This window comes from Nocardia sp. 852002-51101_SCH5132738 (assembly GCF_001665695.1).
GTDB classification, from domain to species: Bacteria; Actinomycetota; Actinomycetes; order Mycobacteriales; family Mycobacteriaceae; genus Nocardia; species Nocardia nova.
Window position 1 is genome coordinate 56,600 of record NZ_LZML01000098.1, and the last position, 57,671, is coordinate 114,270.

The 57,671-nt window shown below is 69.0% G+C and carries 53 protein-coding genes and 1 pseudogene (2 of these 54 running past the window's edge); 18 read left to right on the forward strand and 36 right to left on the reverse strand.

Going from position 1 to position 57,671, the window contains the following annotated elements; genetic code table 11:
- Positions 1–617, forward strand: partial view of an MFS transporter gene (locus tag A5789_RS13205; RefSeq protein WP_064902695.1) — the 3' end only. It extends 649 nt beyond the left edge of the window; only the last 617 of its 1,266 coding nucleotides appear in the window; its start codon lies off the left edge, out of view; the stop codon is at positions 615–617.
- A gap of 51 nt (positions 618–668) precedes the next feature.
- On the opposite strand, the gene A5789_RS13210 is transcribed toward A5789_RS13205, so the two are convergent.
- The 8 genes from A5789_RS13210 to A5789_RS13240 all read right to left on the reverse strand — a co-directional run bounded on the left by A5789_RS13210 (position 669) and on the right by A5789_RS13240 (position 7,273).
- Positions 669–1,889: an Hsp70 family protein gene (locus tag A5789_RS13210; RefSeq protein WP_155525738.1), complete on the reverse strand. Its 1,221-nt coding sequence runs from the start codon at positions 1,887–1,889 to the stop codon at positions 669–671.
- A gap of 376 nt (positions 1,890–2,265) precedes the next feature.
- Positions 2,266–3,261 (reverse strand): sulfate/molybdate ABC transporter ATP-binding protein, encoded by a 996-nt coding sequence (locus tag A5789_RS13215; protein ID WP_064902694.1) that lies wholly within the window; start codon positions 3,259–3,261, stop codon positions 2,266–2,268.
- Complete coding sequence (gene cysW / locus A5789_RS13220; protein WP_063019400.1) at positions 3,258–4,067, reverse strand: sulfate ABC transporter permease subunit CysW; 810 nt, start codon at positions 4,065–4,067, stop codon at positions 3,258–3,260. The genes A5789_RS13215 and cysW overlap by 4 nt, the downstream gene beginning before the upstream one ends.
- The gene (gene cysT, locus A5789_RS13225; protein ID WP_036522837.1) at positions 4,064–4,831 is read right to left on the reverse strand and encodes a sulfate ABC transporter permease subunit CysT; all 768 of its coding nucleotides are present in this window, start codon (positions 4,829–4,831) and stop codon (positions 4,064–4,066) included. The genes cysW and cysT overlap by 4 nt, the downstream gene beginning before the upstream one ends.
- Before the next feature lie 174 nt (positions 4,832–5,005).
- Positions 5,006–6,064 carry a sulfate ABC transporter substrate-binding protein gene (locus A5789_RS13230; RefSeq protein ID WP_063019398.1) on the reverse strand — a complete coding sequence of 353 codons (1,059 nt, stop codon included), beginning with the start codon at positions 6,062–6,064 and terminating at the stop codon, positions 5,006–5,008.
- A 186-nt stretch (positions 6,065–6,250) separates the two neighbouring features.
- Positions 6,251–6,343, reverse strand: coding sequence for an Ms4533A family Cys-rich leader peptide (locus A5789_RS38545; RefSeq protein ID WP_310400397.1), 93 nt, complete (start codon positions 6,341–6,343; stop codon positions 6,251–6,253).
- 237 nt (positions 6,344–6,580) lie between these two features.
- Complete coding sequence (locus A5789_RS13235; protein WP_051755080.1) at positions 6,581–6,838, reverse strand: hypothetical protein; 258 nt, start codon at positions 6,836–6,838, stop codon at positions 6,581–6,583.
- 114 nt (positions 6,839–6,952) lie between these two features.
- Complete coding sequence (locus A5789_RS13240; protein WP_063910960.1) at positions 6,953–7,273, reverse strand: hypothetical protein; 321 nt, start codon at positions 7,271–7,273, stop codon at positions 6,953–6,955.
- Positions 7,274–7,378: 105 nt separating this feature from the next.
- On the opposite strand from A5789_RS13240, the gene A5789_RS13245 reads away from it, so the two are divergent.
- Positions 7,379–9,427, forward strand: coding sequence for a glycoside hydrolase family 15 protein (locus tag A5789_RS13245; RefSeq protein ID WP_063019396.1), 2,049 nt, complete (start codon positions 7,379–7,381; stop codon positions 9,425–9,427).
- A gap of 62 nt (positions 9,428–9,489) precedes the next feature.
- Here the strand turns inward: A5789_RS13245 and A5789_RS13250 are convergent, their stop codons facing one another.
- From A5789_RS13250 to lepA, 3 genes are all read right to left on the reverse strand, one after another.
- The gene (locus A5789_RS13250; RefSeq protein ID WP_227462943.1) at positions 9,490–11,274 is read right to left on the reverse strand and encodes a hypothetical protein; all 1,785 of its coding nucleotides are present in this window, start codon (positions 11,272–11,274) and stop codon (positions 9,490–9,492) included.
- Positions 11,271–13,745 (reverse strand): hypothetical protein, encoded by a 2,475-nt coding sequence (locus A5789_RS13255; RefSeq protein ID WP_064902693.1) that lies wholly within the window; start codon positions 13,743–13,745, stop codon positions 11,271–11,273. The genes A5789_RS13250 and A5789_RS13255 overlap by 4 nt, the downstream gene beginning before the upstream one ends.
- 244 nt (positions 13,746–13,989) lie before the next feature.
- Positions 13,990–15,831, reverse strand: a complete 1,842-nt coding sequence (gene lepA / locus A5789_RS13260) for a translation elongation factor 4 (RefSeq protein ID WP_082857134.1) — start codon at positions 15,829–15,831, stop codon at positions 13,990–13,992.
- 223 nt (positions 15,832–16,054) lie between these two features.
- On the opposite strand from lepA, the gene A5789_RS13265 reads away from it, so the two are divergent.
- A complete protein-coding gene (locus A5789_RS13265) occupies positions 16,055–16,624 on the forward strand; it encodes a type II toxin-antitoxin system PemK/MazF family toxin (protein WP_030512824.1) in 570 nt (189 codons plus the stop codon).
- A 68-nt stretch (positions 16,625–16,692) separates the two neighbouring features.
- On the opposite strand, the gene A5789_RS13270 is transcribed toward A5789_RS13265, so the two are convergent.
- Positions 16,693–17,484 (reverse strand): aquaporin, encoded by a 792-nt coding sequence (locus A5789_RS13270; protein WP_064902692.1) that lies wholly within the window; start codon positions 17,482–17,484, stop codon positions 16,693–16,695.
- 334 nt (positions 17,485–17,818) lie between these two features.
- Between A5789_RS13270 and rpsT the strand changes: the two genes are divergently transcribed.
- From rpsT to A5789_RS13285, 3 genes are all read left to right on the forward strand, one after another.
- Positions 17,819–18,082 (forward strand): 30S ribosomal protein S20, encoded by a 264-nt coding sequence (rpsT, locus tag A5789_RS13275; RefSeq protein WP_039777096.1) that lies wholly within the window; start codon positions 17,819–17,821, stop codon positions 18,080–18,082.
- 199 nt (positions 18,083–18,281) lie between these two features.
- Positions 18,282–18,899 (forward strand): phosphatidylinositol-specific phospholipase C domain-containing protein, encoded by a 618-nt coding sequence (locus tag A5789_RS13280; RefSeq protein ID WP_155525739.1) that lies wholly within the window; start codon positions 18,282–18,284, stop codon positions 18,897–18,899.
- 45 nt (positions 18,900–18,944) lie between these two features.
- Positions 18,945–19,292, forward strand: a complete 348-nt coding sequence (locus A5789_RS13285; RefSeq protein ID WP_064902690.1) for a hypothetical protein — start codon at positions 18,945–18,947, stop codon at positions 19,290–19,292.
- Positions 19,293–19,327: 35 nt separating this feature from the next.
- On the opposite strand, the gene holA is transcribed toward A5789_RS13285, so the two are convergent.
- The 12 genes from holA to A5789_RS13345 all read right to left on the reverse strand — a co-directional run bounded on the left by holA (position 19,328) and on the right by A5789_RS13345 (position 32,083).
- The gene (gene holA / locus A5789_RS13290; protein WP_063015521.1) at positions 19,328–20,302 is read right to left on the reverse strand and encodes a DNA polymerase III subunit delta; all 975 of its coding nucleotides are present in this window, start codon (positions 20,300–20,302) and stop codon (positions 19,328–19,330) included.
- Positions 20,299–21,885, reverse strand: a complete 1,587-nt coding sequence (locus tag A5789_RS13295; RefSeq protein WP_082940684.1) for a ComEC/Rec2 family competence protein — start codon at positions 21,883–21,885, stop codon at positions 20,299–20,301. The genes holA and A5789_RS13295 overlap by 4 nt, the downstream gene beginning before the upstream one ends.
- Before the next feature lie 77 nt (positions 21,886–21,962).
- A complete protein-coding gene (locus tag A5789_RS38550; protein ID WP_369817503.1) occupies positions 21,963–22,772 on the reverse strand; it encodes a ComEA family DNA-binding protein in 810 nt (269 codons plus the stop codon).
- A 624-nt stretch (positions 22,773–23,396) separates the two neighbouring features.
- Positions 23,397–24,239 (reverse strand): DegV family protein, encoded by an 843-nt coding sequence (locus A5789_RS13305; protein ID WP_064902688.1) that lies wholly within the window; start codon positions 24,237–24,239, stop codon positions 23,397–23,399.
- A 17-nt stretch (positions 24,240–24,256) separates the two neighbouring features.
- Positions 24,257–25,012, reverse strand: a complete 756-nt coding sequence (octT, locus tag A5789_RS36555; RefSeq protein ID WP_064902726.1) for a diglucosylglycerate octanoyltransferase — start codon at positions 25,010–25,012, stop codon at positions 24,257–24,259.
- Positions 25,013–25,508: 496 nt separating this feature from the next.
- Positions 25,509–26,150 (reverse strand): histidine phosphatase family protein, encoded by a 642-nt coding sequence (locus A5789_RS13315; protein WP_063015533.1) that lies wholly within the window; start codon positions 26,148–26,150, stop codon positions 25,509–25,511.
- Positions 26,151–26,281: 131 nt separating this feature from the next.
- Positions 26,282–26,686 carry a ribosome silencing factor gene (gene rsfS / locus A5789_RS13320; RefSeq protein WP_064902687.1) on the reverse strand — a complete coding sequence of 135 codons (405 nt, stop codon included), beginning with the start codon at positions 26,684–26,686 and terminating at the stop codon, positions 26,282–26,284.
- Positions 26,683–27,324, reverse strand: coding sequence for a nicotinate-nucleotide adenylyltransferase (gene nadD / locus A5789_RS13325; RefSeq protein WP_030512813.1), 642 nt, complete (start codon positions 27,322–27,324; stop codon positions 26,683–26,685). Before nadD ends, rsfS begins: the two co-directional genes overlap by 4 nt.
- Before the next feature lie 66 nt (positions 27,325–27,390).
- The gene (locus tag A5789_RS13330) at positions 27,391–28,035 is read right to left on the reverse strand and encodes a hypothetical protein (RefSeq protein WP_064902686.1); all 645 of its coding nucleotides are present in this window, start codon (positions 28,033–28,035) and stop codon (positions 27,391–27,393) included.
- Between the two features lie 233 nt (positions 28,036–28,268).
- Entirely contained in the window at positions 28,269–29,714 is a 1,446-nt protein-coding gene (locus A5789_RS13335; RefSeq protein ID WP_064902725.1) for a VWA domain-containing protein, read from the reverse strand.
- A 48-nt stretch (positions 29,715–29,762) separates the two neighbouring features.
- A complete protein-coding gene (locus A5789_RS13340; protein ID WP_030512810.1) occupies positions 29,763–30,656 on the reverse strand; it encodes a MoxR family ATPase in 894 nt (297 codons plus the stop codon).
- A gap of 158 nt (positions 30,657–30,814) precedes the next feature.
- Entirely contained in the window at positions 30,815–32,083 is a 1,269-nt protein-coding gene (locus A5789_RS13345; RefSeq protein WP_063015519.1) for a glutamate-5-semialdehyde dehydrogenase, read from the reverse strand.
- 92 nt (positions 32,084–32,175) lie between these two features.
- Here A5789_RS13345 and A5789_RS13350 point away from each other — a divergent pair, with 92 nt between their 5' ends.
- The 3 genes from A5789_RS13350 (at position 32,176) to A5789_RS13360 (ending at position 35,229) form a co-directional block, all read left to right on the forward strand.
- Positions 32,176–33,768: an MFS transporter gene (locus tag A5789_RS13350; protein WP_063015518.1), complete on the forward strand. Its 1,593-nt coding sequence runs from the start codon at positions 32,176–32,178 to the stop codon at positions 33,766–33,768.
- Between the two features lie 82 nt (positions 33,769–33,850).
- Positions 33,851–34,309 carry an SRPBCC family protein gene (locus A5789_RS13355; RefSeq protein WP_064902685.1) on the forward strand — a complete coding sequence of 153 codons (459 nt, stop codon included), beginning with the start codon at positions 33,851–33,853 and terminating at the stop codon, positions 34,307–34,309.
- A 50-nt stretch (positions 34,310–34,359) separates the two neighbouring features.
- Positions 34,360–35,229 carry a ribokinase gene (locus A5789_RS13360; protein WP_064902684.1) on the forward strand — a complete coding sequence of 290 codons (870 nt, stop codon included), beginning with the start codon at positions 34,360–34,362 and terminating at the stop codon, positions 35,227–35,229.
- Here the strand turns inward: A5789_RS13360 and A5789_RS13365 are convergent.
- The gene (locus A5789_RS13365) at positions 35,204–35,767 is read right to left on the reverse strand and encodes a TetR/AcrR family transcriptional regulator (RefSeq protein WP_063015515.1); all 564 of its coding nucleotides are present in this window, start codon (positions 35,765–35,767) and stop codon (positions 35,204–35,206) included. The two genes, A5789_RS13360 and A5789_RS13365, sit on opposite strands and share 26 nt — an antisense overlap.
- 129 nt (positions 35,768–35,896) lie before the next feature.
- Between A5789_RS13365 and A5789_RS13370 the strand changes: the two genes are divergently transcribed.
- A complete protein-coding gene (locus A5789_RS13370) occupies positions 35,897–37,603 on the forward strand; it encodes a nitroreductase family deazaflavin-dependent oxidoreductase (protein WP_064902683.1) in 1,707 nt (568 codons plus the stop codon).
- Between the two features lie 60 nt (positions 37,604–37,663).
- Here the strand turns inward: A5789_RS13370 and A5789_RS13375 are convergent, their stop codons facing one another.
- The 5 genes from A5789_RS13375 to A5789_RS13395 all read right to left on the reverse strand — a co-directional run bounded on the left by A5789_RS13375 (position 37,664) and on the right by A5789_RS13395 (position 41,899).
- Entirely contained in the window at positions 37,664–38,542 is an 879-nt protein-coding gene (locus A5789_RS13375) for a VOC family protein (RefSeq protein ID WP_063015513.1), read from the reverse strand.
- Positions 38,543–38,565: 23 nt separating this feature from the next.
- Positions 38,566–39,717, reverse strand: a complete 1,152-nt coding sequence (locus tag A5789_RS13380; RefSeq protein WP_082857133.1) for a ferredoxin--NADP reductase — start codon at positions 39,715–39,717, stop codon at positions 38,566–38,568.
- A 51-nt stretch (positions 39,718–39,768) separates the two neighbouring features.
- Positions 39,769–40,014, reverse strand: coding sequence for a hypothetical protein (locus A5789_RS13385; RefSeq protein ID WP_063015512.1), 246 nt, complete (start codon positions 40,012–40,014; stop codon positions 39,769–39,771).
- Positions 40,015–40,025: 11 nt separating this feature from the next.
- Positions 40,026–41,168, reverse strand: a complete 1,143-nt coding sequence (locus tag A5789_RS13390; protein WP_063015511.1) for a Rieske 2Fe-2S domain-containing protein — start codon at positions 41,166–41,168, stop codon at positions 40,026–40,028.
- 230 nt (positions 41,169–41,398) lie between these two features.
- Positions 41,399–41,899, reverse strand: a complete 501-nt coding sequence (locus tag A5789_RS13395; protein WP_063015529.1) for a flavin reductase family protein — start codon at positions 41,897–41,899, stop codon at positions 41,399–41,401.
- A 232-nt stretch (positions 41,900–42,131) separates the two neighbouring features.
- Between A5789_RS13395 and A5789_RS13400 the strand changes: the two genes are divergently transcribed.
- The gene (locus A5789_RS13400) at positions 42,132–42,974 is read left to right on the forward strand and encodes an IclR family transcriptional regulator (RefSeq protein ID WP_063015510.1); all 843 of its coding nucleotides are present in this window, start codon (positions 42,132–42,134) and stop codon (positions 42,972–42,974) included.
- A gap of 38 nt (positions 42,975–43,012) precedes the next feature.
- The gene (locus A5789_RS13405) at positions 43,013–43,639 is read left to right on the forward strand and encodes a PadR family transcriptional regulator (RefSeq protein WP_063015509.1); all 627 of its coding nucleotides are present in this window, start codon (positions 43,013–43,015) and stop codon (positions 43,637–43,639) included.
- 38 nt (positions 43,640–43,677) lie between these two features.
- Here the strand turns inward: A5789_RS13405 and A5789_RS13410 are convergent, their stop codons facing one another.
- Complete coding sequence (locus tag A5789_RS13410) at positions 43,678–44,340, reverse strand: class I SAM-dependent methyltransferase (RefSeq protein WP_064902682.1); 663 nt, start codon at positions 44,338–44,340, stop codon at positions 43,678–43,680.
- Positions 44,341–44,487: 147 nt separating this feature from the next.
- On the opposite strand from A5789_RS13410, the pseudogene A5789_RS13415 reads away from it, so the two are divergent.
- Positions 44,488–45,693, forward strand: a pseudogene (locus A5789_RS13415) (bifunctional 3,4-dihydroxy-2-butanone-4-phosphate synthase/GTP cyclohydrolase II); the annotation flags it as partial.
- 64 nt (positions 45,694–45,757) lie between these two features.
- Here A5789_RS13415 and A5789_RS35590 read toward each other — a convergent pair.
- Positions 45,758–46,120 carry an MmcQ/YjbR family DNA-binding protein gene (locus A5789_RS35590; RefSeq protein ID WP_082940687.1) on the reverse strand — a complete coding sequence of 121 codons (363 nt, stop codon included), beginning with the start codon at positions 46,118–46,120 and terminating at the stop codon, positions 45,758–45,760.
- Positions 46,121–46,174: 54 nt separating this feature from the next.
- Entirely contained in the window at positions 46,175–47,086 is a 912-nt protein-coding gene (locus tag A5789_RS13420; protein WP_063015506.1) for a TIGR03564 family F420-dependent LLM class oxidoreductase, read from the reverse strand.
- 170 nt (positions 47,087–47,256) lie between these two features.
- Between A5789_RS13420 and A5789_RS13425 the strand changes: the two genes are divergently transcribed.
- On the forward strand, positions 47,257–49,539 hold the full coding sequence (locus tag A5789_RS13425) for a LuxR C-terminal-related transcriptional regulator (RefSeq protein ID WP_063015505.1): 2,283 nt from the start codon (positions 47,257–47,259) through the stop codon (positions 49,537–49,539).
- A 132-nt stretch (positions 49,540–49,671) separates the two neighbouring features.
- Here A5789_RS13425 and A5789_RS36560 read toward each other — a convergent pair whose 3' ends face one another.
- Together A5789_RS36560 and hsaA are read right to left on the reverse strand one after the other, a co-directional pair.
- On the reverse strand, positions 49,672–50,082 hold the full coding sequence (locus A5789_RS36560) for an alpha/beta fold hydrolase (RefSeq protein ID WP_227462733.1): 411 nt from the start codon (positions 50,080–50,082) through the stop codon (positions 49,672–49,674).
- Positions 50,012–51,175, reverse strand: coding sequence for a 3-hydroxy-9,10-secoandrosta-1,3,5(10)-triene-9,17-dione monooxygenase oxygenase subunit (gene hsaA, locus A5789_RS13430; RefSeq protein ID WP_064906980.1), 1,164 nt, complete (start codon positions 51,173–51,175; stop codon positions 50,012–50,014). Before hsaA ends, A5789_RS36560 begins: the two co-directional genes overlap by 71 nt.
- Before the next feature lie 224 nt (positions 51,176–51,399).
- Between hsaA and A5789_RS13435 the strand changes: the two genes are divergently transcribed.
- From A5789_RS13435 to A5789_RS13445, 3 genes are all read left to right on the forward strand, one after another.
- Positions 51,400–53,865: a PEP-utilizing enzyme gene (locus A5789_RS13435; RefSeq protein ID WP_064906981.1), complete on the forward strand. Its 2,466-nt coding sequence runs from the start codon at positions 51,400–51,402 to the stop codon at positions 53,863–53,865.
- Positions 53,866–53,958: 93 nt separating this feature from the next.
- A complete protein-coding gene (locus A5789_RS13440) occupies positions 53,959–54,891 on the forward strand; it encodes a tyrosine-protein phosphatase (protein ID WP_227462732.1) in 933 nt (310 codons plus the stop codon).
- Positions 54,892–54,964: 73 nt separating this feature from the next.
- On the forward strand, positions 54,965–56,440 hold the full coding sequence (locus A5789_RS13445; RefSeq protein ID WP_064906982.1) for an FAD-dependent oxidoreductase: 1,476 nt from the start codon (positions 54,965–54,967) through the stop codon (positions 56,438–56,440).
- A gap of 38 nt (positions 56,441–56,478) precedes the next feature.
- On the opposite strand, the gene A5789_RS13450 is transcribed toward A5789_RS13445, so the two are convergent.
- A complete protein-coding gene (locus tag A5789_RS13450) occupies positions 56,479–57,501 on the reverse strand; it encodes a GlxA family transcriptional regulator (protein WP_218022043.1) in 1,023 nt (340 codons plus the stop codon).
- 71 nt (positions 57,502–57,572) lie between these two features.
- On the opposite strand from A5789_RS13450, the gene A5789_RS13455 reads away from it, so the two are divergent.
- Positions 57,573–57,671 carry the 5' portion of an MFS transporter gene (locus A5789_RS13455; RefSeq protein ID WP_155525580.1) on the forward strand. Its footprint extends 1,290 nt past the window's final position, so 99 of the gene's 1,389 nt are visible here — the first part of the coding sequence; it begins with the start codon at positions 57,573–57,575; the stop codon falls past the right edge of the window.

The following is a 57,671-nucleotide window of genomic DNA, read 5'->3' on the forward strand; positions in this document are numbered from 1 at the left end:
TGCGGATTCCGGCGGCCGGCCACCGGCGTTTCCGCCGCATCGCACTGCCGCTGGCGCTGTGGCTGTTCACCTCCGCCGCGACCGCCTACGCGATCCTGCCGACGCTGGCCGCCGACCGCATCGCCGGAACCCCGATCGCCTTCTCCGCGCTGATCACGGTGATCACGCTCGGATGCGGTTTCGCCATCCAGTCGGTGGCGCGGCGGATCGACCTGCCGGGTACCGCGCGGATCGCGGCACTGTCGCTGATGCTCACCACGGCCGGCATGGCCGCATCCGTCTACGCGGCGGCATCGCTACAGCTGTGGGCCGTCGTCGCGACCGCTGCCGTGCTCGGCTTCGGATTCGGCATCGGGATGGTCGCGGGACTGCAGGAGATCGAGCGGATCGCCCGGCCGGACGATCTGGCCGGGCTGACCGCGGTGTTCTATTCGGTGAGCTACCTCGGATTCGGTTCACCGGCACTGCTGTCGCTGCTGCACAACGCCTTGCGCATCGGCTATCCGGTGATGTTCGCGGCCGGCGCGGTCATCGCCCTCGGATGTCTCGCGGTGGTACTCAACAACTATCGCGATCCGGAGAGCCCGAGCGCCGTCGAGCGACGAATCAGCCGATGAGCCGAGTCGGAAGGGCGTTGTCTGCCCCGCGCCACCTGTGGCGGCACGCCGTCAGTGCTGAACGTGCACGAGTCCCGCGCCCATGGATTGCGCTCCCGTTTCGTCCCCCACCACAGCAGTCGCCGCGAACAGCGCGCCACCGGCCGCGACCGCGACGGTGACCGCGACCCGCGTCAGCCGGCGGCGCAGCACGCGCGGCGGCTCGGGTGGCTCGGGCGCCTCGGCGACCTCGCTCTCCCGGATCGATTCGGCGGCGCGACGCGCGAACACGGCCGCACCCTCGGCGATCGTGCGCTCCGGATCCGGGGCGACGATCACCGGCCGCGCCAGCGCCGCGGCCAGGACCGCGGCGACTTCGGGCGGACGGGCGGCGCCGCCGACGACGAGCACACAGTCGACATCGGCCATCGTGACGCGGGCTCGGCCGAGGCATTCGTACACCACATCGAGCGACTCGCGGATATGCGCGGTGCGCAAAGCCGTGATCGCGGCGTCGGAGTCGGCGGCCGAGGAAGCACCGGCGCGCCAGTTGTCCTGCGCGGCCATCTTCGCACCGAAGGCGCGGCCACCGAAGGCGGTGGAGCGCAACGGTTCCCCGAACACCGGCCGGTCCGGAGTACCGGGGCCGATGCGCACCAGGGTGACGGTCAGCCCCGATCCGCCGAGGTCGTAGACCAGCGCCAGGCCCGGCAGCAGCGGACCGTGCGCCACCGACAGCCACGCCGCGGCCGCCACCGGTTCGGCCACCAGGGCGGCATGGGACAGTCCGATCGAATCGAGGGCCTCGCGCAGTTCGAGCACCCGCTCCTCGCCGTAACTCACCGGATGTGTCACCGCGACAGCGGTTTCCGGATTGCGGCCCTCGGCGGTGGCCACCACGTGGGCGGACACGTCCGCGACCACGGTGCGCGCGACGGTCGCCACCAGATCGGCCGCGGACAGCGACCGATGACGTACGCGCGCGGTCCGGCCAGGCTCGGTCAGATCGGCGAAGTCGGTCACGGCGCGGCCGTGGCGCGGAATCCGGCCGACCCGCGCGGTGCCGCTGCTGTCGAAAGTGAGTGTCGTGCGCCAGGTTCCCGGCGCGGTGCGCTGCTGCGGCAGCGCGGATTTCGGGCCCGAGGCCCGCTTGCGCCGGCCGGCCGCCGCACGCTCACCGGATTCGCCGGCCGCGCTGCGCCCGCGGCCACGCGCGTTCTTCCCGCTCTCAGCAGTATCGATGGCGCACACCGTGTTGACCGTGCCGATACTCACTCCGAGCCCAACCGTCATCACAATTCCCCTCGATCGACGAGCGTACGTTCGCTGACATGTCTCGATCCGGCATCAGGCAACCACTGTGCTGAGAACTTGCCAAGCACCGGACAATCGGTTGTCCGCTCAACCGCCGCACTCCGCGACGACGCCGCCGATACCGCAGATATACCCCTTCACCTGCGGTAACAAATCAGGCAATTCATACGCGCAGTGGACATTTCGCGACACCGACCGACCGGTACGGGTTTGCCAGCAATCGTCCGAATATCCTCGGACACCGTATACCGGCGATCCGGCAACGGTGGCGCATCCGGCGAAACACCCACTCCCCCAACGCCGCACGAGCGCCCGGCTCCGCCGGCAGGGAAGATCAGCCTGCCGGCAGGGAAGATCAGGCCGCCGGCAGTTCCGGGATGCGGGTGGCGCGGGCGAAGACGGTCTCACCCTCCGCCAACCGCAAAGCCTCCGCGTCACCGCGAGTGACCTGCGCGGTGAACAGGTCGCCGGTGGCCGCATTGCGCAATTCGAGGCGAACCTCGAAACCCAGTCGGACGACGCGCTCGACGGTCGCGCGGGTGACCCCCGCCGACTCCGCGGTGCCCTCGTGTTCGGCCAGGGCCATACCGGGATCGCGGCCGATGCGAATGTCGTGCGGGCGCACCAGATGTCCGTTCAACTTGGCCACCGCACCGAGGAAGGACATGACGAATTCGTTGGCGGGACGGTCGTATACGTCTTCGGGCGTTCCGACCTGTTCGATGCGACCGGCATTCATCACCGCGATCCGGTCGGCGACGTCGAGCGCCTCCTCCTGATCGTGGGTGACCAGCACGGTGGTCACGTGCACTTCCTCGTGCAGGCGACGCAACCACGTGCGCAGGTCGTGACGCACCTTGGCGTCGAGGGCGCCGAAGGGTTCGTCGAGCAACAGCACCTGCGGGTCGACGGCCAGCGCCCGGGCCAGCGCCATGCGCTGCCGCTGCCCACCCGACAGTTGCGCCGGGTAACGATGCTGGAAACCGTCCAGGCCCACGATGCCGAGCAGTTCGTCGACGCGCTTGCGGATTTCGTTCTTCGGCCGTTTGCGGATCTTCAGCCCGAACGCCACGTTGTCGCGCACGGTCATATGTTTGAACGCCGCGTAGTGCTGGAAGACGAAGCCGATATCGCGCTTCTGCGGCGAGACCCGGGTGACGTCGCGGTCGGCGATGGTCACGATGCCCGAATCCAAGGATTCCAAGCCGGCGATCGAACGCAGCAGCGTCGATTTCCCGGAACCGGAGGGCCCCAGCAGCGCGGTCAGCTCACCGGAGGGGATGTCCAGGCTGACGTTGTCGAGGGCGGCGAACGAATCATAACGCTTGTTCGCGTCGGTGACGGTAATCATTTGGCAGTGCCCCGCTTGCGTTCGAGAAGGGTCATCAGGACGAGGGTGACGAGCGCCATGGCCATGAGCAGGGTCGCCGCGCAGTAGGCGCCGAAGGTGTTGTGGTCGTTGATATAACGACCGTGCACCAGCAGCGTCAGGGTCTGAGAAATGCCGGGCAGTCCGGACGACACCATGATCACGGCGCCGAATTCGCCGAGGGCGCGGGCGACGGTGAGCACGATGCCGTAGGTCAGGCCCCACCGGATGGCCGGCAGGGTGATACGCCAGAAGGTCTGCCACCGGCTGGCGCCCAGGGTCGCCGCGGCCTGCTCCTGATCGTCGCCGATCTCGTGCAGGACCGGGACGACCTCGCTGACCACGAAGGGCAGCGTGACGAAGAGCGTGGCGATCACCATGCCCGGCAGGCCGAAGATCACCCGGAAGCCGAAGCTGTCGAGGCCGCCGAACCAGCCCCCGACACCCCACAGCATGATCAGCGATACGCCGACCACCACCGGCGAGACCGCGAACGGCAGGTCCACCACGCCCTGAATCAGGGTGCGCCCCCGGAAGTTTCCGCGCACCAGGGCGATGGCGGTGATGACTCCGAAGACCACATTGAGCGGCACCACGATCACGACGATCAACAGCGACAGATTGAACGCCGAGATGGCGGCGGGTGTGGTGATGGAATCGAGGAACGCGCCGATCCCGTGCTCGAAGCTGCGCCAGAGAATGATCACCAGCGGGGCCACCAGCAACACGATCAGATACGCGAGCGCGATCACGCGCAGCGAAATCCGGGACGGGGCGGACAGTTTCATCGGCTCGCCTGTTCCTTGCGGGCGGTGCGTTCGGAGAAGATGCGCAGGATCAGCAGGGTGGCGAAGGAAATCGCCAGCAGCGCCACCGACACCGCCGCCGCGTTCACCGGACGGTCCACCTCGATCTGCTGCTGGATGTACTGCGACGCGACCTGAGTGCGGCGCGGAATGTTGCCGCCGATCAGGACCACCGACCCGTATTCGCCGATGGCGCGCGCGAAGGCGAGGCCACCGCCGGAGATGATGGCCGGCGCGAGCGACGGCAGCACCACGCGCCGGAAGATGGTCAGGTTGTTCGCGCCCAGTGAGGCCGCGGCCTGCTCGACCTCTTTATCCGCTTCGATCAGCACCGGCTGCACCGAGCGCACGACGAACGGCAGCGTCACGAATGCCAGCGCCACCACGAGTCCCGGCTGGGTGGCGTTGAGGTGGATACCGACCGGGCTCTGCGGCCCGTACAGCGACAGCAGCACGATGCTCGCCACGATCGTCGGAAGCGCGAACGGCAGATCGATCAGGGCGTTGACGAAGCTCTTGCCCGGGAAATCGTCGCGCACCAGCACCCACGCCACCACGGTGCCCATGACGACGTTGATCACGGCGACGACCACCGATACGAGAACCGTCACCCGCAACGCGTCCAGTGCCGCGGGCGCGGTGACCGCATCCCAGAAGCCGGACCACCCGTCGTCGAAGGAATGGACCGTCAATGCGGCCAGCGGCAGCAAGACGATGATGCTCAGCCACAGCACCGTGATCGCCAGACCGAGCGAGCCGGCCGATCCGGTGAGGCGCGACCGCCAGGCCGGTCCGGCGGACCGCTGCCGGACGACGCCGGGACCGGTGGTGGTCCCGGCGTCGGTACTCCCGCCGGTGTCGGCCTTCGTACGGGTGTCAGTCACAGTCGCCCAGTATTCCGTGCGCTCCGAGCCACCGGCTTACTTGGTGGCTTTGTCGTAGAGCACCGCGACGCTGCCGGTGTCGGGGGTGAACAGATCCTTGTCGACCTGCTTCCACCCACCCAGATCGGCGATCGTCCACAGCTTCTGCGGCGCCGGGAAATCCTTGGTGTACTGCGCGGCGACCTGCGGATCGACCGGACGGAAACCGGCCTCCGCCCATGCCTTCTGGCCGGCCTGCGAGTACAGGAAGTCCTTGAACGCCACAGCGGTGGTGGGATTCTTGGCGTTCTTCGTCACCGCCACCGGGTTCTCGATCTTGAAGGTGGTCGGCGGGATGACGTGCTCGATCGGATCCCCGCTGCGTTCGGAGAAGATCGCCTCGTTCTCGTAGCTGAGCAGTACATCCCCGGTGCCCTGCAGGAAGGTCTCGGTCGCCTCCCGGCCCGACTTCGGCTGCACCTTGATGTGCTCCTTGGAGATCAGCTTGCCCAGGTAGTCCAGGCCCGCCTGCGGATTCTTGCCGCCGTCGCTCTCCGCGGCGTAGGGCGCCAGCAGGTTCCACTTGGCCGAGCCGGAGCTGAACGGATTCGGCGTCACCACCTCGACGCCGGGCTTCAGCAGATCGTTCCAGTCGTGGATGCCCTTCGGGTTGCCCTTGCGGACGGCGATCACGACGACCGAACCGAACGGCACCCCCTTGTTGGCGTCGGCATTCCAGGTCGAGTCGACCAGCCCGGCATCCACCAGCCGGGTGATGTCGGGTTCGACCGAGAAGCTGACGACGTCGGCCTGGGCTCCGTCCTTGACCTTGCGGGACTGGTCGCCGGAGGCGCCGTAGGACTGCTGGATTTGCGCGCCCTTGCCGGCCTCGGTCTTGTTGAATTCGCCGATCACCTTGTCGTAGCCCGGCTTGGCGACCGAGTAGGCGAACAGCGTCAACTGCCCGCCACCACTGTGGGCGTCGCCGCCGACGGTGTCGCTCGAGCCACCACTGCAGGCGGCGGTCAGTCCCACGGCCGCCAGCGCGGTGAGCGCGACGGCGATGCGTCCTCGGCGCACCGAGAACCAGGATCTGCTGGACGATCTGCGAGACATGGAACTGACCTTTCCTGCCGCCCGCCCCCGGCGCACACTGCTGCCGGGTCGGAAGTAACTGTGATTGAGCGGTAGATCTGCCCGGTGAATACCGGAGACAGGCGCGGGCGGCTGAGCCGCGAGAGGCGGAGACGCTGCGGAAGATGTGCGCCGGTCCCGTGGAAAGGGCGCAGCGTGTCCGATCAGCTATCGACGACAGTGAATGTCCGCGACGACGAGACAGCCGACCGCGATCAACGCCAACTCATGGCGGACCTGCGGAACAACGCTCGATGACACGGGCAGACTCTAACAGAGCACCCGGAACCGCGCGAATCGGTCGAAGCCGAATCCGCCGAAGATCCCGATATTCGAGAAAACCGCCCATGACCGGCGGGAAGTATTCATATTTCGGATTCCCGACCGCCACCGCGCCGACACCGCAACGACCACCGGGGCCCGGGCGAACCGTGGTGAAGACCACAGTCGCCCGGACCCCGGTGCGTGCGTTCCGGCACCAGCCGATCGGTGGCCGGTCTACTCCTCGTCGGCGGACTCGGGCGGGCTTTCGTAGAGGTCGAGCACCCACTCCTCGACGGCGGTGTCCTCACCGTCCTCGTCGGGCTCGTCGGCGCGCAGCCGGTTCTGCAGCCGCACGCCCAGGCCGAGCATTTGCGCGGCGCGCACCATCTCGATCGCCTCGTCGGCGGTGGTGTAGTGGGTCGCGATCAGTCGGGGGCCGTCCTCGATTTCCAGAAGCTGCTCGAGGTCGACGAATTCCTCATCGGTTGGCATGGGCTGCACAGTACCTGCAACCTCCGACAGCGGGGGATTATCGCGTCAGCAACCAGGCGACGACGATCAGCACGAGCAGTGCGATCAGCGCCAACTGGACCCGTGAGCGTGGCATCAGATCGCTTCCTTCGGCATCGGACCCGGAACATGCATCGAGGCGCCGGCCAGCGCCGGTTCGGGCGGTGCGATGGTCGCCGCATCGGGCGCGATCTCGGCGGCCGCGTCGCCGGCGACGATGTCGGTCTCGGCGACGGCCGAGCGGTCGCGGCCGAGCAGCCGCAGCACGATCCGCAATCCACGATCGAGCAGGTAGGCGATCAGGAAACTGACCGGCACCGCCCCGACCAGAACCACGACGAACTGCGGGATGAACGGTAATCCGGCCACCCACAACTCGAAGCCGTCCCACCAGCCCGCGACATGATGCACAACCACCAGCCTAGTAGGTCACGGGTGCGCCGGCCGCAGGGCATGCCGACCGGCTGTCGCGAGGTGCCGACAGTCCCGGCGAACGGGACCGGAATCCACCATGATGGCTGTATGGCGTCCTACGACGAACCGATCACCGAACAACCCCTCATCGAGACGCTCGACGACATGTCGCCGCCGCGCGATGCCCTGGCCGATGTCTCCGATGCCGAGATCTCGGCGAACTACCTGCCCATTTCGGCGGGCGTCGTGCACAAGTCGTCGTATCCGCCGATCGACGACTACGCCTTCCTCTCCGATTGCGAGACCTGCTGCCTCATCGCGCGCAACGGTGCCGTCGAGTGGATGTGCCTGCCGCGGCCGGATTCACCCAGTGTGTTCGGCGCCATGCTGGACCGCAGCGCCGGACACTTCCGGCTCGGCCCCTACGGCGTGAACGTGCCCGCGGCGCGGCGCTATCTGCCCGGGGGCATGATCGTGGAGACGACCTGGCAGACCGACACCGGCTGGATCATCGTCCGCGATGCGCTGGTCCTGGGCCCCTGGCACAACACCGACCGGCGCAGCCGGACCTACCGCCGCACCCCGGAGGACTGGGACGCCGAGCACATCCTGCTGCGCACGGTGAAATGCGTCAGCGGCGTGGTCGAACTGGAGATGAGCTGCGAACCGGCCTTCGACTATCACCGGGCGCCCGTGAATTGGGAATACACCGGCGAGGTCTACGAACGCGCCACCGCCACCGCGACCTGCGCCCACGACGAATTGCCCTGCGGCGAACTGGTTCTCACCACGGATATGCGGCTGGGGCTGGAGGGGCGCGAGGCCCGTGCCCGCACCCGCATGCGCGAGGGCGACGAATTGTTCGTGGCCCTGTCCTGGTCGCCGCTGCCGGCCCCGCGCACCTTCGCCGAAGCGGCGCAGAAGATGTGGCAGACCACCGAATGCTGGCGGCAGTGGATCACTCTGGGCAAGTTCCCGGATCATCCGTGGCGCGGCTATCTGCAGCGCAGCGCGCTCACGCTCAAGGGTCTGATCTACTCCCCGACCGGCGCCCTGATGGCGGCAGCCACCACCTCGCTGCCGGAAACGCCGGGCGGCGAACGCAACTGGGACTACCGCTACAGCTGGGTGCGCGACTCCACCTTCGCCCTGTGGGGCCTCTACACGCTGGGCCTCAACCGGGAGGCCGACGACTTCTTCGCCTTCCTGCACGATGTCGCGACCGCGAAAGACGGTGAGGCGCAACCGCTTCAGGTGATGTACGGCATCGGCGGGGAACGCGATCTGGACGAGTCCGAGATCCCGCACCTGCACGGTTACGACGGCGCCAAGCCGGTCCGCATCGGCAACGGCGCGTTCCAGCAACAGCAGCACGACATCTGGGGCACCATTCTGGATTCGGTTTATCTGCACGTGAAATCACGCCAGCAAGTCCCGGAAACGTTGTGGCCGATGTTGAAGCGGCAGGTCGAGGCGGCGATCGAGAACTGGCGCAAACCCGACCGCGGCATCTGGGAGGTGCGCGGCGAACCGCAGCATTTCACTTCGTCCAAGGTGATGTGCTGGGTCGCGTTGGACCGCGGCGCGAAACTCGCCGAATTGCACGGCGAGACCGACTACGCCGAGAAGTGGGCCGCGCTGGCCGAAGAGATCCGCGCCGATGTACTCGCCCACGGGGTGAACGACAAGGGCGTCTTCACCCAGACCTACGGTGGTGACAGCCTCGACGCCTCACTGCTGCTGGTCGTACTCCTGCGCTTCCTGCCGCCGACCGATCCGCGGGTGCGCGCCACGGTCCTGGCCATCGCCTCCGATCTGACCCAGCACGGTCTGGTGCTGCGCTACCGCACCGACACCACCGACGACGGATTGTCCGGTGCGGAGGGCACATTCACCATCTGCTCGTTCTGGCTGGTATCGGCGCTGGTGGAGATCGGCGAGGTGCGCCGGGCGCGGCATCTGCTGGAACGGCTGCTCGGATACGCCAGCCCGCTCAAGCTCTACGCCGAGGAGATCGACCCCTACACCGGACGGCATCTCGGTAACTTCCCGCAGGCGTTCACCCACCTGGCATTGATCAACGCGGTGATGCATGTGATCCGGGCCGAACACTCCACCGGGGCCGGTGAATTCCATCCGGCTCATCCCGCGGGCTGACGAAGCAGCGGGTGGTCCGATATGCCCCGGACCACCCGCCACGAATGCGCACAGCACGAACGCTAAGGCACGTCGGCGTTTTCGCGGATCTCCCGCAACCGCACCATCGATCGCTCGATTTCGGTGAGACGCCGTTCACGACTCTCCGGCGAGTTGATCGCCGCCGCCTCCTCGGCCGCGCGCAGCGATTCGTCCACCGATCGCAGCGTCTGATCGGCCAGATCGGTGAAGTGGTCGCGCAACATGCGCTGCATGGCCCGCAGCCGATGCCGTGACTCCTTGCCGACCTGGAAGATCACATCGTCCATCAGGCGAGCCACCGCCACCTTGGCCTCGGACTGGCGGCGCTCACGGCGCAGCTTGCGGTCCTCCCACAGGGCGTTGATACCCAGCAGGGCGGCCGCCGCACCCGAATACCAGTTCACCAGCGGCATTTTCAGCAAACTGGTGAGCAACCCGACCATCAGCAGACCACCGTAGGAGCCGCGCATCACGTTCAGCAGCGACGAGGTGAAACCCACCTTCGCGGTATCCAGCGGCTCCAGCGACGACACCGGTTCGAGGACGTCGCCCGGATCCTCGAGCCGCAGATCGGGCAGCGGCACATCGCGCGAGTCGGCGGGGAACTTCGCGGTGACCTGCTCGGCCAGTTCCACCGCCCGATAGTGGGCGACGACGAAGTTCTCCTCGACCGCCTCGCAGATCCGGGAATCCAGATCGGCGCCGAATTCGTCCCAGCTGCGAGCCGGATCGCGCTTGGCGATCTCCGATTCGGCGTGGCGGACCAGTACGCGCAGCCGGTGCCGCAGATCGTGTTCGATATCGGCCATCAGTTCCGAACAGCCGTCGGCGAGGGTGACCTGCCAGTTGGCGCTGCGGTGGCGCAGATCGTCGGCCTCGGCGCGCGCGGTGCGCAGTTGATCGGTGATCGCGGTGTAGCGCTGCGGATCGCGCAGGGTTTCGGCCTCACTGCGCAGGGCCAGCCCCAGATGATCGGTGATGGTGCGGATGTCGCGCAGCGCCGCTTCCCGGGCGACGGCGTCGGCGCGGGCGAGGACGTATCCGCGCAGATGGTCGATCAGTTGCGGCACACCGGATTCGATATCGCGGCGGTGATCGTCACCGGCACGCAGATGCAGATCGGCGGAGATCGGGGCCACCGCGAAACCCAGGCCGGCGGCGTCGAGCAGCTCGCGATTGCGCTGCTGCACCCGGCTCCAATGGCTGTAGCGATCGATCTTGTTCAGCACACAGACGACCGTCGGGCACACCTGCCGGATGCGCTGCAGCAGGGCGATCTGCTCGGGGGTGTATTCCGCGGCCGCGTCGCTGACGTAGAGCACGGCGTCGGCGGCGGCGATCAGCGACCAGGTAGTCGGCGCGTCGGCGGGTGCGCCGGGCGCGTCCATCACCACGAACCCCTCGGCCAGCAGCGGGCTCGGGTCGGTGAATTCGGCTCGGATCACGCCGGCCGCGCTCAGCGCCGGACCGGGGTTCAGCGGGTCGACGGGCTGGCGTTCGGTGCGACCGCCGGGCAGCGAGCGCACCAGCGTGGCGGTCGCCTCCGGACCGTATTCGGCGATCACCGGAACGCTGACCGGACTGCCGGTCGCGCTCACCGCGCTGCCGACCAGACCGTTGACCAGCGTGCTCATCCCGTTCTTGGGTTCGCCGACGACCACCAGCCGCACGCGCGGATCGGCCACCCGAGCCCGCGACATCCCCAGTCGTGCGGTGAGATCGGCCCGGCCCGCGGCGCGGGTCAGGTCGAGCAATTCGTCGAGCTGCGCGAGCAGCGGGGCCATCTCGTCGGGGTGTTTGGCACCCGGCGACTCCACCGCCGTCACAGCGGAAGCACGTGGAAATCGACGACAGGGTGGTCCACCGGATGGTGCATCTCGGCAAAGGTGGTTTCGTGCAGACCGCCGGACAGTCCGGCGGCGGACACACTCGTCAGGCCGTGGCCGGGATCGGTCCACAGCGAGGTGTCGTACGAATCGTTTACAGCCGCAACAGGTTTCACCGGAACGTGCGCATTCGGCACGGGATCGATGGTGGTCGGCGGTTTGATCACGGTCGGCGGCTCCACGGGTGCGGTGTGCTGCGCGGTCGGCACGGTCGGTTCGTGTGTCGGGACGGTCTGGTCGTGGCTCGGCGGCGTCGCATGCTGGGTCGGTACCTGCTGGGTAGGAACCTGCTGCGTCGGTACGGAATCCGGATCGTGGGTCGGCACCTGGGAACCGCGTGACGGCACGGTCGGATCGTCGGCGTTGCCGGTGGCGGAGGTGTCCGCCCCCGAGGAGGTGCCCGGTGTATGCGTCGCGGTATGGCCCGGCGTCGACGCGTCCGCGCCGGCGGAGGTCGACGGCCCGGAGTCGCTGTCGGTATCCGACGGCGTCGTACCGGGGGTGCGGGTGGGATGGCCGGAATCGGTGTCGCGAGGCACCGTCACGGTCGGCGTGGGCCGGTCGACGGAATCATGATCGGTCGAGGTACCCGGACGGGTGGTGGTGTGCTCGCCGCCGGGCGTGGTCCCCGGCGCGTGCGAGGTGCTCGGCGCGGTCGGCGTCTTCGTCGCATCGGCGTCGTGGGTCGTGGTGGTGCCGTGCGATGTGGTGGTCGGCGCGTGGGTGGTGGTCCGCCCGGCGCCCGATTCCGACGGATCGTCGGCACCGCCCGGCAGTCCGGTGTCCGTACCGGCATGGCGGGGCCGATCGTCGAACAGCGCCGGAACGGCCACCGCGGGCGCGGTCAGCGGGGACGGTCCCGCATGCGTGGTGATCACGTTCGCGATCGGGTGGGTAGCGGCCTCGGGCTGAATCGTGGTCTGCAGTGGCGTCGCCGAGACCGGTTGGACGAGCGCGGGCGCCGGCGCGGGTGCGACCGGCGCCGGCGCGGCCACGACCGGTGCGGTCGAAACCGGTTGCGGCGCCGCGACATTCGTCACCGGCGCGGACGCTTGAGCGGTAGCGAACGGCGTCGAGCCGGGGGCGGCCGAGGTGGCGATCGGCCCGGATTGTGGCGCGAGCGCCGACGAGCCCGGCACCGCGGCGCCGGGTCCGTTCACCGCCGCGCCCGCAGGACCGTTCGCGGCCCCGGCATGCGTCGCCGCGGCCGTGGCCGCACCGGGGGGCGCCACCGCCGCACCCGGGGCCACACCGTCGGCCGCACTACCGGACGCGTGGGCGCTCGAGGTCGGGCCACCGAATTGGCCGGCCCAGCCGGAGGCGTCCGATGCGCTTGCGCCGGCGGGGATCTGGTGGGTGCCGCTGCCGAGCCACTGCCCGTAGTCGTCGAGCTGGTGCCCGACGTCGCCGACGGCGAAATCGACCTTGGTCTCGGTCGTCACCCAGATTCCGTCGAATCCGACGTGCGCGTCGATCTTCATCTCGGTGCCGAGGAAGATGCCGGGATTACCGCCGTCACCGATGCCGTCGAAGGCACCGGGATGCGGATCCGACAGACCGTCGTGCGGATCCGACAGACCGCCGAACCCGCCGGGGCCGAACCCGTTCATCCCGGGCAGATGGAGTCCGTTGGTGCCGGGCAGGCCCAGTCCGTGCCCGGGCAGCGGTGCGGTCGGGTAGGGATCGGCGCCGGCCGTGTCGGCATCGGCCTGCCGCTGATCCACCGCGTCCTCGGCACCGGGCAGCCCGAAGGCCCCCGACGCGTGGGACTGACCCGGCAAACCGAAGCCTCCCGAGGTCTCCGATTCCGGCGCACCGGGCAGGCCGAAACCGGCCGGGGCACTGGCATGGTGCGTCCCGGGAATCGCAAAGCCTTGTCCCCCACCGAATCCCGGATTACTGAAACCACCGTGGCCCGAATGCGGATTGCCCGGGTGCGAGGGAGAACCGGGAATCGAGAAGGGCGGCGCGGTCGACCCGCCGTCGGGCGAGCCGGGCAGGCCGCCGATACCGGGCGCGGGCTGACCACCGTCGGCGAAGGGCAATTGCAGCCCCGGATAGGCATCCGTGCCGTGCTGTTCCGGCAGCGCCAGTCCCGGCGCGGGTGCGGCCGGGGCGTGCGACGCGGAGTTCCCGAGGGTCGGCGGAACGGAGTCCGGTGACGGATCCGGATAGGTCACCACCGGACTCGGCACATCGGGATGCGGATCGGCGGCGGACCAGCCGGTGATGTGGCTGTTGTGCGATTCGTTCTCCGGTGCGGGCGACCCGTTGGAGGCGATCAGCGCGCCGCCGGTGACGTACGCACCGGCCCGAGCCACCCGCGCGACACCGGTCGCGACGCGATATGCGGCATCGTTCGCATGATCGCCCGCGTCCGCATCATCGTCGAAGGGCAGCTCACGCGTCATACAAACTCCGCTCTCAGCGTTCGGCTGGCTAAACCGAACGGGGTGTTACCGAATTTGGGTCTTTTTACACCTTATTTCCGGAAAACTTGCCTGTCACATCCTTCAGGTTTCTTTCAGGCGGACAGATGACAGGCCACAGCGGTACTTTCTGAGCTTGCCACCGGCGGTCGTGACCGGAAAGCCCCAAGATCAACCGGCAGTCGACTCGGTCAACGGTCCAACTGATCTCACGGAACCTTGGAGACTACCTCTTCGGCTTGTCCGATGACGAATCGGTCGAGAGCGCGGCGACGAAGGCCTCCTGCGGAACGTCGACCCGGCCGATGGTCTTCATCCGCTTCTTGCCCTCCTTCTGCTTCTCGAGCAGCTTGCGCTTACGCGAAATGTCGCCGCCGTAGCACTTGGCCAGCACGTCCTTACGGATCGCGCGAATGTTCTCGCGGGCGATGACCTTCGAGCCGATGGCCGCCTGGATCGGCACCTCGAACTGCTGCCGCGGAATGAGCTCGCGCAGTTTGGTGGTCATCTTGTGGCCGTAGGCCTGGGCGGCGTCCTTGTGCACGATGGCCGAGAAGGCGTCCACGGCCTCGCCCTGCAACAGGATGTCGACCTTGACCAGCGCGGCCTCCTGCTCGCCCGCCTCCTCGTAGTCCAGCGAGGCGTAACCGCGCGTGCGCGACTTCAGCGAATCGAAGAAGTCGAAGATGATCTCCGCCATCGGCAGGGTGTACCGCATCTCCACGCGCGTCTCGGACAGATAGTCCATGCCGAGCAGTTCACCGCGGCGCGACTGGCACAGCTCCATGATGGTGCCGACGAACTCGCTCGGCGCGATGATCGTGCACTTGGTCACCGGTTCGAAGATCTGGCGCACCTTGCCCTCGGGCCAGAACGACGGGTTGGTGACAACCTGTTCGGTGCCGTCCTCCATGATCACGCGATAGATCACGTTGGGCGCGGTGGAGATGAGATCCAGGTTGAATTCGCGCTGCAGCCGCTCCCGGGTGATCTCCATATGCAGCAGTCCGAGGAAGCCGCAGCGGAAACCGAAGCCCAACGCGACCGAGGTCTCCGGCACGTAGGTGAGCGCGGCATCGTTGAGCTGCAGTTTGTCCAGCGCGTCACGCAGGTCCGGATAGTCCGAACCGTCGACCGGGTAGAGACCGGAGTAGACCATCGGACGCGGCTCGCGATAGCCGGTCAGCGCCTCGGTGGCGCCGTCGCGCGCGGTGGTGACGGTGTCACCGACCTTCGACTGCCGGACGTCCTTCACACCGGTGATGAGATAGCCCACCTCACCGACGCCGAGGCCCTGGGTGGGCTTGGGCTCGGGCGAGACGATGCCGATCTCCAGCAGTTCGTGGGTGGCGCCGGTGGACATCATCTTGATCTTCTGGCGCGGGGTGAGCTTGCCGTCCACCACACGCACGTAGGTGACGACACCGCGGTAGGTGTCGTAGACCGAGTCGAAGATCAGCGCGCGGGCCGGGGCATCGGCCTCGCCGACCGGCGGCGGGACCGTCTCGATCACCTTGTTGAGCAGTTCGGGAACGCCGACGCCGGTCTTGCCCGATACGCGCAGCACGTCCTCCGGTTCGCAGCCGACGATATGGGCCAGCTCGGCGGCGTAGCGGTCCGGATCGGCCGCGGGCAGGTCGATCTTGTTCAGCACCGGGATGACCTCGAGATCCTTGTCCAGTGCCAGATACAGGTTGGCCAGCGTCTGCGCCTCGATGCCCTGGGCCGCGTCGACCAGCAGGATCGCACCCTCACACGCCTCGAGTGCCCGCGAGACCTCGTAGGTGAAGTCGACGTGGCCGGGGGTGTCGATCAAGTGCAGGACGTAGTCGGTGCCATCGACGTTCCAGGGCAGCCGCACATTCTGGGCCTTGATGGTGATCCCGCGCTCGCGCTCGATATCCATCCGGTCCAGATACTGCGCACGCATCTGCCGTTCCTCGACCACCCCGGTCAACTGCAGCATGCGGTCGGCCAGCGTGGACTTGCCGTGGTCGATATGCGCGATGATGCAGAAGTTCCGGATCCGCGAGGGATCGGTGAACGTCGTGTCGGCAAACGTGCTGATGGGACACTCCTACCCGTGAACAAGTCGATAAGTCGCCATGCGGCAGTCTACGTGCGCATACCGCGTGGTCGTGCACGCACCGGCGGGCCGGCATCGGCGGCAACGGCGCAGTTCCCGGGGCCGGCGACCCGGATGTGAGCGGCGGCACACTCGATTCCCCGCCCGGCACAGGCGAATCCGGCAGGGATGAGCCGAGCGCGGTTCGCCGTTAAGCTCTGCCGATATGGCCAGCACATGGAGCTCTCTGGGCAAGCAGTTGGGGACCATTGCCAAGGAGCAGGGGCCCCGGATCGTCAAGAAGCAGGCGCCGAAACTCGTCGACCGGATGCAACGTTCCTCGATGTGGGACCGCGCTCTCGGCGGCCGCCGCAAGGACACGGTCGCGGTGCGGCCGGCGGCCTCGACTCCGGTGCCCACCCGGGAACGTGCCCGCCAGATCGTCTACTGCCCTCAACTCGACGGCCGCGCCGATCCGGGCGAGATCGTGTGGACCTGGGTGCCGTACGAGGAGGATCCGGCCAACGGCAAGGACCGCCCCGTGCTGGTCGTGGGCCGGGAGCGCAAGACTCTGCTGGGGCTGATGCTCTCCTCGAATCCGGCGCGCGGCGCCGAGCACAATTGGATCGGAATCGGTTCGGGCCCTTGGGATTACGAGGGGCGCGACAGCTGGGTCCGGCTGGACCGGGTGCTCGACGTGCCCGAAGCGGGCATCCGGCGTGAGGGGGCGATTCTCCCGCGGAAAACCTTCGATCACGTCGCGCATCGGCTGTGTGCGGAATACAACTGGGGTTGAGCAGGCCGGCCGAACCGGTGAATCCGGCCGCACGTGGCGCGACCGGATTCACCATCGGCGTCGCCGGATCAGTCGGCGAGATGCCGGGTGCGGCCGAACAAGGCGCTGTAGACCAGCGCGCCCAACAAGCCGCCGAGCAGCGGGAAGACTACGAAGACCCAGACCTGTGGCAGTGCCCCGTTCTGATACGGAGCGACCGCGAGACTGCGTGCCGGATTCGCCGAGGCGTTGTCGATCGGGATAGCGATCAGGTTGATCACCGCGAGAGTGATACCGATACCGAGCCCGGCCATCCCGACATGCGAGATCCGGTCGGTCGACGCCAAGACCACGAAAACCAGCAGCGCGGTCAGGATTACCTCGACGGTGACGGCCGCGGCCAAGCCGTAACCGTCCTGCGTGAGCGTTGCCATGGGGCCACGCACATGCACAGCCGATGGGCTGTGCGCACCCCAGCCGTTTGCGGCCAGACCGTCGGAGGCGCGGTTGTAGGACGGCAGATTCCTGGCGATGCCGAAGATCACCGCACCGGCGATGAACCCGCCGACCAGTTGCGCGACCCAGTAGTCGACGGCGGTGAGCCAGCTGATCCTGCCCATCGCCAGCTGACCGATGGTCACCGCCGGATTGACGTGCGCTCCTGAGATCGGGCCGATCGCGTAGACCAGCAACGAGAGGCTGAAACCGAAGGCGAGCGCGATTCCGAGCACCCCCACCCGGCTTCCGGCGAAGACGGCCGTACCCACGCCGCCGAAGACCAGTACGAATGTGCCGATCACCTCGGCCACCAATTTTCGAGCCAACGGCACTTCACGCTGCTCGACTACATTTTCGAGCACTTCCTGAGCAGTCGGAGACATCTGCCACCTCCCTTTTCGAGCGTGTGCTTCGAGTCGGTACCACGTGGAGATTCAGGAAACTCGCTGAACGACCCGTACGGCCGTCCAAGTCGGACGCTACGGGACCGGATAACGGTGCACAATGACGGCGATTCGCATATCGGGAGCAGACCGCGGATACTCGGACCGGATTGTGCGATGACCGGGCGCAGGCACGGCGATTTCGCTTCGCACCGCCTCAACTGGTAACCTCGATCGTCGGCGCGGCGCTACCCGTTTCGGTGTAGTGCGCCCAGAGACTTTTCACGAACATCTAGAGCACATCAACTGACGAGAAGGAATCAGAGGAACAGGCGTGGCCAACATCAAGTCCCAGATGAAGCGGATCCGCACCAACGAGGCGGCGCGGGTGCGCAACCAGTCGGTGAAGTCCGCGCTGCGCACCTCGATCCGCAAGTTCCGCGAGGCCGCCGCGGCGGGCGAGAAGGACAAGGCGCTCGAGCTGATGCGTTCGGCGAGCCGCAGCCTGGACAAGGCCGCCTCGAAGGGCGTCATCCACGCCAACCAGGCCGCCAACAAGAAGTCGGCCCTCTCGCTGGCCTTCAACAAGCTGGGCTGATTTCCCGGGTTCCGGCCGCGGCCGGAACCGACGCGGCTGATTTTGCCGCACAACAGCATTCGCAACGCCGCCGTGGCAGAGGATCTGCATCGCAGATGACCACGGCGGCTTTTGTCGTTGATTCGCGTCCGCTAGCGTGGTGCGGGTGTGGGGTGGGGAAATTCGCAGAAGCACGGGCCTTTTCCTCGTGGTGGCGGCGGTGTCGAGCGCGCTGCTGACCGGGTGTGATCAATCGACGCCGACCGCACGATCCGCCGCCGCGACGCGGTCGGCATCGGCCGCGCCGGGCACCGAGGCCGCCGGGATGCCCCGGGCCGCCACCGCCGGCGCGATCGATCACCTCGACTCGGCGAGCAATCCGGACTGGATGGGCGCATTGCCCGACAGCACCTCGCTCGGCGAGATGTCCGTTCCCGGCACCCACGACACCCTGTCGATCCACGGCGGTAAGGCCGGACCGGCCGTGGTCACCCAGGAGAAGTTCGATACCGGTTGCACCGAGCCGACCTGCGCCTCGCAACGAACCCTGAGCACCCAGCTCGAGGCCGGCATCCGGGCGCTCGATATCCGGGTCCGGCGCGACGAGGCCGGCAACCTCGGCGTACAGCACGGCAGCTTCTATCAGCAGGCCGGTCTCGACGACGTGCTGCGGGCGGGCGAACAATTCCTGAATCGGCATCCGCGCGAAACGCTCCTGATGCGGGTGAAGGCCGAATGCACGAACGAGGACAAGACGTTTCAGTGCGAGGACGCGGGTGGGCGACCGCCCGACCCACCGCTGCTGGATCGGTACCTGAACGCGCAGCCACGGGTGTAGCGACCGGCGGCGACCGGACCGGTCGCGCTTCCCCGGCTGGGTGAGGTGCGCGGCGCCATCGTCGTGATCCGGGCCGACGGAATCGACGACCGTGGTCTGCCGATCGACGCACAGGATCTGTGGGACAAACCCACGCGCGAGGACAAATGGGCGTCCGTCGTCGCCCACCTCGCGCAGGCCCCGGCCATCGGCGCCCACGCCCTGTCGATGGACTTCCTGTCGGCCTCCGGGGTGCCCGACCCGGCGAAATTTCCCCACCGCTACGCCGAATACGAGAATCAGCGCGCACTCGACTATCTCCGCTCCCGTCCCGGCACGGCGACCGGCGTCGTGATGACCGACTTCCCGGGGCCCGCACTGGTCGGCGAGATCATCGCGCACAACCACCGCTAGATCCGGACACATTGCACGAGCGCAGCGGCCGCGGCTCAGTGCGAGGCGGCGTGCAGATCCAGGATCGCGGCCAAGGCGTGTTCGAGCGCGTAATCCGTATCGGCCGCACCGCCTTTGACGTCGGCATTGAGGGCGGCCACCACGTGCAGGGCGTTGCCGATGGTGGCGGCGGTCCAGCCGCGCGCCTGGGTCTGTGCCTTCTTCACCTTCCAGGGCGGCATGCCGAGTTGCGAGGCCAGCGCGAACGGATCGCCACGTCCGGCGGATCCGACCCTCGCGATGGTGTGTACGGAATCGGCGAGCGCGTCGGCGAGCAGAACGGCGGGAACGCCACGGTCGGTCGCCCAGCGCAATGCCTCCATGGCCGCGGGGCGGTCACCGGCGACGGCAAGATCGGCGACCTCGAAGCCGGTGACCTCGGCACGACCGGAGTAGTACCGGCGCACCGCGTCGACATCCACCTTGCCGCCGGTATCGGCGGCCAGCTGGGAACAGGCCGCGGCCAGCTCTCGCAGATCCGATCCGATCGCCTCCACCACGGCCTGCACCACGTCACTCGAAACTCGCACGCCGGCGGTGCGAAATTCGTTGCGCACGAATTCGTTTCGCTCGTTCGCCTTACCGATCTTGGCGCAGTTGTGCACGTCGGCGCCCTGTTTCTGCAAAGCCGGCGCCAGCGCCTTGGCCCGGCCGCCGCCGGAATGCAGAACCACGAGCACAACTCCCTCGGGCAGATCACCGGCGGCCGCGGTGACCAGCGCCACCGCGTCCTTACCGGCCTCCGCGGCGGCCTCGAGCACGATCACCCGATCCTCGGCGAACAGCGAGGGGCTCAGCAGTTCGGCCAGTTCGGCGGCACTCGCATCCCCCGCCCGCAGCCGATCCACCGGCATCGCGCTTGGATCGTTGGTCGCGGCCCGCGCCTGCGCCACGATCGAGGCGACCGCCCGTTCGATGAGCAGTTCCTCCTCACCGAGTACCAGATGTAAGGCAGCCAGGTGATCGGTCACGGCACGATCCTACGGGTGGGCGGTGACAGGTTCACCGACCCGTCGCCTTGTCCGGGTGGCGGCGCCGGGCCCGCATGTGTGCGAGTGCGGCGCGAGCCGAGCCGGGCGAGCACGGCGACACCACAGCCGATGAGCGCTCCGGCCAGTGCCGCGCCCGTCGCGCCCGCGGGCATCGGCAGCGAAATCCCCAGCGCCGCCCCGCGTTCGGCGACGAAGAGCAACCACCACAGCGGCGGCTCGGCCAGGTTCAGCACCACGATCGCCGCCGGTTGCCAGCAGCAGGACAGGACGGCCGCGCCGACGCCGAGCAGCGTGATCGGCGCGACGACGGGTTCGACCAGCACGTTCGCCACGATCGCCACACCGCTGACATGGCCGGTGAGCGCGGTGATGATCGGCGTGGTGACCGCGAAGGCCGCCGCCGCGACACCGAACGCCTCGGCCACCAGCGGGGGCCAGCCGCGATGTTCGAGCCACTGCGACCAGATCGGCGCCAGCAGGATCAGACCCGCGGTTGCCAGCACCGACAGGGCGAAGCCGAGGTCGACCGCCAGCTGGGGCGAGAACGCGATCAACACGATCACCGCGGCGCACAGCGCGGGGAGCGCCTGTTTCCGGCGTCCCGTCACCATTGCCAGCACCGCGATCGCGCCCATCACCGCCGCCCGCAATACCGACGGCGACGGGCGCGCCAGAATGACGAATCCGATGAGGGCCAGGCCGGCGAGTACCGCGCCCCAGCGCGGGTCGAGTGTCAGAGCGCGGGTCGCGAGCAGCACGGCGGCCAGGACGATCGACACATTGGTTCCGGACACGGCGACCAGATGGGTGAGATCGACCGCCCGGAAGTCCTCTCGCACGTGATCCGGCAGCCGGGAGATGTCGCCGTCGATCAGCCCCGGCAGCACTCCGGCCGCATCCGGTGGCAGTGCACGCCGGGCCGCCTCGGACAGATTCTCCCGCACCGTCGCGGCCGCCGACTGCCACCACGGGCGCGGGCCGACGCGGCTCGGCGGACCCTGGGCCCGCAGTACGGCGACCGTCAGATCCCGCCGCCACGGGCGATCGAGCCGTGCCCGGAACGTGACGTGCTGCCCCGGCACCAGATCCGACCAGATCCGCTCCGGCATGATCACCGTCACCGCCGCATCGCCGTGCACCGATGTTGCGCCGTAACGGAATTCGCGCACCGTCGCGCGCATCGACCATTGCCGTCCACCGAAGGAACGGACCGGGAGGGGTTTCGGATCCCCCGCCACCATCTCGACCGTCACCACACTGCCCGCCGCCAGCCGCCCGAGGGGGTGCGCACTCACCCGATACGCGTCCCACGACGCCGCCACCCCGAACTCGGCGGACGCCAGCAACGCGGCCAGCACCACCCACCACACCGCTCGATGCGGCACCCGAAAACGGCTACGTGCCAAGAGGATTCCGAGTCCGGCCGCCGAGATTGCGAGCCCGGCGCACACCCACACACCGGCTCGCCACCCCAGCGATATGCCCGCAATGGTCACGCCCCAGCACCCCAGCGCCGCGGGAAGCAGCCGCGCGTCCACTGCAGCGCCACCGGGACCGGCCATCCCCCGTTCCGCACCGTCGCAGGCGGAGTCCGAGGCCCGCTCGGGCCGGACTCGACCGCCGCTCGATCCACCGCGGTTCACAGGGTGACCTGATCGCGGAGACGGTTGAGCTTGGCGGGACCGATGCCGGTGACTTCGGCGAGCTGGTCGATGCTGGTGAAGCGGCCGTGCTGAGTGCGCCAGCCGATGATGGCGGCGGCGGTGGTGGGGCCCACCCCGGTGAGAGAGTCGAGATCCTGTTCCGTCGCCGTGTTGAGGTTGACCTTATGTCCCCGTGGCGCGACGGCGCCCGATGTCGAGGCCGGATGCGGTCCACCCGGAACGACCATGCTGCCGAGGCGCGGGCCGCTCGCGGGAGCGGGCGCGCCGACGACGATCTGGTCTCCGTCGGCGAGCCGCTGGGCGAGATTCAGCCCCGCGAGGTCCGCACCGTCTCGCGCGACGGCCACCGCGACAGCGTCGGCGACGCGTGTTCCCGGTGCGAGGTGCAACAGTCCCGGATGTTCGACCAGACCGATGACGCTGACCACCAGATCGCCGCCGGGAGCCGACGACGGCGTCGCCCGGCCGGGCGGATCGGACCGCACGGCCAGTCCGGGGCCGTCCACCGGTGCGGGGGCCATCGAGGTTTCGGCGGCGTCGGTGCGCACTGCCGGTAGCGGCGCCACGGGCGCTGCCACCGGATCGTCTCGATGCGCGGCGGCCGCCGCCACGATGACCGCCGCCACGCCGGCACCGGCCAGCACCCACACTCCTTTGCGCCCGGGATCCACGCGAACTCCCCGGAATCGCTCCGGAACCAGCCGCTGCCAGATCGTCACCGATCCCACCGGTTCGCTGAGCCACTGCGGAATTCGCGGACTCTCCGGCGCCTCGGAAAAGGTCACCGCCGCGCCGGTCGCCGCGGGACCTTCCTCCCCGTCCCGGCCGTCACCGTCGCATCGGTCGAGGGCTCCCGCACTACCAGGAGGCGCCGCGGCATCGTCGCGACTCTGCCGGATACGGCTCGGCGAATACGGCCGCCTCGGCCAAGTCCCGCCGTGTACGCCGGTCCGCCCACCGGCGGCGTCCTCGTCCCGGCCGGCGTCCACACCCGGTCGCGTTGCGACCATGGTTCGGCCGCCGTCGGAGCCGCTCACCGGTTCGGCGGGCGGACCCGGTTCGCTACCGCGCGAGCCGAAATCCCGGCTCCCAGAGGGACCGCCCGAGGGATCACGGCGCTGTTCGGGCGAGTCCGCGGGTGATCGGGCGAGGTCCCACAGCCCGTCGTGGGTCGGGTCATCCGGACCGGGGGCGGGGGTGCCGAGCGTTGCCGGCCTGGGTGATACGTCGTGCAGTCGCTGCCGCAGTAGGGTCCGATCCTCGTGTCGCGCCATGACGGTGACCGTATGTGCGCGGCGGGCCGTGACTCGGCGCGCGAACTGGGGTTTCGGAATGTCTGGGGACAGCGTCCGAGCTGTGGACAACCCCCGGTGCGGGGGCGGAACTCGTCGGCCGGCGGTGGTACGCGCTCAGCCGCAGCCGCCGGGGACCACCAGGACGCCGACCGCACCGGTGCCCACGTGCACGCCGAGTGTCGGGCCGAATTCGGCGGTCACGAGCTCCCGCATACCGGGAATGAGTTCGCCGAGCTGTCCGGCGATCGTGGCCGCCGCCGCGGCGGCACCGAGATGCTGAACCGCCACCGCCGCTCCGTCGTCACCGGCCGCATCGACCGCTGCGGCAACGAGTTTCGCGAAGGCCTTGGATCGCGTCCGCGCCTTCTCCCGCAGCTCCAGTTTGCCGTCGACGATCTGCAGTATCGGCTTGGTCACCAGTTCGGTGCCGAAGAACATGGCCGCGGTGCTGAGCCGCCCGCCGCGACGCAGCTGCTCGGTCCGATTGACGACGATGAACGTGCGAGATCGCCCGGCGGCGGCGACCGCGGTGTCGTAGACGACATCCAGCGCCGCACCCGACTTCGCGCGACGGGCCGCGGCGAGTACGGGCAGCCCGGTGCCCAGGCCCGCGCTCAGCGAATCCACCAGTCGCACCCGGGCGGCGGCATCCATATCCTGCACGGCTTGGCGCCCGGCTTCCCAGGTCGCCGAGAGCTGACGCGAAATATGCACGGCCACGACACCCTCACCCTCGCTGAGCTCCAGGGCGCGCTCATAGGCGGCGCGCAATTCACCCGGGGAGGCGGACGAGGTCGTCACCGTGGACGCGCCGTAGTCGATCTCGCATTCGTCGACACCCTCGGCGATCGCACGATCGTCGACCAGCACATGCAGCGGCACCACCACGATGCCCAACTCCGCTACCAGTTCGGCGGGAACGCTCGCCGCCGAATCCGTGACCACCACGACGGTCATCGGCTATCCGCACCGATTCATGCACCGGCCTCGACCGAACGCACCTCCGACAGCACCTTCACCATGGCCCGTGCCACCGCGGCATGTCCCTCCCAGCCCCAGTGGATCCCGTCCGGATTCGCCTCGCCCGAAAAAATGTCGTCGCGCACGGCTTCGCCCAGATCCACCAGCGGCACACCGGATTTCGCCGACCATTCCCGCAGCGCACGCACCGCGGGCGCACGCCCGGTGTGGACCCGGCCGTAGGCCTCGCAATCGTGCACCGAGGGCAGTACCGAGACCACCGGCAGATCCGGCCGCAACTGGGCCAGCGCATGCCGTGACTGTTCCAGGTAGTCGATGCTCACATGCGGCGGAAGTGCCACGGGGCGACCGAGTTTCGACAGCCGCGGTTGCAGCCACTGGTAGCCGGTACGCACCTGCCGGCGCAGCACCGGGGGGCGCAGATACCGGATCAATTCGCGCAGCGCCGTCGGTAGCGGCGACGGCAGCGTGTCCATCCCGCCCGTGGCCAGGACGACCGCTCCCGCGCGCGGCACCGCGGCCCACACGCGCGGATCGCCGATGAGTGCCCAATAGGCGTCGCGGCAGGTCCAGCCGATGCGCGCCACCAATTCGACGTCCCAATCGAGTTTCGCGGCAACCAGATTCGGCCAGATCCGCGGATGGTCGGCGGGCAGGCCGCCCTTCGGCCCGAAGTACGACAGCGAATCCGCGATCACGACCAGCACGGGCCGCGCCGAAGCCTCGGATGTGCCGGCCGCGTCGCCGATGCTCGGCTGCGCATCCGCGGAGACCGCGTCGTCGGTTCCCGATACGGCGTCGACGGCCGCGCTCGACACGGTGCGCTCGCCGGGAGTTGCCGCGCCGGAACCGGTGTCGGACTTCCCGTGGGCATCGAGCGCCGCGTCGGCGTCATCGGCTACCGCCGCGTCGCCGGATACGGCGTGCGTAATCGCCGCCTCGGTGGACGGCGTCGTCTCGGAACCGCCGGGCACGCTGTCTTCCCGCGCGTCCGCGGCCGGTTCCGCATTCTCCTCTGCCTCGGTGGGCACATCCGCGAGAACGGCCGGCGGACCGGTCGATCCGCCGTCGTCGTCCGCGTCGCCCGATTCGGAAGCCGCATCGGATTCCCCGGCCGGTTCCACCGGCGCGACCGGACCGCCGAACAGCGCGTCGGGCAGCCGCCGGACGGGCCCTTCGGAGGCCTTGCGCAACAGTTCGTCGGATACCTGCCGGACCGGTTCGTCCCGGTCGTCGGAGGAGCGTTCAGAGGACATCAGGAGCTACCTTCGCCGCCGCATTCCACACATCCAGCCGCCAACCCGGCTGCTCGATGCCCGGACCGTGGCTGCTCAGCTGCACCCAGCTGGTATTGGCCAATCCGCCCAGGATCGGCCATTTGTGCTCGGGCAGCTCCAGCAGCGCGGCGGTCAGGGCCGCGATCAGCCCGCCGTGCGCGACCAGGATGATGGTACGGCCGGGCCAGTCCGCACGCTCGGCGAACAGCTCGCGAACCACCGGCAGCGCCCGCGCGCCGACCTCGAGTTTGCTCTCCCCGCCCGGCGGGGTCACGGTGGGATCCAGCCGCCACGCCTTGCGCGCACCCGGATACCGCGCATCCACCTCGAGATGGTCGAGACCTTCCCAGTCGCCGAGGCTGGTCTCCCGCAGCCGCGCATCCCGCACGACCTCGAGTCCGCTGTGTTCGGCCAGGGCGAGTGCGGTGTCGTAGGCGCGGCGCAGATCCGAGGAGACGATCGCGACGGCGTCCTGGGAAACGAGATCGCGCGCAGCGTCTTTCGCCTGGCGCCGGCCCAATTCGCTGAGCTCGGTGTCGATCTGGCCCTGCATCCGGTCGGCGGCGTTCCATTCCGTCTGTCCGTGTCGCAGCAGGATCAGCCGGCGCACCCCCGGATACTTCGTCGCCCGCGAGCCGGCCGCCGCCGCAACACCTTCGGCCGCGTCGCTCCCACCGGATTCGATGCCGCGCTCCCCGGCCTGTTCGGGTTCACGCGCGGTGTCGCCTTCGGGCCTGCGGTTCACGCGGGGTCCCCGCTACCACTCGCCGGAGCCTGCGCGGGAGCCGCCAGACCCGGCACCTCGACCTGCGGGCAGTCCTTCCACAACCGTTCCAGCGCATAGAAATTGCGCTCATCGCTGTGCTGGATGTGCACCACGACGTCGACGTAGTCCAGCAGCACCCAGCGACCTTCACGAGTGCCCTCGCGGCGGACCGGCTTTTGCCCGGCGAGACGCAACTTCTCCTCGACGTTGTCGACGATCGCGTTGACCTGACGCTCGTTCGGCGCGGAGGCGATGACGAAGCAGTCGGTGATCACCAGCTGATCGGAGACATCGAGGACGACGACGTCGGTCGCCAGCTTCTCGTCGGCGGCCCGCGCGGCGACCTGCGCCATCTCCACCGCCTGTGCCGATGCCGTCATTGGCTCACCTTCCCGTTCCCTCCCGGCACGTACAGGTGCCGTTTCGATATGTACTGCACGACGCCGTCGGGAACGAGGTACCACACCGGACGCCCCTCGGCGGCGCGGCGACGGCATTCGCTCGACGAGATCGCCAGGGCCGGGATCTCGATGACGGTGACCGCATCGGCCGGCTGATTTCGCAGATGTTCCTCGAGGTGGTCGACATTCAATTCGTACCCCGGACGGCTCACCCCGACGAACTTCGCCAGCTCGAACAGTTCCGCCCAATCCTGCCATGTCAGGATGCTGGCCAGCGCGTCCGCACCCGTGATGAAGTACAGATCGGCGTCCGGATGCTGATTCTGCAGGTCACGAAGGGTGTCGACGGTGTAGGTGGCCTTCTCCCGGTCGATGTCGGCGCGGCTGACCGTGAACCGCGGATTGGATGCGGTGGCGATGACCGTCATCAGATAGCGGTCCTCCGCCGGAGAGACCTGCCGTGAGGATTTCTGCCACGGCTGCCCGGTGGGTACGAAGATCACTTCATCGAGGTCGAACCGGTTGGCGACCTCACTGGCGGCAACCAGATGCCCGTGATGGATCGGATCGAACGTACCGCCCATCACGCCCAGTTTGCGCCGGCCTGTGTTTTGCACGAATGCCGAGCTTACTGGGCGGGCCCGGGCGGGGGTGGGTCTCGTCGGCGATCCGGTGCTATGAGCTCATCGCGCCCGCCGCGCCGACAGATACGCCCGCACCATCGCGGCCGGGTTGCGCGCCGCGCGCCGGGACCGGGTCGCGGCCTCGATCAGGTCGCGGTGCAGTTCGTCCCACTGGGGCCGGCCGGCGACGGCGGCCGCACCCGCTGTGTAGGCCCGTGCCGCGGCACGGTGGCGGTGGCACTGTTCCAAGCAGCGTCCGAGCTGCTCGTACAGCACCGCGACTTCTTCCGGCGGATAGGGCAGCGCATCGCAGCCGAGGGCCTCGGCGTACAGGGTGGCCGCGCGGCGGTGGTGACCGCGGCGGTAGTGGACGCGGGCGGCGAGCAGCGTGTGATGGGCCACGTCGGCAGGGGAGATACCGGTCCAGCTCGCGGCCGCGGCGGCCGCCGCGGCCGCCAGGTCGTGCTCACGGCCCGGCTGGTTGGCGACCGCGGTCACCACCAGCGAGTACAGCCGCGCGCGTTGTTCACCGGAGAGAACGCCCGTGCCACAGTGCAGAGCCTGCAACAACATTCGTTCGGCGACGGCAGGGCTGGTGCCGAGCAGGGCGGTCGCGGCCTCGGTCAGTTCCCGTGCCCGCAGCCGGAGATCTCCCGGCGCCGGTTCGTCCGATGCGGGTGCCGGGCATTCGGACGCAGCCGGCACGGAGCCGGATCGCTCACGATCGGGGGGCCCGCCATCGGGAAACTCGGCGGGCTCGGCATCCCGGTCGTGGGGATCTCGTTGCGCCGCAGGGGCGCTCGGCTGGTCGACGGGGATTTCGTCGGCGAACTCCCCCGATGGGCACGGCACGCGCGAATGATCGACGGCCCGCCTTGGAAAGCGCTTAACAGCCGCTGATGGTTCCGGGCAAACGGCTCGCTATCCCTCCTCGCGGCCTAGACCGGAAGCAGCCTGCTCACCACACCGGTCAGCTGGCGCGCCGACCGGCATTCGTGCATCTCGACGACCTCGGCGTAGCGGTTGGCCGCCGAATCGCCGGTGCCCCACATCTTTTCGGCCTCCGGATTCAGCCAGTGCGCGTGCTTGGCCACCTGGACGAGTTCCCGCAGCGTATTCAGCGCCGGATCGCGATAGTTGGTGCGGGCGTCGCCGAGGATCAGCAGGGAGGTACGGCTGGTCACCACATCCGGCCAGTCCTCGGCGAAACCGCGCAGCGCCGCACCGTAATCCGAATGCCCCTCGAATCCGACCACCTTCGTCTCGGTGAAGATGCGCCGGGTCACCTGATCCAGCGGTGTGACCTGATCGAAGATGTGGGTCACCTCGTCCACCTGGTCGACGAAGGCGAAGATCCGCACCCGCGAGAACTGCTCACGCAGCGAATCCACCAGCAGCATGGTGAAACTGGAGAATCCGGCGACCGATCCCGAGATATCGCACAGCAGCACCAGATCCGGGCGACCGGGCCGGGGCTTCCGGGTCTGCAGCGTGATCGGCACCCCACCGGTCGACATGGATTTGCGCAGCGTCTTGCGCAGGTCGATCTCGCCGCGCCGGGACCGTCTGCGCCGGGCGGCGAGCCGGGAGGCCAGCACCCGGGCCAGCCGCTGCGAACCGCGCCGCAGTTCGGCCAGTTCGTTCTCCGAGATCCGCAGGAAGTCGGCATCCTCGGCCTGGCGCTGAACACCGTAGGTCGCCACCCGCTCGCGGCCCAGCCGCTCGGCTACGCGCCGCCGGGTCTCGGCCTCGACCGTGCCGCGAAACGCCTTGACCCGTTCCCGGGCGGCGCGGCGGGCGACCTCGGTGTCGAACTCCGAATTGTTCTGCCCGGCGGCCAATCCCGCGAGGATCTTGCTGATCAGCACCTCGGGCTGCACATCCTTCAGCGTTTGATACGCCGAGAACGACGGCCCGTTCGCCGACTGGTACTGCCCCATCTGCTCGACCATCTGCGCGGCCAGATTCTGCAGCTGCCGGGTCTGGTCCCCGGTCGGCTCGGCGGCCAGCATCTCGGCCAGCATGCGCCGCAATTCGAACAGGTCGATTTCACCGTCGTCGCGCCGCGGGAGCTCGATGTCCTCGGCGCCCGCGCGCTCCCCCAGTGCGGCGGGGAACCACAGCTCGAACAAGCCGTCGAAGGTGGCGCGCTGGGTGGGCCGGCGCAGCAGCGCACAGGCCAGGCCCTCGCGCAGCATCTCGCGATCCATCAGATCGACCACGGTGAGCACTCGGCCGGCGTCTACCGTTTCCGACGGGCCGACCGGAATTCCCCTGGCGCGCAAGGCTTCCACGAAGCCGACCACATGCCCGGACAGTCCGTGCGGCGCGGTCTCGCCGGGTTGCGGGGCACCCTGCGCCGCGGTCGCGGACCTACCCCGCAGCGCCGCGGACACCAGCGCGCGGGGGGTGGTGCGCTTACCGGACACGGCTCAGGCCAATTTCAGCTCGGCCAGGGCGCGCTGATGGTCGCTCTGGTGTTTGAGCACCACGCCGAGCGTCGCGCGCACGGTCTTGTCGTCGAGATCCTTCAGTCCCAGCGCGAGCAGCGTGCGGGCCCAGTCGATGGATTCGGCGACCGACGGCAACTTCTTCAACTGCATCCCGCGCAGCACGTGCACCACCCGGACCAGCTGTGCGGCCACCGCCGGTTTCAGCTCCGGCACCCGGCTCGCGAGGATGCGGCGCTCGAGTTCCTCGTCCGGGAAGTCGATGTGCAGGTAGAGGCAGCGGCGCTTCAGCGCCTCCGAGAGTTCGCGGGTCGCGTTGGAGGTGAGGACCACGAACGGGCGGCGGGTCGCGGTGATCGTGCCGAGTTCGGGGACGGTGACGGCGAAGTCGCTCAGCACCTCCAGCATCAGGCCCTCGATCTCGACATCGGCCTTGTCCGCCTCGTCGATCAGCAGCACGGTGGGGTCGGTGCGCCGGATAGCGGTCAGCAGCGGGCGCTGGAGCAGGAATTCCTCGCTGAACACATCGGCTTTGGTGTCGGCCCAGGCGTTCCCCGAATCCGACCCACCGGAGGTCGCGGACTGGATGCGCAGAATCTGCTTGGCGTGGTTCCACTCGTAGAGGGCCCGCGCCTCGTCGATCCCCTCGTAGCACTGCAGGCGGACCAGTTCGGCATCGGCGACCTGGGCCACCGCGCGCGACAGTTCGGTCTTACCGACGCCGGCGGGTCCCTCGATCAGCAGCGGCTTGGCGAGCCGGTCGGCCAGGAACACCGAGGTGGCGGTGGCCTTGTCGGCCAGGTAGCCGGTGGTGGCCAAGCGGTCGATCACATCGTCGACCGAGGCGAAAATCGGCTCGTGCACGGTCGTCTGCACAGTTGGGCCCTCCTTCGGGAACAGCGCAGCCCACTGCAGGTATGCACCGTAAAGTCCAGCTGCTCACGACGGTACACACCCGCGGGCCGGGTTCGATACTGCGGTGCCGGCGAGACCACAGGCCCGACCGGCACCGACGGTCACGGCCGGGGACGGGTTCAGCTCGGCCGAATCTGGCCGTCGCCCCACACGATCCACTTGGTGGAGGTCAGCTCCGGCAGCGCCATCGGACCGCGGGCGTGCAGCTTCTGAGTGGAGATGCCGATCTCCGCGCCGAATCCGAACTGCTCGCCGTCGGTGAAGGCGGTGGAGGCGTTGACCATCACCGCGGCCGCGTCCACCCGGGCGGTGAACTCGCGGGCTGCCTTCAGATCGGCGGTCACGATGGCCTCGGTGTGGCCGGTACCCCACTCGTTGATGTGGTCGACCGCGGCGTCGAGACCGTCGACGACCTTGAGCGCGATATCCAGCGACAGATATTCGTCGGCCCAATCCTCCTCCGTCGCGGGAACCAGGCCGGGCAGATCGCCGTGGATGGTGACCTGAGCCCGTTCCAGCGCGTCGATCAGGCGCGGGACCGCGGTCTCGGCGATCGCGCGGTCGATGAGCACCGTCTCGGCGGTATTGCAGACGCTGGGCCGGCGGGTCTTGGAGTTCAGCAGAATCGATTCCGCCATCTCGAGATCGGCGGCGGCGTGCACGTAGACGTGGCAGTTGCCGGTGCCGGTTTCGATGGTGGGGACCCGCGCGTCGCGCACCACCGCGTTGATCAGCCCGGCGCCGCCGCGCGGGATGACCACGTCCACCAGGCCGCGGGCCTGAATCAAATGAGTGACGCTCGAGCGATCCTCACTCGGCAGCAGTTGGACCGCGTCGGCCGCAAGCCCCTGGGCGACAAGGGCTTCGCGCATGACCTCGACCAGGGCGGCATTCGATCGGGCCGCCGAGGAAGAGCCGCGCAGCAGGGCCGCGTTACCGGATTTCAACGCCAGGCCGAACGCGTCGACGGTGACGTTCGGGCGGGCCTCGTAGACCATGCCGACCACGCCCAGCGGCACGCGCACCTGCCGGATCTCCAGGCCGTTGGCCAGCGTCGAACCGCGCAGCACCTCGCCGACCGGATCCGGCAGGCCGGCGACCTGACGCAACCCGGAGGCGATGCCGTCGATGCGCGGCTCGGTCAGCCGCAGGCGATCCAGCAGCGAGGCCGCGGTGCCGCCCGCCTCCGCGGTCGCGATGTCTTCGGCATTGGCGGCCAGGACGGCATCCTTCGCCGCGAGCAGCGCATCCGCCGCGGCGTGCAGGGCCGCATCCTTCTGCGCGGTCGTCAGCTGTGCCAGCGTCCGCGACGCCACCCGAGCCCGCCGCGCCGCCTCGTGCACCGCCTCGCGCACGGTATCCACTTCGCCGACAGTTCCAGCAGTCATGGTGAACAGCCTACTGACCGGGACGCGGACGCCGCCGCCGGATAACCACCGAACGCCCGCTGTGCGTCGGTGCCCGCCGCTACCGTGTCCTCATGGTCGCCACCATCCGGTTGTCGTCGGGTTCGGGTCGCTGGGTTCTGCTGGCCACGGTGCTGGGCTCGGGAATGGCGATGCTGGACGCGACCGTGGTCAATGTGGCCCTCCCCCGCATCGGCGAGGAATTCGGCGCCTCGATGGCGGGTCTGCAGTGGACGGTCAACGCGTACACGCTCACGCTGGCCGGTCTGATTCTGCTCGGCGGCTCACTGGGCGACCGATTCGGACGGCGGCGGATCTTCGTCGTCGGCGTGGTGTGGTTCGCGCTGGCCTCGGCGATCTGCGGTGCGGCCCAGGGTATTCCGATGCTCATCGCCGCCCGCGCGCTGCAGGGCGTGGGCGGCGCGCTGCTCACGCCCGGCTCACTGGCGATCATCCAGGCCTCTTTCGCGAAATCGGATCGCGCCCGCGCGGTGGGCGCGTGGTCCGGCCTCGGCGGAGTCGCCGGCGCGATCGGCCCCTTCCTGGGCGGATGGCTGGTCGGCGCGGCCGGGTGGCGCTGGGTGTTCCTGCTGAACATTCCGCTGGCCGCGGTGGTGGTGCTGGTCGCGGTGCGGCATGTGCCGGAGACCTACGGTTCCGGCACGTCCGACGGCTCGGCGACCACCCGCCCGGCTCCCGAATCCGGCGGCCGGGCACACGAGGGCTTCGATGTGCTGGGGGCGTTCCTCGCGGCACTGTGCCTGGCAGGCATCACCTACGCACTGACCATGGCACCCGAACACGGGAGCAGCCGGGCTGCCGTGGTGGCGACGGCGGTGATCGGCGTGCTCGCCGGGGTGGCCTTCGTCGTCGTCGAACGGCGGCGCTCGGCGGGGCACGACGCGCCCGGACACCACGGGCCGCCGCCGATGCTGCCGGTCGAGATCTTCGCCTCGCGGCAGTTCAGCGCGATCAACGCGGTCACCTTCGTGATGTACGGCGCGATGGGCGTGGTGTTCTTCCTGCTGGTGCTGACCCTGCAGGTGGTGGCCGGTTTCAGTCCGATGGCGGCCGGGACCGCGATGCTGCCCGCCACCGTGCTGATGCTGTTGTTCTCGGCCCGCTCGGGCGATCTGGCTCAGCGCATCGGACCGCGCATCCCGATCACCGCGGGTGTGCTGCTGGCCGCCGCCGGGATGTTGCTGATGATGCGGATCGGCACCGACGCCTCCTACGTCACCGATGTGCTGCCCGCCGCCTTGGTGTTCGGCCTCGGACTCACCCTGGCCGTCGCACCGCTGACCGCGACCGTGCTGGCGACGGCCGACGAACAGCACGCGGGGGTGGCCAGCGGCGTCAACAATGCCGTCGCCCGAGCGGCCGGATTGCTTGCGGTGGCGGCTGTCCCGCCGCTCACCGGACTCACCGGTGCCGCCTACACCGACCCCGCCGCCTTCGAGCGCGGGTTCCACCAGGCCATGCTCATCTGCGCGATCGTGATGGCCGCGGCCGCGGCACTGACCGTGGTCACCGTCCGCGACGACGCGCTCGAGAGCGCTGGTCCCGAGGCCGCGCCGCAATGCAAGGTCAACTGCCCGGTCGCGGGGCCGCCCCTGGAGCCCCGGCATGCCGAATCCACGTCCGGCCCGGTCGAGAGCCAGGAGTGAGCCGCACGCACGGAACAGCCTGTGTCCGAACACTCTTCGCGGCCGCGTTGTCGCCGATTCCCGCGGATGATTCGATGGTGTCATGGCAGATATCGACAAGGTGGTGTCGGCGGAGCGTGAGGTCGCCGCGCCGGCCGGGCACATCTTCGAATTCATCGCCGATCCGGCGCAGCAGCCGCGATGGGACGGGAACGACAATCTCGACCGGGCGGAGATCGGGCAGCGCGTGCGGAGCGTGGGTGATGTCTTCGCGATGACACTCACCAACGGGAGTGTGCGCGAGAACCACGTGGTGGAATTCGAGGAGGGACGCCGGATCGCCTGGCTGCCCGCGGAATCCGGGCAGCGGCCGCCGGGACATCTGTGGCGCTGGGAGCTCGAACCCGTCGACGAGAGCCGGACCCTGGTGCGGCACACCTACGACTGGACGCGGCTGACCGACGAGGTCCGGCTGCCCAGGGCCCGGGCGACGACCTCGGACAAACTACTCGGGTCGCTCGACCGGCTGGCCGCGGCGGCGACGGCGGCCGACCACGCCTGACGGCGGCGACGTTCGAGCCCGCACCCGCCGCGGCGGGTTACGGTGCGCGCATGGCACGGATCGCAGTGGTCGGCAGTATCAACATGGATCTGGTGACTCGCACGCCGCGGCGGCCGCGGCCCGGTGAGACCGTCCTCGGCACCGCCTTCGATACGGTGCCCGGCGGAAAGGGCGCGAACCAGGCGATCGCCGCTCGGCGTGCGGGCGCGGCGGTCGATTTCGTCGGCGCGGTCGGAACCGACGTCTTCGGCGTCGAGTTGCGAAAAGTGCTCGAGGACAACGAGATCGGGACCGCCGGACTGCGCACCGTCGAGGGGGCCAGCGGGACCGCCACCATCGTGGTCGACGACGCCGGCGAGAATACGATCATCGTCGTCGGCGGAGCCAATGCGGAGCTGTCCGGGCTCACCGACGGTGATCGCGCCCTCGTCGCCGAGGCGGATATTCTGCTGTGCCAGCTGGAAATTCCGGTGGAGACCGTGCTCGGCGCCGCCCGCTGCGCACGTGAGCACGGCACTCTCGTTCTGCTCAATCCGTCCCCCGCGCGATCACTGCCACCGCAGCTGTGGGAGGCGGTCGACATCGCGGTGGTCAACGAGGGCGAAGCGGCTCAATTGGATTCGGAACTCCGGGCGGTCCCGCATGTGCTGACCACCCGCGGCGGCGAGGGCGCGCGCTATCGCGGCCCCGAGGGCGAGCTCTCTCATCCGGGCGTGCGGGTCGAGGTGGTCGACACCACCGGCGCCGGGGACGCATTCACCGGCGCATTGGCCGCACACTGGCACGAGGGCCCCGCGACCGCTCTGGCGTGGGCCTGCACCGCCGGCGCCCTGGCCACCACCGTCGTCGGCGCCACGGCGGCGATCCCCACCGCGGCGGCGATAGAGCGGGCACTCACTTCGCGGTGTGGCGAGCGATGAGTTCCGACATCTGGGCGCCCACCCGTTCCAGCGGTGCCATCGAACGTGTCGCCAGGGACAGGATCACCGCCCCCTCGAGCGCCGCGACCACCGTGGTGGCCAGCGATATCGCGAGATCCGGTGCGACGTCCTCGGTTTCGAGACGTTCGGCGAGGATGGTCTCCCATTCGGTGAAGGTCGCACCGGCGGCGTCGGCGGCTTCGGGCGCTTCCGACCGGCCCAGCGCGGCCGCGACGATCGGGCAGCCGGCGGTGAAGTCGCTCGCCGCGAGCTTCTCGCGCCACAGCGCCGGGAAGGCGCCGACACACGACGCCACGTCGGCCCCGGCGGTGATCGTGCGCAGCAGCGCGCTGTAGGTGGCACCGGCCGCGCGGGTCGCCTCCGCGATCAGTTCCGATTTACCACCGGGGAAGTTGAGGTACACCGAGCGGCGCGAGATGCCGCTGTGGTCGAGCAGCTGCGCGATGCCGGTGCCGGCCACACCGTTGCTGCGCATCAGATCCACGGCGCTGTCGATGAGCCGGTCGCGGGCTCCCATGATGCGACCCCTTTCCTCGTGCACCCTGCACGGTCCAGCCTACCGTTGCCCTAGACCGATCGGTGTACTACTGTGCCGACTATACCGATCGGTATACCTCATTTCCGATCCGCGCCCTGGAGGATAGGCATGACCGGACTGCACGACCCACTCCCCCTGCCCTGTGGCCAGGTACTGCCCAACCGGATCATGAAATCGGCGCTCAGCGAGGGGCTCGGCACCGCGGCACATGCTCCCGACGACCGGCTGGTCCGGCTGTATCGCCGCTGGGGAGCGGGCGGCTACGGCCTGATCGTCACCGGCAATGTGATGATCGACCGCACCCAGCTCGGCGAGCCGGGCAATGTGGTTATCGACGACGATCGCGATCTCGCCGCGCTGACGCGCTGGGCGAAGGCCGCCAAGGACGGCGGCACCCCGATCTGGATGCAGCTGAATCATCCCGGCCGCCAAGCCAATCCGCTGGCCACCCGGCAACGGCCGGTGGCGCCCTCGGCGATCGCGTCGGGAGTGCCGGGCCTGCCCACGCCGCGAGCGCTCACCGAGGCCGAGATCCACGATCTGATCCGGCGCTTCGCCGACGCGGCGCGGATCGCGGAATCGGCAGGCTTCGACGGGGTGCAGATTCACGGCGCCCACGGCTATCTGGTGTCGCAGTTCCTGTCCCCGCTGGCCAATCAGCGCACCGACGACTGGGGCGGTGACGGGCAGCGCCGCGCCCGCTTTCTGCTCGAGGTGGTCGGCGCGATTCGCGCGGCGGTCCAGCCGGGCTTCGCGGTGGCCGTCAAGCTGAATTCGGCGGATTTCCAGCGTGGTGGTTTCACCGAGGAGGAATCGCGGGAGGTGGTCCGGCAGTTGGCCCGGCAGCCGCTGGATCTGATCGAAATCAGCGGCGGCAGCTACGAATCCCCGGCGATGATGGGCCGGTCCCGCAGCGCGGCGGCGAGTACCCGAGCGCGGGAGGCCTACTTCCTGGAGTACGCGGAGACCGTGCGGCGGGTCGCGGCCGCGGTGCCGCTGGCGGTCACCGGCGGGTTCCGCAGCCGGACGGCGATGGGCGGTGCGGTCGACTCCGGCGCCTGCGATGTGGTCGGACTCGGCCGCCCCACCACGGTGTACCCGGCCGCTGCCGCCGACCTGCTCACCGGCGGGACCGAAGTCCTCCGCCCGCCGTCGATTTCGCTCGGCCTGCGTGGCCGGATCGCGCGCAGCGGTACGTTGCGCGCGGTCGACGGCGCCCTGGATCTGCAATGGCACACCGATCAGCTGCATCGACTCGGCGCCGGGCTGGATCCGGATCCGGCCCGGTCACCGTGGTCGACCGCGATAACCATGCTGCGCCGCAACGGACTCGACGCTTTCCGATCCCGGCGCACGACAGCCGGCACCGACCGTAAGTCGACGAAGTTCCGGATCGAACGCGCCGTCGGCCGCTATCTGGTCAACCCCGGATTCGCCGCACTGGACCGGGTGGGTGTGCGGTCCACCTTCGCGACCGAACTGGAGACCATCGGCCGCAAATCCGGCCAGCCGCGCCGGGTCCCGGTATCGGTGCTGTTCGACGACGACGGCGCGTGGATCATCTGCCAGCACGGCATGCGGTCGGGCTGGGGCAACAATGTGCGCGCCGATCCTTCGGTGCGCCTGCGGCACCACGGAACCTGGCGCGCGGCCACGGCGGAGTTGCGCCCGGACGACGACGTGGTCGCCCGGGCCCGCGCCTTCGCCCCGCACCCGGCGCTCGCACCGCTGACCGCCGCCGGATTCGCCGCGTTGCAGACCGATCCGATCTCGGTGCGGGTCACGTTCACCGACGTGCAGGAACCAGACCTGTAACTACTGTGGTCGCCGGTTCGCCTCACCGCGTGCCGGCCGCCATACGGTGGTGACGGCCGCTCAGCCGCGCGCCCATTCGTGGCCCCAGTAGCTGTCGGCCGTCATCTCCTCCGCGACGTAGTCCTCGCCCACGAGCATTCCCTCGCAACCGAATTCGAGGTCCCAGCCGCCCGGGGTGCGGACGTAGAAGGAGATCATCTTGTCGTTGGTGTGGCGGCCGAGTGTCGAGGACAGGTGATAGCCCGCCTTGGTCACCCGGTCGAGAGCCCGGCCGACATCGTCGAGCGCATCGACCTCGACCATCACGTGCACGATCCCCGGACCGTCGCCACGGCCGCCCGGAATCAGCGCCAGGCTGTGGTGGCGGGGATTGACACCCATGAACCGGATCCAGATCGGATGTTCGGGGGGACCCACCCGGAACGAACCGCGCGAGGCGAAGTCCAGTACCTCGGTGTAGAACTGCCGCGCGGCCTCGATATCGGGCACCGGCAGGACGACGTGGCCGAGACCGAGATCGCCGGAGACGAAACGGTTTCCGTACTTTCCGACCACCGGGCTGTGATCGAGCAGAGGTCCGTGGAAGACCTCGACGGTGAATCCGGCCGGATCGGTGAAGCTGATCGCCTCCTCGACGTGACGCGCGGCGGATTCGGCCAGGGTGAGTTCGGTGACCTCGACACCGGCCGCGGTGAGCGTTTCGCGCACCAGCGTCAGCGAGCGCCGGTCGGCGACCTGCCAGCCGACGGCGATCACCTCGTCACGATCGCCCGGTACCAACTCCAGGCGGTAGGTGTGCTCGTCGGTGCGCAGATAGACCGACTCCGGATTCGGGCCCGACCCTTCGGCGAATCCGATGATGTCGAAGGCGAATTCACGCCACGCGGCGATATCGGCGATCCGCGCTCGGACATAACCGAGCGAGCTGACGGCGGCCATTTTCTCTCCTCGAAGAATGGGGTTCAGGAATAGCTGATCGAAACGTCGTCGGTGGCCGGTACCGCCTGACAGGCGAGCACGTAGCCCTCGGCGAGATCCTCCTCTTCGAGAACCTCGTTGCGGCGCATGGACACCTCGCCGGACACCACCCGGCACACACACGCGCTGCACGCGCCCTCGCGGCACGAATACGGCGCCTCGAGTCCCGCTGCCAGCAAGGTATCCAACAGGACCTGGCGTCGCGGCCACGCCATCCGGTGATGCTCGCCGTCGAGCTCGACCTCGACGTTCGCCGAGTCGGCGGGGTCGGCGTCGTCGCTCGCGGGGGGTGCGGCCTCGAACGGATTGCCGGTCAGGGAAACGAACTTCTCCATGTGCACGCGCCGCCGGTCGGCGCCGTGCGCGGCCATCGCGGCGGCGACGGCGTCCATGAACGGCCCCGGACCGCAGACGAACGTCTCGCGATCGGCCCAGTGCCGCACCAGCGCGGACAGTTGCGGCACACTCGGCAGGCCCTGCACCGATTCCAGCCAGTGCAGCACCTGCAGCCGATCCGGATGGGCCCCCGCGAGTTCCGCGAGTTCCGCGGCGAAGATGACCGACGATTCGTCGCGATTGGCGTACACGAGGGTGCAGTGGCCGCTGCCCTGCGCGAGCACCGATTTCAGGATCGACAACACCGGGGTGATGCCGCTGCCACCGGCGAACAGCAGCAGATCGGTGTCCAGCGAGGCCGGGGTGAACAGTCCGGCGGGCGGCAGCACCTGCAGGGTGTCACCGGCGACGGCGTTGTCGCACAACCAGTTCGACGCATATCCGGCCGCTGTGCGTTTGACGGTGACCTTCAGCGGCCCACCCTCGTGCGGTGCGCTCGACAGCGAGTAGCACCGGCTCACCGAACCGGTCAGCTCACTGGGGATGCGCACAGTGAGGAATTGCCCGGGCCGATAGCCGAACCGCTCGGCGTGTTCGGGCTGCGGCGCCAATTCGAGTGACACCGCGTCCGCGGTTTCGTGCACCACACGGACGATCTCGACCACGACCGGATCGGCCGGCGACCCGGCGGCCGCCACGACGCCGTCCGCGGATTCGCCACCGGTTGCCGAGTCACGAGGGCCGGCGTCCTCGCGCGACGTGCGCGGCTCACGCACGTCGAGTTCGATCGCGGCATCCATCGAGCACCACCACATCCATTCCTGTGCCGTTCATCCAGCTTCCTGCCCCTGTCATGCCACCGTCCGGCCGCGGGTGCGCACATCGACATCGCGGGTACTCACGCTCAACTGGCCCGACTGCACCGCCGCGTCGATGCTCTCGCGCAGGGCGGTGCAGGTGTGCGCATGCGTGCCCGGCTGCGACAGTTCGGTGCACGCGTGCATCGCCGACCGGCTCCACTGCACGCTCGTGTGCTGCGGGCTGAACTTCTCCACCAGCACGCACGTTCCGCAGGATCGGCACGAAACCTCGTCCATCGCGATAACTCTCAGCCCGCCACGGCCTGTTCGGCCCGCTTGGCGAGGTTCTCGGCGACCTCGGCCTCCCAGGCGGTGACCGCGCGGGTGGTGTCGACCTCGAATTCGAAGCGCGCGGTCATCTCCTCCGAGATGTCGGCGACGTCGGTGTAGAACTGCTCGTACCATCGGCGCAGCTGATAGACCGGTCCGTCCTCCTCGCACAGCAGCGGATTGTTGATGCGCGACTTGCGCTTCCAGATCGCCGCGTCCTGTTCGAACCCCTTGCCGAGACCGCCGACGAAGGAGGCCGCGATCTGCTCGGCCCGCTCCGGCGAGACGCCCTGCGGCTTCTTCGCGATGGCCCCGTACTGCAGCACGAACCGGTTCTCGGTGATCGGGTAATGGCAGTTGATCAGGTAGCCCTCGACCGAGAGATCCGCGCTGTCGCTGCGCAGGTAGTCGATCATGTAGGAGGGCCCGTAGTAGGACGCCTCCGAATGCAGAGTGTTCTTGCCGCCCAACGCCTTCGCCGTCTCGCCCATCATGTCCTCGCGCGAGATGGAGGTCATGTACTGACTGGCGATGTGGCCCTCGAAGACGTTCTTGAAGAACGTCGGGAAGCCGTAGTGCACGTAGAAGAAGTGCGCCATGTCGACCACGTTGTCGACCACTTCCCGGCAGTTGGCCTCGACGATCATCGAGTTCCAGGTCCAGTCGGTCCATTCGTCGTCGAAGGCGGCGTCGATGCGCGGGATGGTGATGTCCGCGGGCGGCTGCTTGCCCTCCGGATCGTTCCAGACGAACAGCTGCTTGTTCTGCTCCAGCGTCGGCCACGCCTTGGTGCGCGCCAGCGGAGGCACCCGGCGCGCGTACGGGATTCCGGTGCATTTGCCCTTGCCGTTCCACCGCCAGTCGTGGAAGGGGCAGGCCAGCGAATCGCCCTTGACGGTGCCGTCGGCGAGATTGCCGCCCATATGCGGGCAGTAGGCGTTGAGGACGTTGAGCGTGCCGTCCTCGGCGGCGAACACGACCAGTTCGGTGCCGAAGGCGGCGACGGTGTGCGGCGTGCCGTCGCGGAAGGAGTCCGCCAGGCCCAGGCAGTGCCAGCCGCGGGCGAACCGGGTCGGCGGTGCGCCGGCGTCGATGACCCGCACTTCGCTGTCGCTGTTCATGATTCCTCCGTCTCGAATGCGATCGGCCTCGATTGCGATCGGCCTCGACTACCCGCCGGCCGAACCCGCCCCGGGTGATGACTCGATGCTCGCCATCGGGACGGGGGCCCGGCACGCGTAGTCCCACTGGCCGGGAGATCCGCTCCGGCCATCGGCAGTGACGGGACGCCTCGGCGGTGCGGGCGGGTACGCACCGGGCTCGTCACCACCGGCATGCCCGCGGACCCGCGTCAGTGCCCGTGCAGACGTTCGAACGAGGAGCGGTAGAACAGCAGCGGCGCCTGTTCGGAATGTTCGGCGAGTGCGGTGACTCGCGCGATCACGATGGTGTGGTCGCCGCCGTCCACCTCGCGATCCAGTTCGCAATCGATACTGGCCAGCGCACCGCTCAGCCGCGGCGACCCGTTTCCGGAGACCTCCCAGTCCACGCCGGCGAATTTGTCGGTGCCGCTGCGGGACAGCGCGCGGCAGATGTCGGCCTGATCGTGGGCGAGGATGTTCACGCAGAATCGTCCTACCTCGCGGATGCGCGGCCACGACGTCGAGGTCCGCGCGGGGAAGAAGCAGACCCGGGGCGGATCGAGGGACAGCGACGAGAACGACTGGCAGCTGAATCCGATCGGCTGGTCGCCGGACAGAGCGGTGATCACCGTGACCCCGGAGCAGAACCTGCTCAGCACGGATTTGAAGGTCGCCTCCGAGATCTCGTCCACCTGTACTACCGGCTCCACGGCCACTCCTTGTTTCGGACAGACATATAGCTGTAAGTCATGACACCAGGTCGGCCCCGGCGCCCGTCAACGGCCAGGTCCGGTGAACGGGAGAGATTTCGGTAGCACTTACGTAGTTCCACCGATTCGCGATCGGTGTGGTGGCAGCCACTGTGATAGGTGACACAAATGCCGAACCGAACATGCCTAGTCGAAATACTTCTAGTCTGCATATGAGCCAACGGAGGTACATATGACCGTCACCGTGCTGCCCTCCGCGGAACGCACCACCACGGCCGCGCGTCACGCGACGACGGGCGCCAGGGCTCATCGCGCCGGTGCGCCGATTCCGGTGTCGATGATCGAGCGAATGACGTTGATCCTGGACGCCTTCGACGCGAACACCCCGACTCTGACACTGCTGGAACTGGTCGAGCGGACCGGACTTCCGCGCTCGACGGTCCACCGCATCCTGGATCAGATGATCCGGCTGCGCTGGCTGGCGCATTCCGCCGGCGGCTACCGCCTCGGCATGCGCACGCTCGAACTGGGCGGACTCACCGCGGACCACAACGAGATTCGCGATGCGGTGAGTCCGCTGCTGCACGAACTGTCGCAGCGGACGGGCATGGTGGGCCACCTGGCGGTGCTCGACGGTCGCGAGGTCGTCTACCTGGACAAGGCCGGCGGCCGGTTCGCCGCGGCGCTGCCGACCCGGCTCGGGGGCCGGATGCCCGCGCACGCAACGGCTTTGGGCAAGTCGATGCTGGCGGCGCTGGAACCCACCATCGCCGAGGCCGCCTTCCGCGGCCGGCTGCCCCGGCTCACTCCGCGCACCCTGGCCGAGCCCGACGCGCTGCATCGCGAACTCGGGCAGATCCGGTTGCGCCAAGGCGTGGCGATCGACCGCGAGGAGGCGATGGTCGGCATCGCGTGTGTGGCCGCGCCGCTGCGTGGCCGCGGCGCCCCACCGGCCGCACTCTCGCTCTCGGGACGGGCCGAGGCGATGAGTTACGACCGGCTGGCCCGGGTGGTCCTCGAGGTCGTGCACGAGGCCGGGCGAGCGCTGTTCCCGCACCGCACCCGCTGGCGCTGATTTCGGATCCGCATATGACTGGACGGTATAGTTCGGCGATGACATCTGGCACCGATCTGCCGACCACTTCGTGGGCCGTGCTCGGGATGCTTTCGCATGCGGACGAATTGTCCGGCTACGACCTGAAGAAGTGGGCGGACTGGAGTTTGCAGTTCTTCTACTGGAGCCCGTCGTTCAGCCAGATCTACGCCGAACTCAAACGCCTCGAGAAGCACGGGTACGTCACTTCGCGCACCGTGACCTCCGAGGACGGTGTGCGCGGCAAGCGGATGTACGCGATCACCACGAGCGGCCGGGATGCCGTGGCGCATTGGGTCAATCATTCACCGGTGGAAGCGCCGGTGCTGAAACACAGTGTGCTGCTGCGGGCCTGGCTCGGTCATCTGGCCGAGCCGGAGCGGCTGCGCGAAATCCTCACCGCGCATATCGATTACGCGGAGAAGATGCGCCGCCGCGCCGCCGCCGACGCCGAGGGGTCCGACGCCAACCCGGATTGGGCCTTTCCCAGTGCCGTGTTGCGGTGGTGCATCCGCCACTACGAGGCGGAGCGCCAACTGGCCGAGGATCTGCTCGACGACCTGGAGGCGTTGAACAAGCGCGGGCGGCTGCCCCGCAATCGCGAGGCGCCGCTCGCACCGCCGAAGTCGAAGTCTCGTCCCCGATAGCTTCACCGCGGGACACGCGGTACCTACCGGGTCCGTCGCTACACTCGCCGGATCCGGGCCAGCCAGGCGGCGGTATCCACGGTCCCGTTCTCGGCGACGTTCAGCCCGGCGACCTGATCGGCGACCACCGGGGTGACCCGGCCACGATAGGACGTGGGCCGCAGATCCTCCAATTCCCAACCGGCGCCGAAGGATTCACGCAGCATCCGATCGCTGATGCGGGGCCCGAAGCCCGGGTCGGCGTCGGACAGCGCCAGGACGTGCACCAGACCGCCCGGAGCGCACAGGGTGTGCAGCGACCGGACGTAGGCGGCGCGGGTACCGGGATCCTCGCGGAAGATGTGGAACAGGGCGCTGTCGACGATCGTGTCGAAGACGCCGAGTTCGGCGGCCGCGGCGGGATCGGCGCCGAGCCGGACGGCGTCGGCTACCCGGAAACGCGCCGCGGGCACCCCCTTCGCGGCGGCGTTGCGCCGCGCGTACTCGACGGCGCTCGGCGACAGGTCGAGACCCAGCACGTCGTAGCCCAGGGCGGTGAGGGCGATGGTGTGCTCCCCCGCACCCGTTCCGACATCGAGCACCCGCCCCCGGATCAACCCCTCGCGTTCCACCTCCACGATCGCGGGCTGCGGCTCACCGATCACCCAGGGAGCGGTGTCGTCGTCGTAGACGGTGTTCCAGAACTCTGCGGCCTGTGTCATGACCCCAGCGTGCATCCTCAACCGCACTCGAGGTCAACGCCGACGTCGGGTTCCGGAAAATCGACGTCCCCAGAATCTCACTGAGCGGAACCCTTCCTAGCGGGAGGCCTTTCGGAATATTTCTATTAGGCATACAGGAGGTGCACGATGACCGGTGAACTCGATTCCATCCAGAACGCACTCGACGCCCTGGCCGCCGGCCGGCCCGTCGTGGTGGTCGACGAGGAGGATCGGGAGAACGAAGGTGATCTCGTACTGGCCGCGGAATTCGCGACCGCGCAGACCATCGGATTCCTGATCCGCCACACCAGCGGCGTGCTGTGCGTGCCGATGCCCGGCGCCGATCTCGACCGGCTCTCGCTCCCCCCGATGACGGCGGTCAACGAGGATCCCAAGGGCACCGCCTACACCGTATCGGTCGATGCGGCCGCGGGCGTCAGCACGGGTATCTCGGCGGCCGACCGCGCCCACACCATGCGGCTGCTGGCCGATCCGCGCACCACCCCCGCCGATCTCACCCGGCCCGGGCACGTCTTCCCGCTGCGGGCGCATCCGCGCGGCGTGCTGGGCCGCGCCGGGCACACCGAGGCGACCGTCGACCTGTTGCGCGCGGCCGGGTTACGGCCCGCGGGCGTGATCGCGGAGGTCGTCAACGACGACGGATCGATGGCCCGGCTGCCGCAGCTGCTGACCTTCGCGCGCGAGCACGAGCTGCCGATCATCTCCATCGCCGACCTCGTCGAGTACCGAAAGCACCGCGAGCACACCGTCACCCGGCTCGCGCAGACCCGGCTGCCCACCCGCTACGGCGATTTTCAGGTCTTCGGCTACCGCGACGCCGACTCCGGCACGCAACCGGTCGAACATCTCGCCCTGGTCTTCGGCGATCCGTCCGGAACCGACGTCCTGGCCCGGCTGCACTCGGAATGCCTGACCGGCGACGCGTTCGGCTCGCTGCGCTGCGATTGCGGTGAACAGCTCGACGCCGCCCTGCGCGCGGTGGCTGCCGAGGGACGCGGTGTCGTGGTGTATCTGCGGGGCCAGGAGGGCCGCGGCATCGGCCTGCTGAACAAGTTGCGCGCCTACGAACTGCAGGACGCGGGCGCCGACACCGTGGACGCGAACCTGCGTCTCGGCCTGCCGATCGATGCCCGCCGCTACGGCGCGGGCGCGCAGATCCTGAGCGATCTGGGTGTCGAATCGGTGCGGTTGCTCAGCAACAATCCGGACAAGCAGGCGGGCCTGCAAGCACACGGCATCGCGGTGACGCACCGGATTCCGCTGCAGACCGACCCGACCGAACACAACGTCCGCTACCTGCGCACCAAACGCGAGCGCATGCGCCACCAGCTGGGCTCGACGTCGCCTCCGCCGCGGCGAACTGACATATCTTGTGCCGCAACGGTTGTCGCCGAGATCAGAGACGATGTTCGGCGAGCCAGCGCCGGCCGCGCGCCGCTGAGGCCCGCGACAGCCAGGCGTCCTGGACGATTTCGCGCAGTTCGTCGAGGTCGAGTTCACCGATGTGGGCCCCACGCAGCAGCACCGACAGATGCCCGTCGAAATGAGCGGTGGTGAAGAACGGCGAATCCGGATCCTGAACGAGCGCACGCTTGTCCGACTGCGACGGCACCCAGAAGACGATCACGTCCGGGTACCGTTCGCCGGTGACCGGATCGACGGCGTCCGGGCGCGGGGTGCGGAAGAAGATGAACGACTTGCCACCGACCTGGAAGACCGGATTGCCGCTGGACCCGCGCACCACGGTGACGTGCGGCATCGCCAGGGCGAGTGCTTCCACGTCCTCGATCCGCGCCCGGCGTGCCACCGTCGCTCAGTCCGCCAGCTGGGTGAGCAACTTGCGGGTGCGCTCGGCGGCCTGGCCGCCGACGAAGGGCGCGGCCACGAATTCCGTGGCACCGGCGGCGAACACCTTCTCGATGCGGGCGGCGACCTGCTCCTCGGTGCCGATGATCGCCAGATCGGCCGGCCCCTCGGCGCCCTCGCGATCCATCATGGCCCGATACGAGGGCAGCGAACCGTAGGCGGCGAAGACGGTCGCGGCCTTCTCCCGGCCGCGATCGATATCGTCGGTGACCAGCACCGGCAGCGAGCAGACCACCCGCGGCGCGGGCCGGCCGGCCTCGGCGGCAGCCGCGGTGATGGTCGGTGCGATGTGGTCGGCGATGGTCGCGGGGCCGGTCATCCACAGCACAGTGCCGTCGGTGCGGCGCGCGGCCAATTTCAGCATCTGGGTTCCCATCGCGGCCACGAGCACCGGGATCCGGCCGGTCTCCCCCGCGGTCAGGCCGAGGTTCGCGCTCAGGGTCTCGCCCTGGTACGACACCGGTTGTCCCTCGAGCAGCGGCCCGAGAATCGACAGGTACTCCTTCATGTGCCGGGCCGGGCGGCCGAAGTCGTAGCCGAACATGTTCTCGATGACGATCTGATGCGACAGCCCGATCCCCAGGGTGAGCCGTCCGCGACCGACGGCGAGCGCGGTGGTGGCGGCCTGCTGGGCCAGGGCGCCCGGGTGCCGCGGATAGGTCGGCACCACGGCCGTGCCGAGTTCGATATTCGGCACCTTGCTGCCGGCGACGGCGAGCGCGGTCAGCGCGTCGAGACCGAAGATGTGCGACAGCCACGCCGATTCGAAACCCTCGTCGGCCACCTGCTGCAGTTCGTCGGTCAGGCGCACGAGCGCATCCGGTCCGGTCTGTTCGCTGAGCATGATGCCGATCCGCACTGCGGGCCTCCTGGGGACGAGGGGTCTGTGGGTTCGCGGCCCCGACGGACCGCGGGTCGAATATCGGTTCGCCGTCTCAGCCTATTCCCGTTTCCACCGTCCGCGGGCACGTGGGACCGACATCGCCGATGTGGTCCGCACGCGTTTCGATCACGATAGGGTTGGCGATCATGGCGCGGCGTGTCACCGGGAATCTTCCCGCCGAGGTCACCAGTTTCGTCGGCCGCCGCGACGAACTGGCCACCGCGAAACGGCTGCTGCCCGCGACCCGGGTGCTGACTCTGCTCGGCCCGGGCGGCGTGGGCAAGACGCGGCTGTCGCGACAGGTCGGCGCGGCGATGGCGCGCGCCTTCCCGGACGGGGTGTGGCTGGTCGAACTGGCCGATGTGCACGATCCCGATCTGGTCACCCTCAGCGTCGCCGAGGCGTTGGATCTGCGCGACGACACCACGGCGCCGCTGGACCGGCTCACCGAATTCCTCGCCAGCAAACGACTCCTGCTGATCCTGGACAACTGCGAACATCTCATCGACGCGTGCGCGACCCTGGTCGCCCATCTCGTCGCCGCCACCCCCGAGGTGCGGGTGCTGGCCACCAGCCGCGAGGTGCTGGGCATACCCGGTGAGCAGGTGATGCCGATTCCGCCGCTGTCGGTCGCCGACGTCGACAGCGATGCGATGCGGCTGCTGGTGGAGCGGGCGACCGCCGCGAATCCGGATTTCACCTTCACCCCAGCCAACCGCGACACCCTCGCCGCGATCTGCCAGCGCCTCGACGGCATCCCGCTGGCGCTGGAACTGGCGGCATTGCGGTTCCGGGTGTTCACGCCCGAGCAGATTCGCGACCGGCTCGACGACACCATGGACCTGCTCAGCGCCGGACCACGCACCGCACCGCAGCGTCAGCAGACCATCGAGGGTGCGATCCGCTGGAGCTACGAACTGTGCACACCCGCGGAACAGCAGCTGTGGCAACAGTTGTCGGTCTTCGCCGGCGGTTTCGACATCGAGGCCGCCGAGGCCGTATGTCAGCTGCCACCGGGGCCACAGGGACTGCTCGACGCGCTGACCGGTCTGGTCGACAAGTCGGTGCTGCGATTGCGCTACGACGCTGCCGCGCCGCGCTATTCGATGCTGGAACCGATCCGGCAGTTCGGCCAGGACCGCCTCGTCGCGCACGGTGACGAGCGCCGGGTGCGGGCCCGCCACCGCGACCACTACCGCGGGCTGGCCCTGCGTGGGCAGACCGCGTACTGGAGTTCCGACGATCTGGCGTGGTTCCGCGAATTGGCGCGCGAACACGCCAATCTGCGCTCGGCCCTGCAATTCTCGATGCTCGACGCACCGCAGCTGGCGATGGAGACCGCGACCGTGCTGCGCCCGTTCTGGGAGCATTACCGGTTCCTCTCCGAGGGGTATCGGTGGCTGACCGACGCCCTGGCCCGGAATCCGGAACCGAGCTGGGAACGAGCGCGCGCACTGTCGTCGGCGGCCTCGTTGGCGGCACTGCTGTCGGATCGGGAGTCGGCGGCGCGGCTGGCGAGCGAATGCGTCACCGTCGCCACCGATCTGGGCGCGTCCGACATCCTCGCCGAGGCGGAACTGGACGCGGCACTGATCGATTTCACCGACGCCGATACCGCGGGTGCGCTGCGCCGCTCCGAGGAGGCGGTCCGGCTGGCCCGCGCCACCGAGCATCACGCCACCGAAATGGACAGTCTCGCTTTCGGTTTCATGTGCGCGACCCTGCTGGAGGAGCCCCGATCGACCGAGATGGCCCACGAATTCCAGGTGCTCACCCAGCGCTACGGCCCGCATATGCTGGGTGGGCTGGCGTTGTGGACGCTCGGCATCGATCAGTGGCGGCTCGGCGATCAGGACGCCGCCGACGACTACCTCGGACGCGCGATCGAGGAATTCGCGCTGTTCGACCGATGCGTATGGCTGGCTTCGGGTTTCGACGGCATGGCATGGTCGGCCGCCGCCCGTGGCGATGTGGAACGGTCGGCGCGGCTGATGGGCGCGGCCGAGACGCTGCAGCGCAGCACGGTGCGCCTGGCCCATACGATCACCAGCGCGGTGGGTGAAAAGGTGCGCGACGAGGTGCGGAATGCGCTGGGCGACAGCGGTTTCCGCGCCGCCTATGACGCGGGGGCCGCGATGACACTACCGGCGGCGATCGATTTCGCCCTGGGCCGCGGGCCCGCCGCCGAGGAACCACCGGCCCCGCCCGCGCGCCCCACGCCCGTCGACACCGCGGCACTGTCGCTGCTCACCCGCCGGGAGAAGGATGTGGCGCGGCTCGTCGCCGCCGGACACAGCAACAAACGCATCGCGGCCGATCTGGTGATCTCGGTGCGCACGGCCGAGACCCATGTCGAGCACATCCTGACCAAACTCGGCTTCACCTCACGGACCCAGATCGCGGGGTGGGCGCGCGATCACGGGTTGTAGCCGGCCACGACCTGCGGCCGGCGCGGCCCGGAGACGACGGTGGCCGCCGCGCCCCACGAGGGTGCGGCGGCCACCGCGGCGTCGGCGCGAAAGGATCAGCGCGCGTTCACAATCCGTTCCGCAGGAAATCGATCACGGCGCGTTCGAACGGCCCACCGAATTGCCGAGCAGGTGCGCGGTGTCGATGCCGAGTTCGTCCAGCAGGCCCAGGACCGCGTCGACGGCGATCCGCAGATAGTTGCCGTCGTAGGTTTCGGGCCGTTCACTGGCGCCGAATCCCGGCTGATCCAGCACCAGGCAGCGGAAGTGCGGAGCCAGCGCCTCGAGATTGGCGCCGAAGTTGGCCCAGCCCGAACCCCGGCGCCGGAACCGTGCAACAGCACCAGCGGCGCACCGGAACCCGCCTCGTGGTACCGCAGTTTCACGCCGTCGACGGTGACCCAGCGGGTGGTCTCCTCGGCAGTGAAACCCATCAGACCATCCGCTCCGTGACCTCGACACCCATCTCACCCTGACCGTACATCGCCAGCGCTCGCTCGACATCGTTGATCACGTGCGCGTTGCCGGCGTGGGCGTCACGCCAGTTGCGTTCGATCACATTGGGTTTGCGGATCGAGTGGCCGCCGGAGTTCTCGAACAGCAGATCGATCGCGTAAATCGCGCGTTCGGTGCCGCGCACCTGATCGCGGCGGGTGCGCAACCGCAGCTCGTACGGAATCTCCTCGCCCGCTTCGGCATAGCGCAGCTGCTCGGTGATATTGCGTTCCTGCTGCAGGATGGCCGCGTCGATCTCCGAAGCGGCACGTGCGATCCGCACCTGAGCGAACGGATCCTCGGCCACCTTCTGCCCGCCGTAGGACAGCCGGACCCGCTCGCGCTGACGCCGCAGATGCGACTCGTAGGCGCCCTGCGCGGCGCCGATGATCGGCGCGGTGATGGTGTTGGAGAACACGCTGGCGAACGAGATTCGATACAGCGCAGCGGTGTTCACCTCCTGCCCGGGGCCCACGAGCGCGGACTGATCGGCTGCGCTGTACGCGCGATACGCCGGGATGAAGGCCTTCTCGACGATGATGTCGTTACTTCCGGTGCCCGACAGGCCCGACACATGCCAAACGTCCTCGATGCGGTAGTCGGTGCGCGGCACCAGCACCGTCAGGTAATCGGCTCCGCCCTGATCGTTCGGCACCACCGCGCCCAGGAACGCCCAGTCGGCATGATCGCCACCGGAGGAGAAACTCCACCGGCCACTCATCTCGAAGCCGCCGTCGACCGGAGTCAGCTTGCCGGTGGGCGCATACGACGAGGAGACCAGCGTGTCGGGATCCTCACCCCACACATCCTGCTGGGCGCGCGGGTCGAACAACCCCAGCTGCCACGGATGCGCACCCAGCACCGAGGCCACCCACGCGCTCGACGGGCAGACGGTCGCGATCGCGCGAATCACCTCGTAGAAGGCGACCGGCGACTCCTCCGCACCGCCGAAGCGGCTCGGCTGCAACATCCGGAACACGCCCGCCTCGGTCAGCTCGCGGATCGTCTCGGCAGGCACCCGCCGCTCCTGCTCGGCCGTCACCGCCCGTTCCCCGATCGCCGGGAGCAGGTCCCGCACCCGATCGAGCACCTTGTTCGCCATTGCCGGTGTTCCTCCCTGCCTCTGCGCTGTCACGCACTGGGTCGATGCCTCGACGGTAGGGGCGGGCTGGAGTGGCGGGCCCGAGAAGTCCCGATCATCGGAATGCAGGGGCCGAGACCCCGCCGGAGCGAAGCGCGGGCCGAAACCCAACTCCACTCAGCGAAACGCCGCGCCCGCTGACCGGGACTTCGCGCGGGCACCCTGCAATCCACTCGTCATGGTGTGTGAACGGCGTCACGTTCGTGGGTGGCGCACGCGAGGAGGAAGAGTCGATGCGGGTCCTGATCACCGGAGTCACCACACCCACCGGTCGCGCGGTGGCGCGCATGCTGGCGGCCGCCGGGCACGACGTCGCCGGAGCGGACCGGGTTCGGCACCGGTATGTGGATCCGCGGATCGAGGTGCATATCGCCGATCCCGGCAGTGCCGGCGCCTACCGCGGCATCGTGGACGGCTGCGACGTGGTGCTGGACGTTTCGGACGGACCGGTCGCGGCGGTTGCCGCCGCGGCGCAGGAGGCGGGTGCCCGGCTGGTTGTGCTCGCCTCGCCCGAGCGGGAGAGCCTGGCGCGCACAGCCATTGCGGCCACCGGCGCGCGGGCGCTGCTGGTTCGTCCCGCCTTGGTGGCCGGTCGACGCACCACCGAGGGAAGCCGCGCGGTGGTTCGGACACTGCTGAACGCGAGCGGCTCTCAGCGGATTCCGCTGGTGCACACCGACGACGTGGAACGCTTCCTGGTACTGGCTGCGATTTCCGATCGCATCGGTGCGGTGGACCTCGTTGCGCCCGAGCTTGCTTCCGGTTCACAGGCGCGGACGATGCTGCGGGAAGCCGGTCTGCGGATTCCGCCTCGCGTCCCGGGCACCGGCGGAGTTCGCCTGCGGGATCTCGACCCCGCTGCGGCACAGCATGATTGGGACTTCTGTTACGGCTGGACCGGCACCGAAGTGGTCGAGGACATGGCGCGTGGCCTGGTCGGCCGCCGCGCGCACGGCACCGGCTTCCGCGCCCGCCGCGGCGCGATCCCGCTGACCGACTATGTGATTCCCGCCCGCGCGAAGACTTCCGACGGGCATCCGCTGGAGGTGGCCGCGCCGGAGGGCCTGGAGGGCGAATTCGACGATCGGGTCGACCCGCGCATTCCGGTACACACCGCCACCAACACCTCCGAGGCGCTGCCGGGCCCGATGAGCCCACTCACCATCGACCTGCAGGCGGGGGCGATCCGGCTCGCCAATGCCGCGATGGGCCACATGATCGCCCTCGAGGGCATCGCCCTCGAGCATTGGACCAGCCGCGTCACCTCGGTGCTCGGCCACCACATCTTCATCAACGCCTCGATCGGCGTCCTCGCCGCTGACAATATGCCGGGCTGGGACGAGGACAGCATCCGCCGCGACGTGTACGGCGCCATCCCGCCCGAGGTCCCGTTGCAGCCCCAGGGCCGTCCGCCGATGCCGACCGGAATGGGCAGCACCTGGGGGACGGCCAAGGCCACCGGCCGGGTGCTGGCGACGGCACTGCGCTTCGGCACCACCACCGAAACGATCAACGCCGCCTCGCATCGGGAGGCACTGTCCCGCAACGACATCGAGAAGCTGACCGATGCGCGGCTGCATGCGCGGGCACTGCTGTGGCGGGATCGGCTCAATCAGTCGTGGGCGGCGGCCTCCATCGGCGTCATGCTGGTCGGCGCCGCGACCGCCATGCACGCACGCGGCAAAGACGATCCGGACGTTCCGATCGACGTGAACCGCCTCGAATCGGCGCGACCGATGCTGGCGGTGGAACGGCTGGCCGCGGTCTGCCGCGCGGAACCCGCCGTGCACGAGGCCGCCCGGGCGGGCGACGTCGCCCTGGCCCGCAGCCGCTCGCCGCGCTTCGCGCAGGCCTTGGACGCCGAGCTGGCGGTGGTCGGCCATCGCGGGCCGGGCGAATGCGAATTCCTCAACCCGACCTTCGGCGACCGCCCCGAGTTGCTGGTCACCGCCGCGGCCCGGGCCGCGGAACTCCCGGCGCCGAAGCGCGACGCGGTCGCCGAGCCGACCGCCCGCACCGCGCGGATGGCCGTCGGCGCCACGGTCTCGCGGGAACGTGTCCGCGATGCGGTGGTGCGGTATACGAACTGCCTGCGCATGGCGGCCCGTGAGCTGGCTGCGCGCCTGGTCGACCGGCACGAACTCAACAATGTCGACGACGCCTGGTTCCTCACGCTCGACGAATTGCTGTGGGCCCCGGCGGATCTGAAGGATCGCGTGGCACGCCGACGCGAAGAGCGGGTGCGGCTGCAGGCGGTGCGGATGCCGGATCTGGTGGTCGGCCACTGGGAACCGCAGCCGGTCTCGGGTGCGCTCGCCGTCGGCGAGAGCCTCACCGGCACCGGAGTGAGCGCCGGTGTCGTGGAGGGCACGGTGAAACTGGTGCTGAGCTCCGACGACGATATCGAGCCCGGCGACATCCTGGTCGCCTCGGTTACCGATACCGGCCATACCGCGATGTTCGCCTACGCCGCCGCGGTGGTCACCGATATCGGCGGCTCGGCCTCGCATGCGGCCATCGTGGCCCGCGAGTTCGGCATTCCGTGCGTGGTGGACACCAAGACCGCCAGCACGGGTCTGTCCGACGGTCAGCGGGTTCGGGTCGACGGCGCCGCCGGAACCGTGACGCTACTGGCCGACGCCGACGCCTGAGGCTCGCCGAAACGACGCCGCGCGAACGAATCCCGCGGCTCAGGACGTGGTCCGTCGTCGATCCGGCGGACCTCGAGGAAAGGAACACCACCCGTGCCGATTTCGCATGTCCTGCGGGGGTCGGTGGCCGGTTTGGCCGCCGCGCTCATCGCCGTCCTCCCCGCCGCGACCACCCCGGCGTTCGCCGCGCCGCCACTGGTCCACACCTCGCCGGCCACCTCGGATCAGCAACAGTCCCTGGGCATTTCCGCACCCAACGCCCGCGATATCGGTGGCTATCCGACGCAGCACGGAGGCGGGAAGATTCGGTTCGGCCTGGTCTACCGCTCCGACGCGCTCAACCGGCTGACACCGGCGGATCAGCAGAAGCTGGCCTCGCTGCAGATCGGCAAGGCCATCGACTTCCGCAGCCCGAACGAGATGAAGGCCGCCCCGGATCAGCTGCCGTCGTCGATCCCCTACAGCGCGCAGTCGGTCTGGGATCCGAACAACGATTTCTATCTCATGGTGTCGAGCATCATCGCCGGCGGACCGCAGGTGCAGCAGGACAAGCTCGGCGACGGGAAGGCCGCGCAGATCATGCGCGACTACTACCGCTGGCTGGTCACCGACGGTTCGGCCCGGGCGCAGTTCGCTTCGGCGCTGAAGGAGATCGCGAACTCCCCGAATGCGGTGCTCTACCATTGCACCTCCGGTAAGGACCGCACCGGCTGGATGACCGCGATCCTGATGTCGGCGCTGGATGTGCCCAGGGGCCAGATCTACAAGGAGTACCTGGCGTCCAACGACTATCTGGCCGCGAGCAACAAGGCACAGATGGATGCGCTGGTGCAGCGGGGTCTGGTCACCGATCCGTCGCTGTTCGAACCGATTCTGGGTGTCCAGGCCGATTATCTGGACGCCTCCTTCGACCAGGTCCAGCAGTCCTACGGCTCCTTCGATCGGTTCCTGTCCGACGGCTTGGGCGTGGACTCGGCGACGGTCGACGCCCTGAAGGCCAAGTTGCTGGACAAGCCGGGCCGCTGAGCCCACCCGCACCCGACCACCGGCACGCCGCGCTCACCGTCGAGCGCGGCGTCCCGCCGAGGAGAGGCAGACCATGCCGGATCACGCGGTGACGCCACGATCGTCGACCGAGATCACCCGCTACGACCTGGACACCGACGTGCTGGTCGTCGGATACGGATGCGCCGGTGCCGCAGCGGCATTCGAAGCCGCGCGCACGGGAGCGCGAGTCCTGGTGCTCGATCGCGCGGGCGGTCCGGGCGGCTCGTCGGCGATGTCGGGCGGTGAGATCTACCTCGGCGGGGGCACCCCGATCCAAACCGCCTGCGGCTTCGACGACACCCCGGCCGATATGGCCGCCTACCTGACCGCCGCCCTCGGCCCCGGCGCCGACACCGCGAAGATCGCCGACTACTGCGAGCACAGTGTCGAGCATTTCCACTGGCTGGTCGACCGCGGCGTGCCGTTCGCACCGTCGCTCTGGGATGCCCCGGCGTGGGTGCCGCCCACCGACGACGGCCTGATGTGGCTCGGCGAGAACAGCTGGCCCTTCACCGAGATCGCCCGTCCCGCCCCGCGCGGGCATCGGCCGACCGCCAACGACTTCGGCGGTCGCCTGCTGATGCAATGCCTCAGCGCGGCGACCGAATCGGCCGGTGTGACATCCCTTTTCGACACCGCCGCCACCGCGCTGATTCTCGCCGGCGACGGCACGGTCACCGGCGTGGTCGCCCGGCAGTACGGCCGCGAACTGACGATTCGAGTCCGGCGCGGATGTGTCCTCACCACCGGCGGATTCGTCGACAACGACGAGATGCTCGCCGCGCACGCCCCGCTGCTGCTCGGCCATACCAAGGTCAGCGCCGGTACCGACGACGGCAGCGGCATCCGCATGGCGCAGGCCGCGGGTGCGGCGGTGCGGCACATGTCGACGGGGCAGGTGGGGATTTCCCTGATTCCCGGACTGGCAGCGCGCGGAATCGTGGTGAACGACAAGGGACAGCGCTTCGTCAACGAGGACACCTATCCGGGCCGCATCGGCCAGGCGGCGCTGTTCACGCAGGGTATGCGGGTGTGGTTGGTGGTCGACGAGGAAGCATTCGAGGCCGTGCCGGAAGAACAACGCTGGGGTGTGCAGCCGACCCATCTGGCCGAAACCGCCGACGAACTCGGCGCCGCGATGGATCTGCCGCCGGGCGCATTGGCGGCCACACTGTGCCGCTACAACGAATTCGCCGCCGCCGGAACGGATCCCGACCAGCACAAGGCGGCGCGGTGGTTACGTCCGCTGCGCGCCCCGCTGGCGGCCATCGATGTGCGCGCCGGCATTCGCCCGCCCGCCGAAGCCGGCGACCGCCGCGGCACCGGCGCCTCGGTGTTCACGCTCGGCGGTTTGCACACCGACAGGCACGGCCGGGTCCTGGATATCGATGGCGCCGTCATGCCCGGACTGTTCGCCGCCGGCCGCGCGGCGGTCAATCTGCACGGGCAGGGATATATCAGCGGGACGTCGCTCGGTGACGGGACGTTCTTCGGCCGCCGCGCGGGAATTGCCGCGGCGCAGGGTTAGTCACGATCATCGGACCCCTGCGCTGCCGGCGCACCGGTCTACGCCTGTTGCGCCGCCACGACCACCTCGTGCCGATTGCTCCGGTGCGACCGACGGTATTCGCTCGGTGACACACCCACCTCACGCCCGAAGTGGGCGCGCAGATTCGCCGCACTGCCCAGGCCACAGCGCTCGGCCACCACGTCGACGGCGAGGTCGGTGGTTTCCAGCAATTCTCGCGCTCGGATGATGCGCTGGGTGAGCAGCCAGCGCAGCGGGGTCGTGCCCAGTTCGGCATGGAATCGCCGGGCCAGGGTGCGCTCGCTGAGTCCGCTGTGCCGGGCCAGGTCACCGACGGTCAGTACGGTGTCGAGCCGGGTGAGCGCCCACTGCAGGGTCGCGGCCACGCCCGGATCGGCCGCGTCGACCGGCACCGGATTCCGCAGATACTGCGCCTGCCCGCCCGCGCGGTGCGGCGGCACCACCAGTCCGCGCGCGGCGGCATTGGCGACGCGGGAGCCGAGGTCCTTGCGGATCAGGTGGATACACAGATCCATCCCGGCCATGGTTCCCGCGCTGGTGAGAATCTGCCCGTCGTCGATGTAGAGCACGCTCGCGTCGACATCGAGGTGCGGATACCGTTCCAGCAGGGCCGGGACATGCTTCCAGTGTGTGGTCATGCGACGCCCGTCGAGCAGACCGGCCGCCGCGAGAACGAAAGCGCCCGAACACAATGCGGCGATGCGCGCTCCCGCCTCGTAGGCCGCGCGCACGGCCGCCACCAATTCGGCGGGTGGCTCCGCGCGCACGTTCGGGGTCGCCGGGACGACCACGGTGTCGGCCGCGATCAGATCGTCGTAGTCGTAATCGGTCAGCGTGACGAACGGATCGCGCAGCGTCGCATGCCGGGTGCCGCGGGGGCCGCACATGCGCAGTCGATACCACTGCTCGGCGTCGACCCCGGGCGGCGGTTCGAAGAACACCTGGTACGGGATCGCGACCTCGAACACCGGCTGACCCGGCGCCACCGCGACCGCCACTGTTCCGGCGTGTCCGGATTCGCGCATCACCTCGGCAGTCATGTCGGAAATCTAGCGCATGTTGGCGAATCTGCCACTCGATCCGATGGTTCTGCGACTGAATAGTTGCATACATGACAATTACGGCCAATGTTCGCGCGGATACGCCGATCACCCGATCGCCGCGGCGGTGGCGGATTCTGGCGGTGGCGAGCGTCGCGCAATTTCTCGCG

Coding starts and splice junctions, on each gene's coding strand:
- A5789_RS13210 (WP_155525738.1), bottom strand. CDS start 1,889: ATGACGGTTGGGCTCGGAGTGAGTATCGGCACGGTCAACACGGTGTGC.
- A5789_RS13215 (WP_064902694.1), bottom strand. CDS start 3,261: ATGATTACCGTCACCGACGCGAACAAGCGTTATGATTCGTTCGCCGCC.
- cysW (WP_063019400.1), bottom strand. CDS start 4,067: ATGAAACTGTCCGCCCCGTCCCGGATTTCGCTGCGCGTGATCGCGCTC.
- A5789_RS13230 (WP_063019398.1), bottom strand. CDS start 6,064: ATGTCTCGCAGATCGTCCAGCAGATCCTGGTTCTCGGTGCGCCGAGGA.
- A5789_RS13235 (WP_051755080.1), bottom strand. CDS start 6,838: ATGCCAACCGATGAGGAATTCGTCGACCTCGAGCAGCTTCTGGAAATC.
- A5789_RS13245 (WP_063019396.1), top strand. CDS start 7,379: ATGGCGTCCTACGACGAACCGATCACCGAACAACCCCTCATCGAGACG.
- A5789_RS13255 (WP_064902693.1), bottom strand. CDS start 13,745: ATGACGCGTGAGCTGCCCTTCGACGATGATGCGGACGCGGGCGATCAT.
- A5789_RS13265 (WP_030512824.1), top strand. CDS start 16,055: ATGGCCAGCACATGGAGCTCTCTGGGCAAGCAGTTGGGGACCATTGCC.
- A5789_RS13270 (WP_064902692.1), bottom strand. CDS start 17,484: ATGTCTCCGACTGCTCAGGAAGTGCTCGAAAATGTAGTCGAGCAGCGT.
- A5789_RS13295 (WP_082940684.1), bottom strand. CDS start 21,885: ATGGCCGGTCCCGGTGGCGCTGCAGTGGACGCGCGGCTGCTTCCCGCG.
- A5789_RS13305 (WP_064902688.1), bottom strand. CDS start 24,239: ATGACCGTCGTGGTGGTCACGGATTCGGCGGCGAGCGTTCCCGCCGAA.
- rsfS (WP_064902687.1), bottom strand. CDS start 26,686: ATGACGGCATCGGCACAGGCGGTGGAGATGGCGCAGGTCGCCGCGCGG.
- A5789_RS13345 (WP_063015519.1), bottom strand. CDS start 32,083: ATGACTGCTGGAACTGTCGGCGAAGTGGATACCGTGCGCGAGGCGGTG.
- A5789_RS13350 (WP_063015518.1), top strand. CDS start 32,176: ATGGTCGCCACCATCCGGTTGTCGTCGGGTTCGGGTCGCTGGGTTCTG.
- A5789_RS13355 (WP_064902685.1), top strand. CDS start 33,851: ATGGCAGATATCGACAAGGTGGTGTCGGCGGAGCGTGAGGTCGCCGCG.
- A5789_RS13360 (WP_064902684.1), top strand. CDS start 34,360: ATGGCACGGATCGCAGTGGTCGGCAGTATCAACATGGATCTGGTGACT.
- A5789_RS13365 (WP_063015515.1), bottom strand. CDS start 35,767: ATGGGAGCCCGCGACCGGCTCATCGACAGCGCCGTGGATCTGATGCGC.
- A5789_RS13370 (WP_064902683.1), top strand. CDS start 35,897: ATGACCGGACTGCACGACCCACTCCCCCTGCCCTGTGGCCAGGTACTG.
- A5789_RS13375 (WP_063015513.1), bottom strand. CDS start 38,542: ATGGCCGCCGTCAGCTCGCTCGGTTATGTCCGAGCGCGGATCGCCGAT.
- A5789_RS13380 (WP_082857133.1), bottom strand. CDS start 39,717: ATGGATGCCGCGATCGAACTCGACGTGCGTGAGCCGCGCACGTCGCGC.
- A5789_RS13385 (WP_063015512.1), bottom strand. CDS start 40,014: ATGGACGAGGTTTCGTGCCGATCCTGCGGAACGTGCGTGCTGGTGGAG.
- A5789_RS13390 (WP_063015511.1), bottom strand. CDS start 41,168: ATGAACAGCGACAGCGAAGTGCGGGTCATCGACGCCGGCGCACCGCCG.
- A5789_RS13400 (WP_063015510.1), top strand. CDS start 42,132: ATGACCGTCACCGTGCTGCCCTCCGCGGAACGCACCACCACGGCCGCG.
- A5789_RS13405 (WP_063015509.1), top strand. CDS start 43,013: ATGACATCTGGCACCGATCTGCCGACCACTTCGTGGGCCGTGCTCGGG.
- A5789_RS13410 (WP_064902682.1), bottom strand. CDS start 44,340: ATGACACAGGCCGCAGAGTTCTGGAACACCGTCTACGACGACGACACC.
- A5789_RS35590 (WP_082940687.1), bottom strand. CDS start 46,120: ATGCCGCACGTCACCGTGGTGCGCGGGTCCAGCGGCAATCCGGTCTTC.
- A5789_RS13425 (WP_063015505.1), top strand. CDS start 47,257: ATGGCGCGGCGTGTCACCGGGAATCTTCCCGCCGAGGTCACCAGTTTC.
- A5789_RS36560 (WP_227462733.1), bottom strand. CDS start 50,082: ATGTCGAGCGAGCGCTGGCGATGTACGGTCAGGGTGAGATGGGTGTCG.
- hsaA (WP_064906980.1), bottom strand. CDS start 51,175: ATGGCGAACAAGGTGCTCGATCGGGTGCGGGACCTGCTCCCGGCGATC.
- A5789_RS13445 (WP_064906982.1), top strand. CDS start 54,965: ATGCCGGATCACGCGGTGACGCCACGATCGTCGACCGAGATCACCCGC.
- A5789_RS13450 (WP_218022043.1), bottom strand. CDS start 57,501: ATGACTGCCGAGGTGATGCGCGAATCCGGACACGCCGGAACAGTGGCG.